The 53,972-nt window shown below is 68.3% G+C and carries 58 protein-coding genes, 1 other RNA gene and 2 pseudogenes (1 of these 61 running past the window's edge); 27 read left to right on the top strand and 34 right to left on the bottom strand.

Annotated elements, in window-relative coordinates:
• From ssrA to J7528_RS00280, 6 genes are all read left to right on the top strand, one after another.
• Positions 1 to 343, top strand: a transfer-messenger RNA (tmRNA) gene (gene ssrA, locus J7528_RS00305) (it extends 22 nt beyond the left edge of the window).
• 209 nt (positions 344 to 552) lie between these two features.
• The gene (locus tag J7528_RS00300; RefSeq protein WP_291870188.1) at positions 553 to 1,032 is read left to right on the top strand and encodes a ClpXP protease specificity-enhancing factor SspB; all 480 of its coding nucleotides are present in this window, start codon (positions 553 to 555) and stop codon (positions 1,030 to 1,032) included.
• Entirely contained in the window at positions 1,029 to 1,502 is a 474-nt protein-coding gene (locus tag J7528_RS00295; protein ID WP_291870186.1) for a PaaI family thioesterase, read from the top strand. Before J7528_RS00300 ends, J7528_RS00295 begins: the two co-directional genes overlap by 4 nt.
• 9 nt (positions 1,503 to 1,511) lie before the next feature.
• Positions 1,512 to 2,285: a C13 family peptidase gene (locus J7528_RS00290; RefSeq protein WP_291870183.1), complete on the top strand. Its 774-nt coding sequence runs from the start codon at positions 1,512 to 1,514 to the stop codon at positions 2,283 to 2,285.
• A 79-nt stretch (positions 2,286 to 2,364) separates the two neighbouring features.
• The gene (locus tag J7528_RS00285) at positions 2,365 to 4,533 is read left to right on the top strand and encodes a serine hydrolase domain-containing protein (RefSeq protein ID WP_291870181.1); all 2,169 of its coding nucleotides are present in this window, start codon (positions 2,365 to 2,367) and stop codon (positions 4,531 to 4,533) included.
• A gap of 78 nt (positions 4,534 to 4,611) precedes the next feature.
• Positions 4,612 to 4,998: a hypothetical protein gene (locus J7528_RS00280; protein WP_291870179.1), complete on the top strand. Its 387-nt coding sequence runs from the start codon at positions 4,612 to 4,614 to the stop codon at positions 4,996 to 4,998.
• Here the strand turns inward: J7528_RS00280 and J7528_RS00275 are convergent.
• From J7528_RS00275 to J7528_RS00260, 4 genes are read right to left on the bottom strand one after another with little or no spacing between them, the layout of a single operon-like run.
• The gene (locus J7528_RS00275; RefSeq protein ID WP_291870177.1) at positions 4,966 to 5,352 is read right to left on the bottom strand and encodes a RusA family crossover junction endodeoxyribonuclease; all 387 of its coding nucleotides are present in this window, start codon (positions 5,350 to 5,352) and stop codon (positions 4,966 to 4,968) included. The two genes, J7528_RS00280 and J7528_RS00275, sit on opposite strands and share 33 nt — an antisense overlap.
• Position 5,353: 1 nt before the next feature.
• Positions 5,354 to 6,526 (bottom strand): heparan-alpha-glucosaminide N-acetyltransferase domain-containing protein, encoded by a 1,173-nt coding sequence (locus J7528_RS00270; protein ID WP_291870175.1) that lies wholly within the window; start codon positions 6,524 to 6,526, stop codon positions 5,354 to 5,356.
• 40 nt (positions 6,527 to 6,566) lie between these two features.
• A complete protein-coding gene (locus tag J7528_RS00265) occupies positions 6,567 to 7,106 on the bottom strand; it encodes a DUF1697 domain-containing protein (RefSeq protein ID WP_291870173.1) in 540 nt (179 codons plus the stop codon).
• On the bottom strand, positions 7,107 to 7,427 hold the full coding sequence (locus J7528_RS00260; protein ID WP_291870171.1) for a YbjQ family protein: 321 nt from the start codon (positions 7,425 to 7,427) through the stop codon (positions 7,107 to 7,109).
• 95 nt (positions 7,428 to 7,522) lie between these two features.
• On the opposite strand from J7528_RS00260, the gene fumC reads away from it, so the two are divergent.
• Together fumC and J7528_RS00250 are read left to right on the top strand one after the other, a co-directional pair.
• Positions 7,523 to 8,914 carry a class II fumarate hydratase gene (gene fumC / locus J7528_RS00255; protein WP_291870169.1) on the top strand — a complete coding sequence of 464 codons (1,392 nt, stop codon included), beginning with the start codon at positions 7,523 to 7,525 and terminating at the stop codon, positions 8,912 to 8,914.
• On the top strand, positions 8,914 to 9,354 hold the full coding sequence (locus J7528_RS00250) for a GNAT family N-acetyltransferase (protein ID WP_291870167.1): 441 nt from the start codon (positions 8,914 to 8,916) through the stop codon (positions 9,352 to 9,354). The genes fumC and J7528_RS00250 overlap by 1 nt, the downstream gene beginning before the upstream one ends.
• Here the strand turns inward: J7528_RS00250 and J7528_RS00245 are convergent.
• From J7528_RS00245 to J7528_RS00235, 3 genes are all read right to left on the bottom strand, one after another.
• Positions 9,351 to 9,737 carry a YccF domain-containing protein gene (locus J7528_RS00245; protein WP_291870165.1) on the bottom strand — a complete coding sequence of 129 codons (387 nt, stop codon included), beginning with the start codon at positions 9,735 to 9,737 and terminating at the stop codon, positions 9,351 to 9,353. The genes J7528_RS00250 and J7528_RS00245 overlap by 4 nt on opposite strands.
• A 93-nt stretch (positions 9,738 to 9,830) precedes the next feature.
• Entirely contained in the window at positions 9,831 to 10,424 is a 594-nt protein-coding gene (locus tag J7528_RS00240; RefSeq protein ID WP_291870163.1) for a hypothetical protein, read from the bottom strand.
• Positions 10,425 to 11,435 (bottom strand): polyprenyl synthetase family protein, encoded by a 1,011-nt coding sequence (locus J7528_RS00235; protein ID WP_291871278.1) that lies wholly within the window; start codon positions 11,433 to 11,435, stop codon positions 10,425 to 10,427.
• 98 nt (positions 11,436 to 11,533) lie between these two features.
• On the opposite strand from J7528_RS00235, the gene J7528_RS00230 reads away from it, so the two are divergent.
• Complete coding sequence (locus J7528_RS00230) at positions 11,534 to 12,277, top strand: methyltransferase (protein WP_291870161.1); 744 nt, start codon at positions 11,534 to 11,536, stop codon at positions 12,275 to 12,277.
• Between the two features lie 718 nt (positions 12,278 to 12,995).
• Here J7528_RS00230 and J7528_RS00225 read toward each other — a convergent pair.
• A complete protein-coding gene (locus J7528_RS00225; protein ID WP_291870160.1) occupies positions 12,996 to 13,556 on the bottom strand; it encodes a nucleoside 2-deoxyribosyltransferase in 561 nt (186 codons plus the stop codon).
• Positions 13,557 to 13,609: 53 nt separating this feature from the next.
• On the opposite strand from J7528_RS00225, the gene J7528_RS00220 reads away from it, so the two are divergent.
• Positions 13,610 to 14,419 (top strand): CAP domain-containing protein, encoded by an 810-nt coding sequence (locus J7528_RS00220; RefSeq protein WP_291870158.1) that lies wholly within the window; start codon positions 13,610 to 13,612, stop codon positions 14,417 to 14,419.
• Here J7528_RS00220 and J7528_RS00215 read toward each other — a convergent pair.
• From J7528_RS00215 to ilvC, 5 genes are all read right to left on the bottom strand, one after another.
• The gene (locus tag J7528_RS00215; protein WP_291870156.1) at positions 14,416 to 15,894 is read right to left on the bottom strand and encodes a PDZ domain-containing protein; all 1,479 of its coding nucleotides are present in this window, start codon (positions 15,892 to 15,894) and stop codon (positions 14,416 to 14,418) included. The genes J7528_RS00220 and J7528_RS00215 overlap by 4 nt on opposite strands.
• A 98-nt stretch (positions 15,895 to 15,992) precedes the next feature.
• Entirely contained in the window at positions 15,993 to 16,574 is a 582-nt protein-coding gene (locus J7528_RS00210; protein ID WP_291870154.1) for a YceI family protein, read from the bottom strand.
• Positions 16,575 to 16,671: 97 nt separating this feature from the next.
• Positions 16,672 to 17,148 carry an SRPBCC family protein gene (locus tag J7528_RS00205; protein WP_291870152.1) on the bottom strand — a complete coding sequence of 159 codons (477 nt, stop codon included), beginning with the start codon at positions 17,146 to 17,148 and terminating at the stop codon, positions 16,672 to 16,674.
• Positions 17,132 to 17,491, bottom strand: a complete 360-nt coding sequence (locus tag J7528_RS00200; protein ID WP_291870150.1) for a metalloregulator ArsR/SmtB family transcription factor — start codon at positions 17,489 to 17,491, stop codon at positions 17,132 to 17,134. The genes J7528_RS00205 and J7528_RS00200 overlap by 17 nt, the downstream gene beginning before the upstream one ends.
• Positions 17,492 to 17,594: 103 nt before the next feature.
• A complete protein-coding gene (ilvC, locus tag J7528_RS00195) occupies positions 17,595 to 18,641 on the bottom strand; it encodes a ketol-acid reductoisomerase (protein WP_291871276.1) in 1,047 nt (348 codons plus the stop codon).
• A gap of 140 nt (positions 18,642 to 18,781) precedes the next feature.
• Between ilvC and J7528_RS00190 the strand changes: the two genes are divergently transcribed.
• The gene (locus tag J7528_RS00190) at positions 18,782 to 19,717 is read left to right on the top strand and encodes an NAD(P)H-dependent oxidoreductase (RefSeq protein WP_291870149.1); all 936 of its coding nucleotides are present in this window, start codon (positions 18,782 to 18,784) and stop codon (positions 19,715 to 19,717) included.
• A gap of 41 nt (positions 19,718 to 19,758) precedes the next feature.
• Here the strand turns inward: J7528_RS00190 and J7528_RS00185 are convergent, their stop codons facing one another.
• Positions 19,759 to 20,730, bottom strand: a complete 972-nt coding sequence (locus J7528_RS00185; RefSeq protein ID WP_291870147.1) for an RcnB family protein — start codon at positions 20,728 to 20,730, stop codon at positions 19,759 to 19,761.
• A gap of 105 nt (positions 20,731 to 20,835) precedes the next feature.
• Between J7528_RS00185 and J7528_RS00180 the strand changes: the two genes are divergently transcribed.
• The 4 genes from J7528_RS00180 to J7528_RS00165 all read left to right on the top strand — a co-directional run bounded on the left by J7528_RS00180 (position 20,836) and on the right by J7528_RS00165 (position 23,930).
• Positions 20,836 to 21,396, top strand: coding sequence for a DUF924 family protein (locus tag J7528_RS00180; protein WP_291870145.1), 561 nt, complete (start codon positions 20,836 to 20,838; stop codon positions 21,394 to 21,396).
• Between the two features lie 35 nt (positions 21,397 to 21,431).
• Positions 21,432 to 22,379, top strand: a complete 948-nt coding sequence (locus J7528_RS00175) for a CsgG/HfaB family protein (protein ID WP_291870143.1) — start codon at positions 21,432 to 21,434, stop codon at positions 22,377 to 22,379.
• Between the two features lie 205 nt (positions 22,380 to 22,584).
• A complete protein-coding gene (locus tag J7528_RS00170; RefSeq protein ID WP_291870141.1) occupies positions 22,585 to 23,424 on the top strand; it encodes a thymidylate synthase in 840 nt (279 codons plus the stop codon).
• Positions 23,421 to 23,930: a dihydrofolate reductase gene (locus J7528_RS00165; RefSeq protein WP_291870140.1), complete on the top strand. Its 510-nt coding sequence runs from the start codon at positions 23,421 to 23,423 to the stop codon at positions 23,928 to 23,930. Before J7528_RS00170 ends, J7528_RS00165 begins: the two co-directional genes overlap by 4 nt.
• A 12-nt stretch (positions 23,931 to 23,942) precedes the next feature.
• Here J7528_RS00165 and J7528_RS00160 read toward each other — a convergent pair whose 3' ends face one another.
• On the bottom strand, positions 23,943 to 24,431 hold the full coding sequence (locus tag J7528_RS00160; RefSeq protein WP_291870138.1) for a hypothetical protein: 489 nt from the start codon (positions 24,429 to 24,431) through the stop codon (positions 23,943 to 23,945).
• 175 nt (positions 24,432 to 24,606) lie between these two features.
• Here J7528_RS00160 and J7528_RS00155 point away from each other — a divergent pair, with 175 nt between their 5' ends.
• Positions 24,607 to 26,688: an ATP-binding protein gene (locus J7528_RS00155; RefSeq protein WP_291870137.1), complete on the top strand. Its 2,082-nt coding sequence runs from the start codon at positions 24,607 to 24,609 to the stop codon at positions 26,686 to 26,688.
• Here J7528_RS00155 and J7528_RS00150 read toward each other — a convergent pair.
• Positions 26,670 to 27,689 carry a hypothetical protein gene (locus J7528_RS00150; RefSeq protein ID WP_291870135.1) on the bottom strand — a complete coding sequence of 340 codons (1,020 nt, stop codon included), beginning with the start codon at positions 27,687 to 27,689 and terminating at the stop codon, positions 26,670 to 26,672. The two genes, J7528_RS00155 and J7528_RS00150, sit on opposite strands and share 19 nt — an antisense overlap.
• Before the next feature lie 351 nt (positions 27,690 to 28,040).
• Between J7528_RS00150 and J7528_RS00145 the strand changes: the two genes are divergently transcribed.
• Entirely contained in the window at positions 28,041 to 28,952 is a 912-nt protein-coding gene (locus J7528_RS00145) for an SMP-30/gluconolactonase/LRE family protein (RefSeq protein ID WP_291870133.1), read from the top strand.
• A gap of 98 nt (positions 28,953 to 29,050) precedes the next feature.
• On the top strand, positions 29,051 to 29,830 hold the full coding sequence (locus J7528_RS00140; RefSeq protein ID WP_291870131.1) for an SDR family oxidoreductase: 780 nt from the start codon (positions 29,051 to 29,053) through the stop codon (positions 29,828 to 29,830).
• Positions 29,831 to 30,142: 312 nt separating this feature from the next.
• Here the strand turns inward: J7528_RS00140 and J7528_RS00135 are convergent, their stop codons facing one another.
• From J7528_RS00135 to J7528_RS00115, 5 genes are all read right to left on the bottom strand, one after another.
• A complete protein-coding gene (locus J7528_RS00135; RefSeq protein ID WP_291870129.1) occupies positions 30,143 to 31,234 on the bottom strand; it encodes an NADH:flavin oxidoreductase in 1,092 nt (363 codons plus the stop codon).
• Between the two features lie 228 nt (positions 31,235 to 31,462).
• Positions 31,463 to 32,674, bottom strand: coding sequence for an acyl-CoA dehydrogenase family protein (locus tag J7528_RS00130; protein ID WP_291870127.1), 1,212 nt, complete (start codon positions 32,672 to 32,674; stop codon positions 31,463 to 31,465).
• 4 nt (positions 32,675 to 32,678) lie between these two features.
• On the bottom strand, positions 32,679 to 32,969 hold the full coding sequence (locus J7528_RS00125; RefSeq protein ID WP_291870125.1) for a putative quinol monooxygenase: 291 nt from the start codon (positions 32,967 to 32,969) through the stop codon (positions 32,679 to 32,681).
• Between the two features lie 282 nt (positions 32,970 to 33,251).
• Positions 33,252 to 33,554 (bottom strand): hypothetical protein, encoded by a 303-nt coding sequence (locus J7528_RS00120; RefSeq protein WP_291870123.1) that lies wholly within the window; start codon positions 33,552 to 33,554, stop codon positions 33,252 to 33,254.
• A 107-nt stretch (positions 33,555 to 33,661) separates the two neighbouring features.
• Positions 33,662 to 34,357, bottom strand: a complete 696-nt coding sequence (locus tag J7528_RS00115) for a DnaJ family molecular chaperone (RefSeq protein WP_291870121.1) — start codon at positions 34,355 to 34,357, stop codon at positions 33,662 to 33,664.
• A gap of 280 nt (positions 34,358 to 34,637) precedes the next feature.
• Here J7528_RS00115 and J7528_RS00110 point away from each other — a divergent pair, with 280 nt between their 5' ends.
• Entirely contained in the window at positions 34,638 to 35,483 is an 846-nt protein-coding gene (locus tag J7528_RS00110; RefSeq protein ID WP_291870119.1) for a hypothetical protein, read from the top strand.
• Between the two features lie 3 nt (positions 35,484 to 35,486).
• On the opposite strand, the gene J7528_RS00105 is transcribed toward J7528_RS00110, so the two are convergent.
• Positions 35,487 to 36,932 carry a GH1 family beta-glucosidase gene (locus tag J7528_RS00105; RefSeq protein ID WP_291870117.1) on the bottom strand — a complete coding sequence of 482 codons (1,446 nt, stop codon included), beginning with the start codon at positions 36,930 to 36,932 and terminating at the stop codon, positions 35,487 to 35,489.
• Positions 36,933 to 37,022: 90 nt separating this feature from the next.
• Between J7528_RS00105 and J7528_RS00100 the strand changes: the two genes are divergently transcribed.
• On the top strand, positions 37,023 to 37,220 hold the full coding sequence (locus J7528_RS00100; RefSeq protein ID WP_291871273.1) for a CopG family transcriptional regulator: 198 nt from the start codon (positions 37,023 to 37,025) through the stop codon (positions 37,218 to 37,220).
• Complete coding sequence (locus tag J7528_RS00095; RefSeq protein WP_363269673.1) at positions 37,186 to 37,488, top strand: type II toxin-antitoxin system RelE/ParE family toxin; 303 nt, start codon at positions 37,186 to 37,188, stop codon at positions 37,486 to 37,488. The genes J7528_RS00100 and J7528_RS00095 overlap by 35 nt, the downstream gene beginning before the upstream one ends.
• Before the next feature lie 3 nt (positions 37,489 to 37,491).
• Here the strand turns inward: J7528_RS00095 and J7528_RS00090 are convergent, their stop codons facing one another.
• From J7528_RS00090 to J7528_RS00055, 8 genes are all read right to left on the bottom strand, one after another.
• The gene (locus J7528_RS00090) at positions 37,492 to 39,651 is read right to left on the bottom strand and encodes an EAL domain-containing protein (protein ID WP_291870115.1); all 2,160 of its coding nucleotides are present in this window, start codon (positions 39,649 to 39,651) and stop codon (positions 37,492 to 37,494) included.
• Positions 39,652 to 39,770: 119 nt separating this feature from the next.
• Positions 39,771 to 40,244: a DUF805 domain-containing protein gene (locus J7528_RS00085; RefSeq protein ID WP_291870113.1), complete on the bottom strand. Its 474-nt coding sequence runs from the start codon at positions 40,242 to 40,244 to the stop codon at positions 39,771 to 39,773.
• 151 nt (positions 40,245 to 40,395) lie between these two features.
• Entirely contained in the window at positions 40,396 to 43,080 is a 2,685-nt protein-coding gene (gene metH / locus J7528_RS00080) for a methionine synthase (RefSeq protein WP_291870111.1), read from the bottom strand.
• Between the two features lie 133 nt (positions 43,081 to 43,213).
• Positions 43,214 to 44,290: a homocysteine S-methyltransferase family protein gene (locus J7528_RS00075; RefSeq protein ID WP_291870109.1), complete on the bottom strand. Its 1,077-nt coding sequence runs from the start codon at positions 44,288 to 44,290 to the stop codon at positions 43,214 to 43,216.
• On the bottom strand, positions 44,287 to 45,162 hold the full coding sequence (gene blaCAU / locus J7528_RS00070; RefSeq protein ID WP_291870106.1) for a CAU/MBL1b family subclass B3 metallo-beta-lactamase: 876 nt from the start codon (positions 45,160 to 45,162) through the stop codon (positions 44,287 to 44,289). The genes J7528_RS00075 and blaCAU overlap by 4 nt, the downstream gene beginning before the upstream one ends.
• Positions 45,159 to 46,103, bottom strand: a complete 945-nt coding sequence (gene metF, locus J7528_RS00065) for a methylenetetrahydrofolate reductase [NAD(P)H] (protein WP_291870103.1) — start codon at positions 46,101 to 46,103, stop codon at positions 45,159 to 45,161. Before metF ends, blaCAU begins: the two co-directional genes overlap by 4 nt.
• Entirely contained in the window at positions 46,100 to 47,077 is a 978-nt protein-coding gene (locus tag J7528_RS00060; RefSeq protein WP_291870100.1) for a metalloregulator ArsR/SmtB family transcription factor, read from the bottom strand. Before J7528_RS00060 ends, metF begins: the two co-directional genes overlap by 4 nt.
• A gap of 43 nt (positions 47,078 to 47,120) precedes the next feature.
• Positions 47,121 to 47,495, bottom strand: coding sequence for a VOC family protein (locus tag J7528_RS00055; RefSeq protein WP_291870098.1), 375 nt, complete (start codon positions 47,493 to 47,495; stop codon positions 47,121 to 47,123).
• Between the two features lie 116 nt (positions 47,496 to 47,611).
• Between J7528_RS00055 and J7528_RS00050 the strand changes: the two genes are divergently transcribed.
• The 3 genes from J7528_RS00050 to J7528_RS00040 all read left to right on the top strand — a co-directional run bounded on the left by J7528_RS00050 (position 47,612) and on the right by J7528_RS00040 (position 49,720).
• A complete protein-coding gene (locus J7528_RS00050; RefSeq protein ID WP_291870095.1) occupies positions 47,612 to 47,911 on the top strand; it encodes a PadR family transcriptional regulator in 300 nt (99 codons plus the stop codon).
• A complete protein-coding gene (locus tag J7528_RS00045; RefSeq protein WP_291870091.1) occupies positions 47,908 to 48,513 on the top strand; it encodes a hypothetical protein in 606 nt (201 codons plus the stop codon). Before J7528_RS00050 ends, J7528_RS00045 begins: the two co-directional genes overlap by 4 nt.
• A gap of 85 nt (positions 48,514 to 48,598) precedes the next feature.
• Positions 48,599 to 49,720, top strand: a complete 1,122-nt coding sequence (locus J7528_RS00040; RefSeq protein WP_291870089.1) for a serine hydrolase domain-containing protein — start codon at positions 48,599 to 48,601, stop codon at positions 49,718 to 49,720.
• Here the strand turns inward: J7528_RS00040 and J7528_RS00035 are convergent.
• A complete protein-coding gene (locus J7528_RS00035) occupies positions 49,700 to 50,023 on the bottom strand; it encodes a transcriptional regulator (protein ID WP_291870086.1) in 324 nt (107 codons plus the stop codon). The two genes, J7528_RS00040 and J7528_RS00035, sit on opposite strands and share 21 nt — an antisense overlap.
• Before the next feature lie 70 nt (positions 50,024 to 50,093).
• Here J7528_RS00035 and J7528_RS00030 point away from each other — a divergent pair.
• Both J7528_RS00030 and J7528_RS00025 read left to right on the top strand, forming a co-directional pair.
• Positions 50,094 to 50,426: pseudogene (locus J7528_RS00030) on the top strand (carboxymuconolactone decarboxylase family protein); the annotation flags it as partial.
• Positions 50,409 to 50,636: a hypothetical protein gene (locus J7528_RS00025; protein ID WP_291871269.1), complete on the top strand. Its 228-nt coding sequence runs from the start codon at positions 50,409 to 50,411 to the stop codon at positions 50,634 to 50,636. The pseudogene J7528_RS00030 and the gene J7528_RS00025, both read left to right, overlap by 18 nt.
• On the opposite strand, the gene J7528_RS00020 is transcribed toward J7528_RS00025, so the two are convergent.
• Complete coding sequence (locus tag J7528_RS00020; RefSeq protein ID WP_291870083.1) at positions 50,633 to 51,283, bottom strand: hypothetical protein; 651 nt, start codon at positions 51,281 to 51,283, stop codon at positions 50,633 to 50,635. The two genes, J7528_RS00025 and J7528_RS00020, sit on opposite strands and share 4 nt — an antisense overlap.
• A 5-nt stretch (positions 51,284 to 51,288) precedes the next feature.
• Complete coding sequence (locus tag J7528_RS00015; RefSeq protein ID WP_291870081.1) at positions 51,289 to 52,248, bottom strand: 2-hydroxyacid dehydrogenase; 960 nt, start codon at positions 52,246 to 52,248, stop codon at positions 51,289 to 51,291.
• A 235-nt stretch (positions 52,249 to 52,483) separates the two neighbouring features.
• Between J7528_RS00015 and J7528_RS00010 the strand changes: the two genes are divergently transcribed.
• On the top strand, positions 52,484 to 52,906 hold the full coding sequence (locus J7528_RS00010) for a hypothetical protein (RefSeq protein ID WP_291870078.1): 423 nt from the start codon (positions 52,484 to 52,486) through the stop codon (positions 52,904 to 52,906).
• Between the two features lie 37 nt (positions 52,907 to 52,943).
• Here J7528_RS00010 and J7528_RS00005 read toward each other — a convergent pair.
• Positions 52,944 to 53,972 (bottom strand): annotated as a pseudogene (locus J7528_RS00005) (hypothetical protein); the annotation flags it as partial.

Below are 53,972 nucleotides of genomic sequence, written 5' to 3'. Positions count from 1 at the left end.
CCCCCTATATTGGAAATGTCCGGCTTCGGCCGAACTATGGGGATAAACGCGCACGTAATAAGCGGACTGGACCCGGGTGCGATTCCCGGCGGCTCCACCAATCTCTCCCAAGTTATCATGGGACTGCATGGGGCCGATCAGCATCGACAGACGTGTAAAGGTGTCTGCTTTCTCTCGGCTTGATCCACCGTTCCGGGTCATTTTTCTAAATGCGAACGATAACTTCGCTGAAGAGTTCGCCGTCGCCGCGTAATGCGGTGCAGGTGAATTCGCCTCTTAAGTCCTAGGGGTTCAGATCCCTAGGCGGGGCCCGGAGGGAGCCTGCCAACAGAATCCCTCCACTTTTCCGTAAAAACTGTCATCCCGGCCAAAGGTCGCGAAGCGATCCTGCCGAGCCGGGACCGCCGCAAGCTAGGCCGCAAACGGTTGCGCTCCCTGCGGTCCCGGATCTTCGCTGCGCTACGTCCGGGATGACAAACGACCCGCTTTGCGCGAGGCTCCTGACGCGCTACGTTCCCAGCTTCGTTTTCAGTTCGAAGTACCACCCAGCGCATGTCCCAGACCCAACCGCCCGAAGACCTCATGCAGTACGAGGCCATGGCCCAGGACGCCCTGCGCGGCGTGGTCAAGGCGGCCCTGAAGAAGGCCGCCGCGCCCGGTGGCCTGCCCGAGCCGCACCACCTGTACATCACCTTCAAGACCAAGGCGGCCGGGGTCTCGGGCCCGCAGGACCTGCTGGGCAAGTATCCGGACGAGATGACCATCGTCCTGCAGCACCAGTACTGGGACCTGGCGCCCGGCGAGACCTTCTTCTCGGTCACGCTGAAGTTCGGCGGCCAGCCCAAGCGCCTGTCGGTGCCCTACGCGGCCCTGACGCGCTTCTACGATCCGTCGGTGCAGTTCGCCCTGCAGTTCACCGCCCCCGAGGTCATCGAGGACGAGCCCGAGCCGGAACCCGAGGCCGAAGCTCCCGCCCCCAGCGGCGAAGAGGGCCCCAAGATCGTTTCGCTGGACCAGTTCCGGAAAAAATGAGCGACATCGCCTCGGACGCTCCGCAGACCCTGACGGACGAGGCGATCCTCGCGCGCTTCCGCGCATCCAAGAACGCGCCCACCGGATCCCAGACCCTGGGCTTCGAGCTCCTGGCCGTGCGCCAGGCCGATCGCGAGGTCGAGGTCGGTTTCACGGCGCGCGCCGAGCTGCTCTGCAACCCGATGGGGCAGATCCAGGGCGGATATGTCTGCGCCATGCTGGACGAGTGCATGTCGGTCGCCGGCATGATCACCTCGGGCATGACCCATGTCGTGCCCACGCTCGAGATGAAGACCAGCTTCCTGCGCCCGACCATGCCCGGCGCCCTGCGCGGCGTTGGCCGCGTGGTGAAGTGGGGCCGCACGGTCTGCTTCATGGAGGGCGAGCTCTACGACGCCGAGGGCCGGCTACTGGCCAAGTCGACCGGCACGGCGATCCCGACGCCCTTCGCCAACTTCAAGAAGAAGTAGGAGCGGTCGATGCGGGGAGCGGCGGCGGTCATCGGACTTCTGGCCCTGCTCTTCGCGCCGATGCAGCCCGCGCGCGCCGCTGGCCCGTTCTCGAACTGGACCGCCGTCGTGGTGGCCGGCGACTTCCACGCCCATTCCGGCGGTCCGACCGAGGCCTTCGATAACGCTCGCCGCGACGTCTCACGCGCCCTGGTCGACCTGGGCTTCGAGAAGGACGCCGTCCAGCAGTTCTCCGTGCGGCCCCAGCGCTATCCCGCCGACTCGCCAGGCCTTTCGGACGCGCGGACCATCTATGACGCCCTGCGCTTCAAGGCCCAGTCGGCCAAGGCCGGCTGCCTGTTCTACATCAGCTCGCACGGCAGCCCCGAGGGCGCGATTCTGGGCGACAGCATGCTGCGCCCGCACATGCTGGCCGCCATGCTGGATGACGCCTGCCCAGACCGGCCCAGCGTGGTGGTGATCTCCGCCTGTTTTTCGGGCGTGTTCATCCCGCCGCTGCAGAAGAGCGACCGGCTGATCCTGACCGCCGCCCGCCCCGACCGAGCCTCCTTCGGTTGCGGCGAGGACGATAAGTATCCGTATTTCGACGACTGCTTCCTCTCCACGGCGCCCGGCGCCAAGGACTTCGCGGCCCTGGGCGCGGGCGTGCAGGCGTGCGTGGCCCGTCGCGAGAAGGAGACCGGAGCGGAACCGGCCTCCGAGCCGCAGGTCTGGATCGGCCCGGCCCTGCGCCCGATGCTGCCGCTCTACGCGTTCAACCGGAGCAAAACGAAGACACCGTGACCGCTGAACGGGTTTGACCCCAGCGATCAGCGCGTTACACCAATCCCTTGAAGTTTCCGCTTCGACCTAGGGGACATCGTTGACGTCGCGCGTTTCGCCCGCGGCCGCCTTCGCGGCGGCCTTCATCGCACTTTGCTCCTTGTTAGGATCGGAGGCGCTGGCGCAGGACGCTTCGCCGCCCCCTGCCGCGCCCTCCGAACCCGTCCTGAATTCCGCGCCACGCCCCTATAACAGCCTGCGTCCGCGCCGTGTGCGCCCGCGTCCGGCCGCAACCGCAGCAGCGACGACCACCGCTGTCGCCGCCGCGCGTCCCACCCCGGCTCCGGCAGCGCCAACCGCGGCGCCAGCCGTCGTTCCGCCGCCGGTCCAGACCGCCCACGCCCCCCTGCCAGGCCCCGAGCTGGAAGCCTTCGTCGACGGCGTCGTCCGCCGCGCCATGAGTCGCGACCACATCGCCGGCGCCACCATCTCGGTGGTCCAGAACGGCCAGGTGGTGCTGAAGAAGGGCTACGGCTTCGCCAACCTGGGCCAGCGCCGCCCGGTCGATCCGGACAAGACCCTGTTCCGCGTCGCCTCGATCTCGAAGACGTTCACCTGGATCGCCCTGATGAACGAGATCGAGGCCGGCCGCATGCGCCTGGACGGCCCGGTCAATGTCTACCTGCCCCAGCCGCTGCAGGTGAAGGACCAGGGCAAGAAGACGCCGGTGCGCCTGAAGGACCTGATGACCCACACGGCGGGCTTCGAGGACCGCTCGCTGGGCCAGCTGTTCGAGCGCGATCCCAATCGCGTGCGCCCGCTAAACGATTATCTGCGCCAGGAACGTCCGAACCGGGTGCGCGAACCGGGCCTGCTGCCCAGCTATTCCAACTACGGCGCGGCCCTGGCCGGCGCCGCCCTGGTCAACGTCACGGGCAAGCCGTTCGAGCAGTTGGTCAGCGAAGAGATCATCCTGCCGGCCGGCATGAGCCACACGACCTTCCGCGAGGCGCGGCCGTGGAATGATCGCCTGCCGGCCCCGATGAACGAAGCCCTGGCCGCCGAGCTGTCGGACGGCTTCTCGTGGACCCCGATGGGCTGGAAGACCCAGCCGCGCGAGTTCATGGGCCAGGTGGCCCCGGCCGCCTCGGCGTCCAGCACCGCTGGCGACATGGCGCGCTATATGACCCTGCTGCTGAACGGCGGGACGATCGACGGCAAGACGGTGTTCTCGCCCAAGACGGCGCTGGCCTTCCGCACCCCGATGTACCGCCCCGCCCCGGAAGCGGCCGGCTGGAACGCAGGCTTCCAGGACATGGCGCTGCCGGGCAGTCGTCGCGGCTATGGCCACGGCGGCGCGACGCTGTATTTCCATTCGAACCTGGTGATCGTGCCCGACCTGGGCCTGGGCATCTTCGTGTCGGTCAACACCGATAGCGGCGCCAACCTGCCCGCCAGCCTGCCCTCGACGATCATCGAGCACTTCTACGCCCCCGCCCCGGCCGTGCCGGCCGACAGCGCCATCAGCTACGACCAGGCCCGGGCCTATGAAGGCGACTATCTGACCACCCGCCGCGCCTATGGCGGGCTGGAAGGCTTCACCAACCGCATCGTCGGCCGCGCCATGGTTCGCGCCACGCCCGAAGGCCGTCTGGCCATCACCGACGGTGGCGTCAGCACCCTGTTCAACGGCACCGACAAGCCCGGCGTGTTCAAGGCCGTCGACAGCGCGCTCACCCTGGTGTTCGACGCCAATGGCGACCGCCCCTCGCGCTTCTATGCCGCCCGCGGCTGGTCGACCTACGAGCGGGTCGGCTTCTTCCGCTCGGCCGGCCTGCTGGGCTGGACCGCCGTGATCGCCGGCCTGGCCTGCATCGGCACGATCCTGGGCGTGATGTTCCGCAATCGCCGTGAAGCCCGCCAGACGCCCGTCCAGGCCCGCGCCAGCCAGATGCAGACCATGCAGGCGGTGCTGTGGCTGATCTCGGCCGGCTGCATGGGCGTGTTCTCGGTCAAGGCCGCCGACCAGACCAACGTCTTCTTCGGCTGGCCCTCGGGCTGGCTGCTCAGCGGCTCGGCCTGCGCCCTGGTCGCCTCGGTGCTCAGCCTGCTGACCCTGGGCGTCCTGCCGATGGTCTGGCGCGGCGGCCGCCGGGTCGACAGCTGGAGCAGCGGCCGCAAGGTGGCCTTCACCTTCACCGCCCTGCTCTTCGTGTTCCTGGGCGTGCTGCTGGGCGCCTGGGGCTATCTGGTCCCCTGGGGCCGCTAGGACGCCCAATCCTGGACCTGCGTCCCGGCGCCCGCCTTGCAGAACTCCGTTCTGGGAGACGAGCGAGGGAGACGCGACGTGTCAAAACTGGACGGTTTGGCGTTTGGGGGAACGGGACTGGCGGCCTGGTCGGCGGCCACCCTGTTTTACGCCGCTTTCGGAGGGGGCCTCCTGGAGAGCGCCTTCTGGTTTTATGCACTCAACGCGTTCGCGGCCGCTGCAACGGTCACGTTCGCCTTCCAGGCGGTGGCGCGGCTGACGCACACGCCGCGCCGCCGTCGCCTGTTTCCGATGCTGCTGTTCTCGACGCCCGGCCTGGTCGCCGGCGCTCTGCTGATCGCGCGCTACGCCGAGATCATGCCCACCAGCGATCCGGCCAGCATCGGTCGGTACGGCGCTTTCCTGGCCGTGACCTACGTGGCCGTCGCGGCATCACTCTTCGAGCGTGCGCCGCATAAGGTTTGAGGTCAGCTTCCGCACCTGGATGATGATCCGCTCGCGCTCGCCCGGCCGTCGCTCGACCAGCAGCCGGGCGACCTGTGCGTCGTCGTGGAAGGCGTAGCCCTTGATGGCGTCCAGCAGGGCCTTGGCCAGGTTGTCCAGGTCCATCCACGGCGGCTCGCCGACATACTCCATGCCGATCTCGACGCTGAACTCGCCCCAGGCCGGGCGCGAGCCGCGCCACGACTTGCGGAAGAACTCGTAGATCAGCGGCTTGTAATACTTGCCCTGGGTGGTCAGGCCGTCGACCACGATGGTCAGCTCGCCGCCGGCCTCGCGGGCGCGGACCTTGCCGTGGTGGGTCCAGTCGTCGTCCAAATCAGAGCCTCAGATGGATCCCGCGCTTGTGCAGGGGGATCAGGATCGCGGTGATGAAGGCAAGAACCAGAACCGCGCAGGCAAGGGAAGCCTGATAAGGATCGGGCAGCATGCTCAAGGCCAGGGCGTTGCCGAAGCCCTGCGGCGACGGGTTCGGCCCGGGGACGATCTTCAGGTCGCTGAAGATGCCCAGCAGCTGGCACAGGATGAAGGCCAGGATGGCGTTGCCGCCCAGCACCTTCAGCACGAAGTCGAAGCCCAGGCGGCTCCTGGACCGCGCCACCATCTCGAAGCCGGCCAGGATCACGGTCGACAGGCCGCTGGTGAAGATCGCGAAGCTGGGCGTCCAGATCTTCTTGTTGATCGGCATAACCGGGTTCAAGGCCAGGCCGATGACGACCAGGGCGACGCCCAGGATGAGCACCGGCATGAGGCCTCGCTGACCTTGCGCCAGGCCTTGCATCATAACCCGCGCGGCGACCGCGCCCATCAGCACGTTGACGACGGCCGGCAGGGTCGAGAGCAGGCCCTCGGGGTCATAGGTGACGCCCAGCCCCTCGGTTGTCGCGCCGCGCCACAGGTGCGGGATCGTGAAGACCACCCGGTCCAGATAGGCCGGCAGCGACTTGTAGGAATCCAGGTGACCCGCGCCGAAGCCCGGGACCGGCACGAAGGCCACCAGCAGCCAATAGAGGGCCATCAGGGCGACGGCCGCGCCGAACGTAGCGGCCATGTTGAAGGCCAGCCTGCCACCCTCCCCGCGCTTAGCGGTCAGCACGCAGATGGCAGTGCCCAGCGCGTAGCAGACGCCGATCCGCTGCAGGATGCCCGGCAGGCGCAGGTTCGGCAGGTCGAAGTGGCCGCCCAGCAGGTTGATCACCAGACCCAGCAGGATCAGCAGCCCGGTCCGCTTGGCGACTTTCAGCCAGAAAGCCGAGCCGGCGCGGTCCTCGACGGTCATGCGCGGGACCATCAGCCCCACGGCCATGCCGGCGCAGAACAGGAAGGTCGGGAACACCAGGTCGGCGGCCGTGAAGCCGTGCCATTCGGCGTGCTCCAGCGGCGGATAGACCTTGGACCACGAGCCGGGGCTGTCGACCAGGATCATGCCAGCCACGGCCAGGCCACGCAGCAGATCCAGCGACACGATGCGCTGGCCCGTCGAACTCGTCATGCGTTCTCCCCGACTTCCTTGGGCCTCTAGGCATGGGCCTTCAGGCCTCTAGCATCTCAGCCAATTTCAGCACGGTGTTCCAGTTGCGCCCCGTGCCCACCGGCGTGCGCTTGGTCTTCTTCCATTCCCGGTCGAGGACGGAGTCGGCCATACTCAGCGGGAAGTCGATATAGAGCTCGCGGCCGCTGGCGACGAACCGCTCGGGCCCGCTGATCACCGAGCGCAGGATGTCCTCGTCACCCGCCGGCAGCGGCGTCTTCATGAAGTTGACGATGACGTGGCTGGGATGGTCCTCTGCCTCGGCCTTGAACGGATTGCCGTCGACGACCGCCCGCATGTCGGCGGGCGAGCGGACCATGAACTCGGCGCGCAGGCCCATGCGGGCCTCCAGGGCGTCCTCGAGCGCGGCTTCCAGCGCCTCGCCGCCCTTGTGGTCGCCCCAGAGCAGCAGGTTGCCGCTGGCCAGATAGGTCTTGGCCGTCTTGAAGCCGGTGTCCTCGGCGATGCCCAGCAGGTATTCCTTCAGGACCTTGCGCTTGCCGGTATTGATGGCGCGCGGAAAGGCGACGAAAGCCGCCACCTAGATCGCCTCGACCTTCACGGCCGTGCCGTAGGCCAGCACCTCGGTGATGCCTTCCATGATCTCGTTGGCGTCGTAGCGCATGGCCAGGATGGCGTTGGCGCCGACCTCCTGGGCGTGCTGCACCAAGAGGTCGTAGGCCTCCTGCCGGGCCGTCTCGGCCAGCTTGGTGTAGATCGTGATATTGCCGCCGAAGATCGACTGCACCGCGCCGCCGATATTGCCGATCACGCTGCGCGAGCGGACCGTGACGCCGCGCACCATGCCCAGGTGCTGGACGATGCGATAGCCGGTCAGGTCGTTGGTCGTCGTCACGATCATGGGGGCCTCCTGGAGCGTCTTCGCGCTTGCGAACATTGCCCTCCCGTCGCTCAAGGTCTAGACCCCGCTCGACCGTTTTTCCGGGAGACCGCCGCATGACCGCCACGCGCACCGAGACCGACACCTTCGGCCCCATCGAAGTCGCCGCCGACCGCTACTGGGGCGCGCAAGCCCAGCGCAGCCTGGGCAACTTCAAGATCGGCTGGGAGAAGCAGCCCCTGCCGGTCGTCCGCGCCCTGGGCATCGTCAAACGCGCCGCCGCCGAGACCAACTTCAAGCTGGGCAAGCTGGACGCGGGCCTGAAGGACGCCATCGTCCAGGCCGCCAACGAAGTGATCGACGGCAAGCTGAACGACCACTTCCCGCTGGTCGTCTGGCAGACCGGCTCGGGCACCCAGTCGAACATGAACGCCAACGAGGTGATCTCGAACCGCGCGATCGAGATCCTGGGCGGCGAGATGGGCAGCAAGAAGCCCGTCCACCCGAACGACCACGTCAATATGAGCCAGTCGTCGAACGACACCTATCCGACGGCCATGCACGTGGCTTGCGCCGAACAGATCGTCCATGACCTGCTGCCGGCCCTGAAGCACCTGCATGCGGCCCTGGAAGCCAAGACCAAGGCCTGGGCCGACATCATCAAGATCGGCCGCACGCACACGCAGGACGCCACGCCCCTGACCCTGGGCCAGGAGTTCGGCGGCTACACGCAACAAGTCGCCAACGGCATCGAGCGCATCGAAAGCACCCTGCCCAAGCTGATGCAGCTGGCCCAGGGCGGCACCGCTGTCGGCACCGGCCTGAACGCGCCGATCGGTTTTGCGGAAGGCGTGGCCGAAGCCATCGCCGCGATCACCGGCCTGGAGTTCACCACGGCTCCGAACAAGTTCGAGGCCCTGGCCGCCCACGACGCCATGGTCTTCAGCCACGGCGCCATCAACACGGTCGCCGCCAGCCTGTTCAAGATCGCCAACGACATCCGCTTCCTGGGTTCGGGCCCGCGCGCCGGCCTCGGCGAACTGGCCCTGCCGGAGAACGAGCCGGGCTCGTCGATCATGCCGGGCAAGGTCAACCCGACGCAATGTGAAGCGCTTACCCAGGTGTGCGTGCAGGTGTTCGGCAACCACGCCGCCCTGACCTTCGCCGGGTCGCAAGGCCACTTCGAGCTGAACGTCTTCAACCCGGTGATGGCCTACAACTTCCTGCAGTCGGTCCGCCTGCTGGCCGACGCGGCGATCAGCTTCACCGACAACTGCGTGGTCGGCATCGAGCCGCGCATCGACAACATCAAGAAGGGCGTCGAGAACAGCCTGATGCTGGTCACGGCCCTGAACGGCCGCCTGGGCTACGACGCCTGCGCCAAGATCGCCAAGACGGCCCACAAGAACGGCACCACGCTGCGCGAGGAAGCCGTCGGCGGCGGCTATCTGACGAACGAAGAGTTCGACCAGTACGTCCGCCCGGAAAAGATGGTCTCGCCGGGCTGATGCTCCAGCTGGTTCGTCTGTTCGACGAACTGCCGGACGGCTTCGACGACCTGGTCGCCGAGGCCTCCGGCGAAGGCGTGCGCAACATGGGCCTCCTCGCCGAGGACTGGGCGAAGGGCGCACGCTTCCAGGACGACGGCGAGGCGATCCTCGTCGCGTTCCTGGCCGGAGAACTGGCGGGCGTCGGCGCCTTGAGCGTCGAGCCCGAGTCCTCCGAACCGGCGCGCCGCCTGCGTCGTTTCTACATCCGCCCTGCGATGCGTCGCCGAGGGGTGGCGACCGCCCTCGCCTCGGCCCTGATCCACGAGGGCTTCGACAGCGTCGGCCTGCTCACGGTCAACGCCAGGGCCTCCGAAGCCGCCGCGCCGTTCTGGGAGGCGCAGGGGTTCGCGGCGGACGCCAGCGGGCCGTGGACGCACGTGATGCGGCGTTCGTTCTAGTCGACCCGCCGCACGTCCTGACCGATCGGGGCCAGGGCGATCTGGGCCAGTTGCAGGTCCTTGATGGCGAACGGGATGCCGATGATGGTGACGGCTTCCCAGAAGGCGATGATCAGGTGGCCCACGGCCAGCCACCAACCGGCCAGGATGAACCAGATCACGTTCAGCACCCCGCCCAGCGGACCGGAGGCCAGGCCCGTCTCGCGGCGGACGATCTCCTTGCCGAACGGCCAGAGCGCGAAGCCGGCGATGCGCCAGGCCGCCAGGGTATAGGGCAGGCCGACGATGGTGATCGCCAGGATCAGCCCCGCGACGAACCAGCCGAAGGCCAGCGGCAGGCCGCCGCAGATGAACCACAGAACGTTCAGGATGAAGCGGATCATTTGTCCTTACAGCCCCAAGAAGATCAGGCCCCAGACGTGGCCCCGCCCTGCCCCGTTGTGAAGGCCATTACGGCGATTTCACCCGTGCTCGGGTCACGCCTTGATCAGCTGCCACCGCTTGGCCCAGCGGCTCCTGCCGATCGGCGCCAGGGCCAGGAGATAGATCCCGGCATAGATCACCGTTCCCACGCCGATCAGGGCCCAGGACCAGGGGCCCGGCATGTGCAGGGTCGGGGCGGTCGTGATCCAGTCATGACGCGGCGAGGTGAATTCCAGCCACAGCCCGCCGACCCAGATCAGGGCGAACAGGGCCACGATCGGATACCGCAGGATCGGGCTGCGCTGGACCAGCAGCACGGTCTGGGCGAAAGCCGCCGCGCCGCCAGCGGCCAGGCCCGCCACCCACGTCCACCAGGGACCCGGCACGAAGCGCGCGGCCCGCAGGCCCGCCCAGAGCGGCGCCCATAGGATCGGCCCCAACATCAGGATGATCAGCAGTCCGCCGACCAGCACGCCCAGGCCGCCGCCGATCACCTTGCCGGCGGCCTCGCCAGCCTCGTGCGGGCGGATGTTGGGGTCGCCGCCAGGGTTTTCCGGCGAGGTGGCGATGATGGTCTGCAGCCGCGGCAGGCGCTCGCCCGGCGCGACGGGGGGAAGCCCCTTGGGAGAAGCCTTCCGCTTGAACATCTAGGCCCTGCGGCTGACGGCGAAGTCGGCCAGGTCTTCCAGCGCGCCGCGCCAGTCATTGGCCGGGAAGATCGCCAGCGCCGCCTTGGCCTTGTCGGCATAGTCGGTGGCCAGGTCCAGGGTGGCGTCCAGGGCGCCCGTGCCGATGATCAGCTCGCGAGCGCGGCGGAAGTCGGCCTCGGTCTGCTCGCGGCGGCCCACGGCGCGCTCCCAGAACTCGGCCTCGCGGGGACCCGAGCGGGCGATGGCCAGCAGCAGCGGCAGGGTGGCCTTGCCTTCGCGGAAATCGTCGCCGGCGTTCTTGCCCAGGGCCTCGGTCGTGCCCCCGTAGTCCAGGGCGTCGTCGACCAGCTGGAAGGCCAGGCCGAGGTTCAGGCCGTAGGCCTTGAGCGCCTCGGTCTTGTCCTTGTCGACGCCGGCCGAGACCGCGCCGGCCTCGGAAGCGGCGGCGAACAGCTCGGCGGTCTTGGCCTGGATGATCTCCAGATAGACGGCCTGCGACAGGTTCAGGTCGTGGCTGCGCATCAGCTGCAGCACCTCGCCCTCGGCGATGACGCGGCTGGCGCGGGCCAGGATCTCCAGCGCCTTCATTGAGTTGGTCTCGACCATCAGCTCGAAGGCGCGGGCGAACAGGAAGTCGCCCACGAGAACGCTTTGGGCCGCGCCCCAGATCAGGTGCGCGGCGACCTTGCCGCGGCGCAGCTGGCTGCCATCGACCACGTCGTCGTGAAGCAGGGTGGCGGTGTGGATGAACTCGACGGCCGAGGCCAGCTTCAGGCAGTGGTCGTTGTCAGAGCCTGCCAGGCGGGCGGCGGCCACGGTCAGCAGCGGGCGCAGGCGCTTGCCGCCGGCGGCGATCAGGTGCTCGGCCAGGGCCGGGATGATCGGCACGTCGCTCTGCATGCGATCGGTGATCAGGGCGTTGACGCCCTTCATGTCGGCCTCGGCGAGGCGCACGAGACGATCCACCGAGCCCGTCTTCCGGGGGAGGGTCGCTGCCGCTGCGTCCAAAACCATCGTCTCCTTTGGCCGGCCCCCCACGAACCATTGCGAGGGACAATGGTGGCGGGATAGGTCACGGTCAAGGCGAGCACAAGGCCTAGAAAGCATTGGACGATACGGGCGTTACCGAGGATCGGGTTCTGGGAGGTCGTGTACGACTGCGCCAAAGGCCCGACGGATACAGGGCTGGCATGGATGCGGCGCTGCTGGCGGCGGCCTGCGACGCCCTGCCCGGCCAGCGTGTGATCGAGGCCGGCTGCGGCGTCGGCGGCGCCCTGCTGGCCGCCGCGACTCGCCGGCCGGGGGCGATCTTCCAGGGGGTGGAGCGTGATTCCGTCGCCGCGAGCCTCGCCGTCGAGAACGCGGCGCTGAACGCGCTCGACGACCGAGTCGCCATCGCCCAGGGCGATATCGAGGCGGGTTTCCGGGCCCTGGGCCTGCCGGCGTTCGATGCGGTGATGACCAATCCCCCGTTCTTCGACGATCCGCAGGCCCTGCGCGCCCCCGCCCCGGCCAAGAGCGGCGCCTGGATGGCCGACGGGGGCCTGGCCGCCTGGACCGGCTTCTGCCTGAAGGCCGTGCGCGAAGGCGGAACGATCACCATCATCCACCGCGCCGACCGCCTGGCCGACATCCTCGGCGCCCTGGCCCCAAAGGCCGGCTCGTTCCGCATCCGCCCGGTGGCGCCGTTCGCCGACGCCCCGGCCAAGCGGGTGATCGTGCGGGCGATCAAGACCGGCAAGGCGCCGCTGGTTTTGCTGCCGCCACTGGTTCTGCATGACCGCGAGGGCGGCAAGCACGCGGCGGCGGCCGAAGCGATTCTGCGCGGGGAAGCGGCGCTGGACTGGTGATGCACGTCGGGCATGTGCTCGCCGCTTCACGCGGCGAGCCGCTGAAGGTGTGTGGGGAGGCGACGGAGCGGCCGGGCGAACCCGGAGACCGTAAGGTTTGTTTGTGTTTCGGCTCGCTTACCGCTCCGCCAGGCTGTTCTCTGCCGTGAGGATGGCCGGCGTGAGCGTTATCTGCTCGGGCGTCCATTACCCCCGGACGGGCGTGGACCAACTGGATCGGCTCTTCCGTCTCCAGCTCGGCGATCCACGATAGGCGGCTTATACGATCACCGCCCTGTCGATCCGCTGTCGGCCTTGATCCCGGCGCTGCCTAGCCGCCCGCCAATCCTCTTGGAGGATGCGACAACCTTCTAACGACCGGGAACCGCCAGCGGCCCCGCTCAACCTAGCCCCGCCGCCGTTTTGGGCCGGATCCAAACGCCCTCCCCCGCGACAGGGATGGCTATGATTGTGCGGTGGATTTTGGCGCGGATCATTCGAAGGCGCGTAAAATCGACAAGCTGTTGATTTTGCTGGATTCGGCGCCGTGAATTCCGAGCACTGAGCGTGCCCAATCCCCATAAAGCTCCCTCTCTTAGAGAGAGGGTTGGGGTGAGTGGTTACGGAGCTCGACGGAGTGCCGGCACGCCGTCTGCCGGCGTACCCACTCACCCTCCCACCGCTTCGCGGCGGGCCCCTCCCTCTCTCCATGAGAGAGGGGTTCAAAGAAAGGGAGTCGCTACTCCGCGTACAGCGCCAACGCCTGCAGACACAGCTCCAGGCCCGTCAGATCCCGCAGCGGATCCTCGGTGACGATCACGAACAGCCGCCTCGCCTCGCCCCACAGCATGACCGTCTCGGGCAGGCCGTGGTCTTCGATCACGCAGCCGTCGCCGTCGCGCCACACGTGGTTCTCGTCCAGGGTCGCGCCCAGGATCGAGTCGACGCGAGCCACATATTCGGCGTGGATCTCGCTGGTGACGTTCAGATAGGCGAAGGTCGGTCGGCCCAGCCCGGCCAGCACCCCGGCCTCGAACACCGTGGCGGTGTCGGCGGTGGGGCCGCGGAATGGCGTCAGGTTGATCACCGCCGCGTCGGCCTGGCGCAATTGCGCCATGCGGCCGGCGTAGAACTGCCGGGCTTCCAGCTCGTCGCCGCCCTCGCCGGGCGGCATGCGGGCCGGGATCAGGGGCTCAAGGCCGGCATCCAGGCACAAGGCCCGCTGACGGGCCGCCTGGGCTTCGGAATCGGGGAGCCAGGCCTCGGGGCCGGCCAGCCATAGGGAACGGACAGGACGCATGCGCCTTAGGTCTGGTTCCGAAGGCCCAGTGTCAATGCGTCCTTGGAGATGGAATGAGATCGATCGCGCGAAGAACCCTGCTGGCCGGCGGCCTCGCCCTCGCCGCGACGCCTGGCTCGACGCCCGCTTGGGCCGCCCCGCCGCAGCCCTGGATGGCCTATGAGCGCCGTCTGCGCGGGCTGCTGGACGATCCGCCCGGCGGCGACTTCGATCCCGAGTTCGAAGAGACCCTGCTGGACCTCAACAACCTGATCCGTCGCCGCGAAGGCCCCGCCCCGCTGGCCTTCGACGCCGGCCTGACCCGCGCCGCCCGCGCCCATGCCGCCGACATGGCCGTCACCGGCGTCTTCGACCACATCACGCGCGAGGGCTATTCCGCCGCGGGCCGCGTCGGCCTGCTGGCCCGCGACCTGGTCGGCGCGCCGGGCGAGAACATCGCCATGCGCCGCAACGCCGCCGGCGCGGTGCGCCCCGACCAGATCATGAACCAGTGGCGCACCAGCCCCGGCCACCGCGCCAACCTGCTGCAGCCGGGCTTCACCCATGTGGGTTACGGCGTCCTGCGCCAGGGGCCGCGCGTCATCGCCGTCGGCGCCTATGCCGAGGTCGCCGCCCGCCTGCCCGGCCCGGCCCCGCTGCGCGTAGGATCGTCCGACGAGATCGCTCGCGCCCTCTCGAACGCCAACCCGACCATCCGCCAGTTCTCGGTCTCCGAGCCCGGCGGCGAGGTGCTGACCACGACCTATGTCGAAGGCCGCCCGCCCAGCGTACTGCAACCGGGAGCTTGGCAACTGCGCCCGCACCTGTCGTCAGGGGAGCACCGCTACCAGGTGGCTTGGGGCCCGGTATTTGTGCTGTCCTAAGGCCGCGCCGGTCGCCAGGCGACGAGGCGGTCGCTGTCGGGGGTGTACTTCTCGATCAAGCGCGCCAGGTCGTTGCCGCAGAACACGCCGGCGAAATAGCCCCGCTTCTCATAAGTGGCGCACCAGCTGACGCCCTCCTGCGCCGCGCCGCAATTGACCTTCTGCGGCTTGGTCGGAAACGTCGGATCAGACACCTGCACGGCCGCGATGAACTGTCCGAGGGCCGCCAGTCGCGCGGCCTCGTCTTCGGGATGATCGACGGGCCAGATTTCCGAACGCCGCATGGCCGGCTCCTTCCCGATGTTCTGCACCCGGTTCATGCAGACCCCTGGGCGGGCCGCGACCGGGTCGTAGGGACCAGGATCGACCGGATCAGGCCAGGCCCGGTCGGCCCGCAGATCGATCGTCAGGTCCTTTACGACGCCGCTGCGCCAGACCTTGAGGGTCGATGGCCCCTCCGGCAGCGCGACGACAGCCGCCTTCAAGCCCTCCTGCGTCTCGATCGGCGTGTCGCGAATACTGACGATCACGTCCAGCGGCTTGATCCCGGCCAGGTCGGCCGGACCGCCGGGGAAGACCCGCGAGACAAAGGCGCCAGAGGTCGGGATGTCGCCGACGATCTTCCTCAGGTCCTCGAAGGCCGGGCCATAGGTCATGCCGAGCCTGAGCGCCGGGGGCTTGGCCGGCTGCGCCAACGCCGTCGCGGCGGGCGGCAGCGAGGCCGGCATGGGGATCGCCACCGTCAGGTCGATCATCGCCTTGTCGCGCCAGACGCGGATGGGGGCGTTGAAGCCCACGCGCAGCTTGGCGGCGATCATCGCCAGGTCAGCGGCGTTGGCCACCGGCTGACCGGAGATCTCGGTGATGACGTCTAGATCTTTCAGGCCGGCCTTGGCCGCCGCGCCGTCGGGTTCGACCGAAGCGATCATGGCCCCACCGCCAGTCAGGCCGATCAGCTTGGCGGCCTGGGGCGTCAGGTCCTCGACCTTGGCGTCCAGCGCTTGGGCGGCGGACGCCTTGATCGGCTCGGGCGGCTTGGCGGCCTCCGGCCTCCAGTCCACGTCGATCACGGTGCTCTTGATGGTGATCCCGCCCGCGCCGCTGTAGCCGATGTAGCGGTCCTGCTCCAACGCCTCGCGAAGCTGGCGGACCTTGGCCTCGGCCTCTGGGACGCAGCGCAACATGCTGCCGTCCATCGCATGGCCGCTCGTCTGGTCCAGGTGAGCATGGAACCGCTGGGCGTAGGCTTCGGCCTGGCCGATTTCCGACCGCGGGGTCTGGAAGATCGCGGTGTAGATGTTGTCGTTCTGGATCCGCTTGAGAGCCGGCATCAGCCCGCCGGCCGACGCCACGCCGGACGAGACCTTGATCTCATCCGCGCAGATCCACCAGACGGCGTCGGATTGGGCCTTGGCCGCGACCGGCGCGGCCAGAGCCAGGGCGGCGATGAGCGCGCCACCGATGGAAAGCTTCATGGTCCCCCTCGACCCGGATCGTGTCTTCCAAGGCCGAGCTTACACAACCCGACATGGCGCGACAGTCCCACCGCGCCATGCTGGGTGGAGATCCAGGGTTACTGCGCCACCGCCAGCGTCTCGATCCGGATGTTCACCGCATCCCCGATCACCCCGGCCGCGCCGGCGCTGCCGAAGGCCTTGCGGCTGATCTGGCCGGTGATGGTGAAGCCGGCCTGCTTCTTCTGGTTGTTGGGCGCCGTGCCGATCTTGTTCAGCTTGACGTCCAGCACGGCCGGCTGGGTCACGCCCATGATGGTCAGGTCGCCGGTGACCTTGGCGGTCGTGTCACCCGTCTTTTCGACCTTGGTCGACTTGAAGGTCATGGTCGGGCTCTTGGCGGCGTTCAGCCAGCGCTCGCCCTTGATGTGCTCGTCGCGGGTCGGGTTAGCGGTCAGCAGGCTGTCGACGGTCACCGTGGCTTCGACGCGCGACTTCTCGGGCGCGGCCTCGTCCAGCCAGATCGTGCCTTCCGAAGCCGCGAAGATGCCGATGATCGAGGTGAAGCCGAAGCGGTCGATCGTGAAGGTGGTCTCGGTATGGGCCGGGTCCAGCTTGTAGGCGACCTCGGCGGCGAAGGCGGGCGCGGCGGCGGCCGAAAGAGCGGCCCCGGCGATCACGGCGGCGAGCAGGCGTTTCATGGGGCTTCCCTCCACGTCCCCAAGCGGGACCGGGCGCGACCTTCCCGCGTGGCCGAAGACGGCGCAAGCGGGAAACGAGGCCCCGGTCCGCGTCGCGTCAGGCGGCCAGTTCGGTCAGCAGCCCGTCCAGCTGCTCGAACTGCTCGGGCAGGCCAGCGGCCGAGCCGGTGATGGCCTCGTCGCAGGCTTCCTTGGTCGGGTAGAGCTCGCTGAAGGTCAGCAGGGTCTGGCCGCCCTGGTCCTGGAAGGTGACGGTGGTCACGGTGATCGCGCCGGCCTCCTCGTTGGTCCAGACGATCTTCGAGGGCGGCGTCACCTCGGTATATTGGCCGAAGAAGGCCATCACACCGCCGTCCGGCATCTCGAACTCGATGCGGTAGCCGCCGCCGGTGCGAATATCCATCTCGCAGGACCGCACGGGCATGCTCAGCGACTTGGGGAACCACCACCGCTGGAACAGGGCCGGCGTGCTCCAGGCCTCGAACACGATATGGGCCGGGCCGTCGAACAGGCGGGTGACCACCAGCTCCAGGTCCGACTTGCGATCCATGACGGTCTTATTCTTTGCGGCCATTCTGCGCGTCCCTCTGTTTCAATTCGGCGATGATGTCGTCCAGCGCGTCGAAGCGGACGTCCCAGCGGCGGCGGTAGACCTCGATCCAGGCCGCCTCCTCCTCCAGTCCGCCCTCGCCCAGCCGGCAGGTGCGCACGCGCCCCACCTTCTCGGTGACCACCAGGCCCGCGTTCTCCAGCACGCTGACGTGCTTCTTCATGCCCGTGAGGGTCATGTGGAACCGCTCGGCCAGGTCGGTGATCGAGGCCTCCCGGCGCCCCAGCTGCTCCAGAACGCCACGGCGGGTGGCGTCCGACAGGGCGGCGAAGGAGGCGTCGAGGCGGGCGTTCGATTGCTGAACCATATGGTTCAGTATGCATTCGCGCCGAGCCCGCGCAAGGCCCAAACGAAAAGCCCCCGGCCTTGGGGGCCGAGGGCTTCGCGGGATTTTACGGGTAGTCGGTAGTTTAGTTCTTGGCCTGGTCGACCAGCTTGTTCTTGGCGATCCAGGGCATCATGTCGCGCAGGCGGCCACCGACCTCTTCGATCTGGTGCTCGGCCGAACGACGACGGGTCGCCTTGAACGAGGGCTGGCCCACTTGGTTTTCCAGCATGAAGTCGCGGACGAACTTGCCCGACTGGATGTCTTCCAGCACGCGCTTCATCTCGGCCTTGGTTTCCGGCGTGATGATGCGCGGACCCGTCACGTACTCGCCGTACTCGGCGGTGTTCGAGATCGAGTAGTTCATGTTGGCGATGCCGCCCTCGTACATGAGGTCGACGATCAGCTTCAGCTCGTGCAGGCACTCGAAATAGGCCATTTCGGGCGCGTAGCCGGCTTCCACCAGCACTTCGAAGCCGGCGCGGACCAGCTCGACCGTGCCGCCGCACAGAACGGCCTGTTCGCCGAACAGGTCGGTCTCGCACTCTTCGCGGAAGTTGGTCTCGATGATGCCCGAGCGGCCGCCGCCGATGGCCGAGGCGTAGGCCAGTCCGAGGTCGAGGGCGTTGCCGGTGGCGTTGTGGTGCACCGCGATCAGGCAGGGCACGCCGCCGCCCTTCTGGTACTCGCCGCGCACGGTGTGACCCGGGCCCTTCGGCGCGACCATCAGGACGTCGATGGTGTCCTTCGGCTCGATCAGGCCGAAGTGGACGTTCAGGCCGTGGGCGAACAGCAGGGCCGCGCCGTCACGGATGTTGGGGGCGATGTCGTTCTTGTAGATCGCGGCCTGATGCTCGTCCGGCGCCAGGATCATGATCAGGTCGGCCCAGGCGGCGGCTTCGGCCACCGTCATGACCTGCAGGCCTTCGCCTTGCGCCTTCTTGGCGGTCGGCGAACCGGCGCGCAGCGCGACGGCTACGTTCTTGGCGCCCGAGTCACGGAGATTAAGCGCGTGCGCATGACCTTGCGAACCATAGCCTACGATCGCGATCTTCTTGTCCAAGATGCGGGCGATGTCGGCGTCGCGGTCGTAGTAGACGCGCATGTTTTTTCTCCAGGACTGGTCAATCAGGGTCGCTCGACGCAACGGTAGAGCGACAAAGGCCGGGCGTTTGAGCGTTTTTTTGCCGTTTCGTCAAGGCGAAGCCGGAAGAACGTCGAAATGCCAAGCGCCTTCCGGCCACGTTTTAGGCGCTCGCGCGTTCGTACGCCATGCCGACACCCGAAAAGGACGGCCACGAGCCGCCCAACGCCGCCGTCCGTCCGGTCGAACAACGTCCGTTGAGGGTCCTGCTCATCGCGGGCTCGCAGCGGCGTCACAACAGCTGCCCGGGCCTCGACTCGAAGGCCCGCGCCCTGATGCTGCGGATGGCCGCGCGCATGCCGCCGGGCTGGCAGGTCGACACCGAGGACCTGGGCAACCAGCACGGCAAGCCCAAGATCCAGGCCTGCAACGCCTGCGTCTCATCGTCGATGGCGCTGTGCGTCTATCCCTGCAACTGCTACGGCCCGCGCTCGACGACCCAGCCGGACCTGATGTGGGACCTGGACCTCTACGGCCGCCTGGCCCGCGCCGACGCCTGGGCGCTGATAGGGCCGACGAACTGGTACGGGCCGACGACCAACTTCAAGCTGATGTTCGACCGCCTGGTCTGCGCGGCCGGCGGCAATCCCCGCCCCGACCTGATCGACAAGAAGGACACGCTGAAGGCCCAGGCCCTGGAGCGCTCGCCCGAGTGGCGGCAGCTGACCCGCAACCACCTGGAAGGCCGCACGGCGGCCTTCTTCACCTATTGCGACGGCGGGGCCAATGAGCCCGGCGCGGACGGTCGGCCCAAGCTGGTCCAGCGCAAGGACTGGTTCGACCCGCGCGAGGAGCCCTACGAGGATGAGCGCCTGGCCTATCAGGGCCTGGTCTGGCAGTGCCGCTACAGCGGGATCGAGGTCCCCGACGAGCTGTGGGTGGCCGGGGTCTTCGGCGAGGGCAAGCCCTATGCCGACGATCAGGTCGAGGACATGATGAGCGCCAAGGAGAGCATCAAGGCCTTCGACGCCTGGGCCAGCGCCTTCATTCGGCACGTGGAGAAGAAGGGTGTGGTGGCGACCAGGGACGACGAGCGGGCGGCGCAGTCGACGACCAACGTCTGATGCGAAACGGGGCGGAGGATCGCTCCCCCGCCCCGCTCATCTTACCAGAAGAGGTCGTAGTAGACGCTCAGGACCTGGCCGCTCCAGATGTCGACCAGGATGGCGTCGTCGCCGACCCGCACCCATTCGCAGCCGATCGGCGGCTGCGGCAGGCCGTAGCGCCAGGCGTCAAGGTAGTACGAGCTGCCGTACCAGCCGCCCGGCAGATAGTCGCCGAACGACCAGCTGTGGACGTACCAGCCGCGCGGATAGCGATACGATCCGATGCGATAGCGCTGCGGCGCCTGGAAGCGCGGACGATAGTGGCTGCGGTCGTACTGCGGGCGGCCGCGGTCGCGATCGCGGTACTGGCCCTGGCCCGGACGACGGTCGTTCCGGTCCCAGCCGCCGCGGTTGTCGTTGCGGTCCCAGCCACCGGGACGATTGTTGTTCCGGTCGCCACGATCCCAGCCACCGGGACGGTTGTCGTTCCGGTCATTGCGATCCCAGCCGCCACGATCCCGGTCGGGCCCGCGGTTGTCGTTGCCGCGGTCCGGACGGTTGTCGTTGCCGCGACCGCGGTCGTCGCCACGGTTCCAGCCGCCAGGGCGCTGGTCGTTGCGGTTCCAGCCGCTGCCGCCATTATTCTGCGGTTGGGTCGGCTGAGCCTGGGGCTGCTGCGGTTGCGGCTGAGGCTGCGGGCGGTCGCCGCGGTTCCAGTCCGGACGGCCGCCGCGATCACCCCGATCGCCTCGATTCCAGCCGCCACCGTTGTTCTGCTGCGATTGAGGTTGAGGCTGGGCCTGCGGACGCTCGCCGCCGCCACGGTTCCAACCACCGCCGCCACCGCGATCACCGCCACGGTCACCGCGTTCCATGCGGCCGCCGCCGTCGCCGCGATCGCCGCGCGGGCCACGGTCGCGCTCTTCGCGCTGCGCCACCTGTTGGCCGACCAACGCCCCGGCGGCGCCGGCCTCGGCCGCCGCGCCGCCCAGCAAGGAAAGCAGCATGGCGGTCGTGATCAGACGTTTCATTTCGTGCTCCGAAGGGCCTTGAAGCAAGGCCCGGGCTTGTCCCTTGATAGCAGTCTCGGACTCGCCCGATGAACCGGGCTTGAACAGGAACGCGTGAGGCCCCCGATGAGCGCGCACTACAACGACGTTGTCGCCTTCTGGCGTGGAGCCGGGCCCAAGAAGTGGTTCGCCAAGGACTCCGCCTTCGACCAGGCCATCATCCTAAAGTTCGAACAGACCCACTACCGCGCCACCATGCGCCGCTACGACAGCTGGGCGCAGACAGCGCTGGGCTCGCTGGCCTTGCTGATCCTGCTGGACCAGTTCCCGCGCAACATGTTCCGCAACACCCCGCACGCCTTCGCCAGCGACCCGCTGGCGCGGATGTTCGCCCGCGAGGCTATCGCCGCCGGCCACGACACCGACCCGGCCATCGAAGCGGACCTGCGGCCGTTCTTCTACCTGCCGTTCGAGCACTCGGAATCGCTGGTCGACCAGGAGTTCAGCGTCGAGCTGTTCGCCGCCCTCCAGGCCGACACCGGCGACGAGGAGTCGATGAAGTACGCCATCATCCACCGTGATATCATCGCCCGGTTTGGTCGCTTCCCCCATCGGAATCCGGGTCTTGGTCGCATAACCACCGACGCCGAGCGCGAATTCCTCGACGAAGGCGGCTTCGCTGGATAGCCGCCCTCCCTGCAAAATTCGCAGGGAAAAGATCCATGAAAACGCTCAACCGGGTGCTGATGACCAGCATTGCGCTCGTCGTCCTGACGCCCCACGCCGCCCTCGCCCAGGCCAAGCCGAGCAAGGCCCAGAAGATGCAGGTCCAGGCGTCGTCCGAGGTGCCGCATTGCACGCGCAAGATGGGCACGCTGTCGATCGTCGACGGTGATGATCCGCGCGGCTGGACCCAGTACAACCTGGCCTCGCCGCAGAAGGTGCTGCGCGCCATCGTCCAGCGTTCGGGCTGCTTCAACCTGGTCGATCGCGGCGCGGGCCTGGGCGCGGCCGAGAAGGAGCGCGCCATCGGCGGCAATCTGGGCCTCCAGCGCGGTTCCAATGTCGGCCAGGGCCAGGTCAAGGCGGCCGACTACGTGCTGGTGGCCGAGGTCCAGGGCGGCGACTCCAACAGCAGCGGCGCGGCGGCCGGCATCGCCGGGGCCCTGATCGGCGGCCGCGCCGGCGCGCTGATCGGCGGCATCAAGACCAAGAAGGTCGAGGCCAACACCCAGCTGTCGCTGACCAATGTCCGCACCACCGAGACCATGTCGGTGCAGGAAGGCTACGCCGTGAAGAACGACGTCAGCTGGGGCGCGGGCGGCGGCAGCCTGGGCTGGGGCGGCGTCGTGGGCGGCGGCTACGAGGACACCGACATCGGCCGCATCGTCACCCTGGCCTTCATCAACGCCTATTCGAAGATGGTCACCGACCTGGGCGTCCTGGGCGACGCGCCGGCGGCGGCCGCCGCGCCGCAGAAGACCTTCACGACCCTGCGCGAAACCAACCTGCGCGCCGCGCCCGCCGCCAATGGCAAGCTGGTGCGCACGCTGGATCCGGGCATGAACGTCTATCCGACGGGCGCCAAGCAGGACGCCTGGTGGGAAGTGGCCGACGAGAACGACAATGTCGGCTGGGTGCTGAACACGGCGCTGGCGCCCAGCAAGTAAGGTCAGGGCGCTCTCCTCCCTGCTAGGTGAGGTGGATCGCTGCGGATACGCAGCGAGACGGAGGGGTCAGCACGACGTGCGTAGCCTTGGCGCTGGCCCCTCCACCGCCGTTCGGCGATCCCCCTCCCCCAAAGGGGGAGGATAGTTGGGGACGCTTCCCGACGCCGCAGTGTTCAGCACCGCGATTCGGCGTCAGAATTAGCCCATGACCACCGCCGTCCTCGCTCCCGCCAAAGCCGCCGCCGATCACCCCGAGCGGCAGTACCTGGCCCTGCTCGCCGACATCCTCGAGAACGGCGTGCAGCGCGGCGACCGCACGGGCACCGGCACGCTGGGCGTCTTCGGCCGGCAAATCCGCTTCGACCTCTCCAAGGGCTTCCCGGTCCTGACGACCAAGAAGCTGCACCTGCGCTCGATCATCATCGAGCTGCTGTGGTTCCTGAAGGGCGACACCAACATCGCCTATCTCAAGGACAACGGCGTGCGCATCTGGGACGAGTGGGCCGACGAGAACGGCGACCTAGGTCCTGTCTACGGCAAGCAGTGGCGCTCGTGGGCGACGCCGGATGGCCGCTCGATCGACCAGATCGTCAACCTGGTCGAGAACCTGAAGATCAACCCCAGCAGCCGCCGCCACATCGTCTCGGCCTGGAACCCGGCCGATGTCGACGACATGGCCCTGCCGCCTTGCCACTGCCTGTTCCAGTTCTTCGTCGCGGATGGAAAACTGAGCTGCCAGCTCTACCAGCGCAGCGCCGACGTTTTCCTGGGCGTGCCGTTCAACATCGCCAGCTACGCCCTGCTGACCCTGATGGTCGCCAAGGTCGTCGGCCTGGAGCCGGGCGAGTTCGTCCACACCTTCGGCGACGCGCACCTCTATCTGAACCACCTGGACCAGGCCCGCGAACAACTGACCCGCGAGCCCTTCGACTTCCCGACCATGAAGATCGCCGACAAGCGCGACCTGTTCGGCTTCGAATACGAGGACTTCACCCTGGAAGGCTACCAGGCCCACCCGCACATCAAGGCCGAGGTTTCGGTTTGATCGGTCTCGCGATCGTCGTCGCCCGCGCCGCCAACGGCGTGATCGGTCGTGACGGCGACCTGCCCTGGCGGCTGAAGTCCGACCTGGCTCTGTTCAAGGCCAACACCCTGTTCAAGCCCATCATCATGGGCCGCAAGACCTGGGACAGCCTGCCGCGCAAGCCCCTGCCCGGTCGGACCAACATCGTGCTGTCGCGCGACCAGAGCTTCGAGCCGCAAGGCGCGATCCCCTGCGAGACCTGGATGGAGGCGGTGCAGATCGCCAAGGAACAGGCCGGCGACGACGGGGCCGAGGAGGTCTGCGTGATCGGCGGGCGGGCGCTGTTCGAGCTGGCCCTGCCCAAGGCCAGGCGCCTTTACCTCACCGAGGTGGCGGCGCAGGTCGATGGTGACGTGCGTTTCCCCGACTTCGACGAAAGCGCCTGGACCGAGGTTCGGCGCGAGGAATACCCCGCCGGCGAAGGCGACGATCACGCCTTCACCTTCCGGGTGCTGGAGCGGCGCTGAAGCCGTTCGGCTTTAGCCCTTCTTCCAAGGCCACTTGATCCCACGCTTGCGCGGTGCCGGGCGCTCCTGGGGGGCCGGAGTGGCTTCGGCCGCCGCCTCCGTCTGAGGGTTCTTCTCCAGATTGGCCAGCTTGCGGGTCTTCAGGACCTTGCCCGTGCAGGCCTGGAAGACGACCTCGACCTCGCCGCCCTTGCCGACCTGCGGCATGGCGTATTTGGCCGGGCCGATCCGTTGGGCGGTGACCACGGTGGCGCCCTTGTCGGTCTTGCTCCAGGCGATCCGCACATGGCTGGCGGTGTCGCCGAAGCGCTTCTGAAGGTCGCGATCGAAGGTCTTGTGGACCGCCGCGTCGACGACCGGCCGCCACTGTTCATTCTTCATCGCCGGGCAGCTGGCGCGCGTCGGCATGGCAGCCGTCTTCGACCACGGCATGGCGGGCGCGGCCGCGCAGCCCGTCAGCATCAAACCCGCCGCCGCGACCGCCATCACAGATACCCGCATACTCAAGAATCCCTTGTCCGTATTTCGCCCCACGCTCACCGCGAAATCGTGGCGGGCGCAAGGCCTGACGCGCGCCGAACCGCACCAAGCCCGCGCCAATTTGACGCTGCCACGATTAACCGGCGGCAGGCGCCTGCGCGCGCATTCTGGGCTTCCTGCACAGGTGGGAATAGTCGTGAAGCGTAGCACCGAGCCTCTTCTACAGGACGGCCAGACCCTGAGGATCGCGGGCCTGCTCACGGCCTTCGTGGGGTCGATGGCCTATAGCCTGTTCCTGGCCGGCGCGACCAAGAACCTGCCGTCGATCTGGACCGCCAACGCCGTGCTGATCGCCGGCCTGCTGACCCTGACGGGCCGGGCGCGCTGGATCCTGCTGATCCTGGCCGGCCTGGCCGACGTGGCCGTCGAGCTGATCGCGGGCGTGGACCTGTCGTTCATCCTGGTCGTCGCGCCGCAGGACGTCCTGCAGGTGGCGGTCACGGCCTGGGGCCTGCACCGTCTGCGCCTGACCAACCACATGCGCAGCCCCTGGGGCCTGGCCCGCATCACCGGCGTGGCCTCGGTGATCATCGTCGCCCTGTCGATGATCACCACGGCGACCCTGGCCCTCTCGCAGGGCCGCCCGCCGCTGGACGGCTGGGCCGACTGGATCATGCCCAATGTGCTGGGCCTGATCCTGGCCATGCCGACCACGATCATCCTGATGGACCGCCGCCACAAGCCGCTGTTCGCGGCCTCGGCCTGGCAGCTGACGGTGCTGACCCTGCTGGTGGCGCTGACCGCCGTGGCGATCTTCACCTGGGAGCCGGCCTTGCAGGCCCTGCTGTTCGCGCCCGCCATGCTGGCGGTGTTCCGGGGCGGACCGCGCGCGGCGGCCATCGTGGTCATCGCCTCGCTGGCCGCTTCGATCCCGGCGGTTCTGCACCGGACCGGCGTGGATCCCGCCGTGGCGCTGTCGCCGCTGCGGCACGTGCTGATCTTCCACGCCATGCTGTTCGCCGTCTGCCTGATGGCGGCGATGATCCTGGAGCGGCAGAAGCGCCTGCAGGCCCTGATGGCGCGCGGCCGCGACATCGCCCGCGCCGCCCAGGCCAGCGCCCAGGCCGCCAACAAGGCCAAGTCCGAATTCCTGGCCACCATCAGCCACGAGATCCGCACGCCCCTGAACAGCATCCTGGGCTTCGCCGATCTGGTCGCCGACGATCCTGGCCTGTCGCCCGACAGCCGTCGCCGCGTCGACCTGATCGGCCGCTCGGGCCGCTCGCTGGTCGAGATCATCAACGACCTGCTGGACTTCTCGAAGCTGGAAGCCGGCCGGATGGAGCTAAACCCTGAGCCTCTGGCTCCGGCCGTGGTTCTGCGCGACGCCATGGCCATCGCCGCCCCGGCCGCTGAGGCCAAGAACCTGGACCTGCGGGTCGAGGTGGTCGGCGACGAGAGCGCCCTGTTCGCGCTGGACGACACCCGCCTGCGCCAGGTGCTGCTGAACCTGATCTCCAACGCCATCAAGTTCACCCGCGATGGCGCGGTCACCGCCCGCCTGGATCTGGCCAGCACGCCCGGCCGCCTGCGGTTCGAGGTGACCGACACCGGCATCGGCATCGCGCCCGAGGTGCAGGCGCGCCTGTTCCAGCGCTTCACCCAGGCCGACAGCTCGATCAGCCGAGGCTTTGGCGGCACGGGCCTGGGGCTGGCGATCAGCAAGGCGCTGGTCACCCGCATGGGCGGCGAGATCGGCGTCGAGAGCGCGCCCGGCCGAGGCTCGTGCTTCTGGGTCGACCTGCCGGTCGAGACGGCCCAGGCCGCGCCCGTCGCCGAGATCGCCGTGCCCCAGGCCAGCAATGCGCGCGGGGCGCGGGCCCTGCTGGTCGACGACCATCCGGTCAATCGCGAGCTGGGCCATGCCCTGCTGACCCTGGGCGGCCACGAGGTCACCACGGCCGAAGGCGGCGCCGAGGCTCTTGAGTTGGTGCGCGAAGAGGCCTTCGACCTGATCCTGATGGACGTCCACATGCCCGACATGGACGGCCTGGCCGCCACCCGCGCGATCCGCGCCATGGGCGGCGTGCGGGGCCAGACGCCGATCCTGGCGCTCAGCGCCGACGCCATGCCCGAGCAGGTCGCCCGCTGCCTGGCCGCCGGCATGGACGGCCACGTGGCCAAGCCGATCGTCCGCGACACCCTGCTGGCGGCGGTGGCCCGCTTCACCGCCCAGCCGGTCGAAACCGTCCGGGCGGCTCAGTCGTCGGTGAAGTAGTCGGCGATCGCCGCGTCGACGGTCTCCAGCTCGAACTTCGGCGAGGCGGCGCGCTCTAGGGCCCGGCGGATCTGCCAGGCGCTGCGGCCCACGTGCACGCCCATGCCGCGCAGCTCGGCGACGATGGCCTCGCGCGTGGCCTCGTCGACGGGCTGGTTGTTGCGCAGACGCGCCTGATCCAGCCGCCAGCCGAAGAAGGCGTCGGGCCGCAGCTCCACCACCGCGCCGGGCGCGGGCTGCCATTCGTAGAGGGCCGCGCGCTGGTCGACGGCGGTGTCGAGATAGTCGACCAGGCAGTTGCGGTAGCGACGCGCGGCGTCCCGAATGGCGGCGGCGGTTTCCAGCGGTCTCAGACGCTCGGTGCCCGGATGGGGCGCGGGCGGCAGCTCCCGGCGGAAGTCCTCGACGACCAGGGTGAACAGGGCCTTGGGCGTCGGCGCCAGACCCCAGGCCGTCACCCGTTCGTCCAGCACTTCGGGCGTCAGGCGCTTGGCTAGCACGGCGTGCGTCTCGGCCAGCAGGGCTGCCTGGGCGGGCGTGACGCGCAGGGCCACGCCGCCGACCTCGCGCAACTCCTTGGGCAAGGCCGTGAGCGCGCGAACGAGGTCCGGCGTGATCGCCTCGGCGTGGCGGAGAGTCTTGGCCGGCGCGGGGTCGACCAGCAGGTGGACCAGCGCGCGATAGTCCTCGGGCGCCCAGGCGATCTCGCCCAGGTGCTCGAGGGCCCGGCGCAGGCCCTCGGGGGCGACGTCCTCCAGCGCCAGGCGGATGGCCTTGCGCATCGGCAGGTCCATCAGGCGGGTGACGTCGATCGGCGGACCACCGAGCGGTTCGGCGGCCAGCATCAGGCAGATCAGGTGTCGTCGCGCGGCCGTCGCGGTGACGAACGGCGCGTGGGGCGCGGGCCACAGGGCGGCTAACACCTCGGCATAGGGCGGCGCGATCAGGCGCAGCAGGGGCGAGGCGACCAGGGTCGTACTCGCGAGAGACTGGACGGTCATCTAAGAGCTCCGGCGGCGGCCGGAGCGGCCGCGGCTAGCGGTAGGTGCGCAGGGGGCGGGAAGCGGATCGGCGGCGGCGCGAATTCGACGGCGCGCGCCAACCCGCCTTCGGCGGTGCGTTGGTCTGTGCGGCGGCGAGTTTCATGCGGCGGATCGGCTCCCTGGAGCGGTGATGAGGGCGTGCTGATCCCACGATCATCGACTCGGAGCAAGTCCCGCGAACACCGTTCTCGCACACGCGGCGCGGCTGTGGCCCGCACGCCACGGTTGGCCGAACGGAACCCTCGCCAGGGTCAAACGGGCGTTTATAGTCGTTTCCAACGCCCAACAGAGGCGTGAGGGAGAAACGCGATGGACATCCAGCTGGTCGCCGACGGCCTGCAATTCCCCGAAGGTCCCGTGGCCATGGCCGACGGTTCGGTGATCCTCACCGAGATCCAGGGCCAGCGCCTGACGCGGGTCTGGCCCGACGGCCGCAAGGAGACCGTGGCCGACACCGGCGGCGGCCCCAACGGCGCGGCGATCGGCCCGGACGGCGCGCTCTATGTCACCAACAACGGCGGCAGCTTCGCCTTCTTCGAGGCCAACGGCCTGAATATCCCCGGTCCTACCCCGCCCTCGCACACCGGCGGCTATATCCAGCGTGTGGACCTCAAGACCGGCGCGATCACCACGCTCTACACCGAGTGCGACGGCAAGAAGCTGGTTGGCCCCAACGACCTGGTCTTCGACAAGCAGGGCGGCTTCTGGTTCACCGACCACGGCTGCTCGACGCCGGAGGGCCGTAAGTACGGCGGGCTGTACTACGCCCTGGCCGACGGCTCGAAGATCACCCGCTGGCGCGACCACTTCGTCTCGCCCAACGGCGTGGGCCTCTCACCAGACGAGAAGACGGTCTACATGGCCGACACCATGCTGGGGCGGCTGTGGTCGTTCGACGTCGCCTCGCCCGGCGTGCTGGCAGATCCCGCGCCGCTGCAACCGGGCAACGTCGTCTGCAACCTGCCGGGCTACCAGCTCTTGGACAGCCTGGCGGTCGAGGCTGGCGGCAAGGTCTGCGTCGCCACGATCATCAACGGCGGCATCACCGCCTTCGATCCGGACGGGACGACCGAGCACTACGCCTTCCCGGACGTGATCGTGACCAACATCTGCTTCGGCGGCGACGACATGCGCGACGCCTGGATCACGGCCTCTGGGACGGGGAAGCTCTATAAAGCACGCTGGCCTCGCCCCGGCTTGAAGCTCAATTTCAACGCCTAATATCGTGACTTGAATTCACAAGAGTTGGTCCCCGCCACGGCATAGTCTGCCGCCGTGGCGGGCCCATCTGAAGCTCCGTCAAACAACGGAGCCCAGCGATGGACCTGAAACTGAACGACAAGACCGCGCTGGTGACCGGCGCGACCGGCGGCATCGGCCTGGCGATCGCCACGGCCCTGGCCAACGAAGGCGCCACGGTGTTCGTCACCGGCCGCACCCAGGACAAGCTCGACCAGGCCGTGAAGGCCATCGGCGGCAAGGCGAAAGGCGTGCTCGCTGATGCGGCCACCGCCGACGGCGCCGCCGCGATCCTCAAGGCCGTGCCCTCGGTCGACATCCTGGTCAACAACCTGGGCATCTACGAGATGAAGGCCTTCGCCGACATCCCCGACGAAGACTGGTTCAAGCTGTTCGACGTCAACGTCATGAGCGGCGTGCGCCTGTCGCGCGGCTACTTCCCCGGCATGCTGGAACGCAACTGGGGCCGGGTGATCTTCATCTCGTCGGAGTCGGGTCTGGCGACCCCCGCCGAGATGGTCCACTACGGCATGACCAAGAGCGCCCAGCTGGCCGTCGCCCGCGGCATGGCCCAGGCCACCAAGGGCACTGGCGTCACGGTCAACTCGGTCCTGCCCGGCCCGACCCGCGCCGAAGCCATCGCCGACTTCCTGAAAAGCGTCTCGACCAATCCCGACGGCACGCTGGCCGAACACGAAGCCGAGTTCTTCGAGAAGCACCGCTCGGCCTCGCTGCTGCAGCGGATGATCGAGCCGGAAGAGATCGGCAGCCTGGTGGCCTATGTGGCGAGCCCGCTGTCGTCGGCCACCAACGGCGCCTCGCTGAAGGTCGAGGGCGGGTTGGTGACCACGATCGCGTAAAGCCCAGATAGATGCTCCCCCGCGATGCGGGGGAGGTGGCCCAGAGGGCCGGAGGGGGCTAACGCGGCATTCGCCCAGCTCGCCCCCTCAGTCGCTTCGCGACAGCTCCCCCGCATCGCGGGGGAGCATCTATTCTTCCCTACTCCTCCCGCAGGAACGTCCCCGCGATCAGCAGGGCCATGGCCAGAAGCGCCAGCAGGCCCGCCACGTAAGGCATCCAGGTCATCGTCGCCTCCCTCTCAAGGTTGGGGCGACGATGGTCCGGGGCCGTCTTTTGCGACAGCCCCAGAACAAGGGGGTGTACAGGGGTGTCTAGTAGAGGGTGCCGAGCGCCGCGCGCTCGAAGTTCTGCAGTTCGTCCTGGCGGCCGTCGCGGATTTTCACGACCCATTCCGGATCCTGCAGCAGGGCGCGGCCGACGCCGACCAGGTCGAACTCGCCGCGCTCCAGGCGCTCCAGCAGGCCGTCGATCGAGGCGGGCTGGCTACCCTCCCCGCCGAACGCGGCGATGAACTCGCCCGACAGGCCCACCGAGCCCACCGTGATGGTCGGCGCGCCGGTCAGCTTCTTGGCCCAGCCGGCGAAGTTCAGGTCGCTGCCCTCGAACTCCGGCTCCCAGAACCGGCGCTGCGAGCAGTGGAAGATGTCGGCCCCGGCGTCGGCCAGCGGCTGCAACCAGGCTTCCAGCAGCTGCGGCGTCTCGGCGTTCTTGACCGCGTAGTCCTGCTGCTTCCACTGCGACAGGCGGATGATCACCGGATAGTCGGGACCCACGGCGGCGCGCACGGCTTTCAGGATCTCGGCGGCGAACTTGCTGCGCTCGGCGATCGACGGGCCGCCGAAGTGGTCGTCGCGCACATTGGTGCCGTTCCAGAAGAACTGGTCGATCAGATAGCCATGGGCGCCGTGCAGCTCGATGGCGTCGAAGCCCAGGCGCTTGGCGTCGGCGGCGGCCGTGGCGAAGGCGGCGATGGTGTCGGCCACGTCGCTATCGGTCATCGGTTCGGTGAAGACATTGCCGCCGGCCTTCGACAGGCCCGAAGGGCTGTCGACCTTGCCCAGATTGGCCGGGCCCTTGGCCGAACCCACGTGCCACAGCTGCGGGGCGATCAGGCCGCCGGCGGCGTGGACTTCCTCGACCACCTTCTTCCAGGCGGCCAGCTCGGCGTCGCCGTGGAAGCGCGGCACATTGGCGTCGTTCAGCGAGGCCGGACGCGCCACGCCCGTGCCCTCGGTGACGATCAGGCCCACCTGGCCTTCCGCGCGGCGGCGGTAATAGGCGGCGACATCGTCCGTCGCCACGCCGCCCGGCGAGAACGACCGCGTCATCGGCGCCATCACCGTCCGGTTGGGCAGCTTCAGCGACTTGAATTCGAACGGCTTGAACAGGGCGTCGAGCGACATGGGGTGTTCCGAAACAGAATGTGTTGCGCGCGATCCAAACACTTGTTCGGAGGCGTGGCTAGTTAGAAATACTGAGGTGGCTGAGCGCCCCCTCCGTCACGCTGCGTATCCGCAGCGCGCCACCTCCCCCGTTTCACGAGGGAGGAGGAAGCTGTCACCCTCCTGCCCCGCTTGCGGGGGAGGTGGATCGGCGCCGATAGGCGACGAGACGGAGGGGGCGCTACAGCCTCACAGCCCCAGCACCATCTTCGCCATGATGTTCCGCTGGATCTCGTTCGACCCCGCATAGATCGAGGCCTTGCGGTAGTTGAAATAGGCCGGCGCCGCCGGGGCCGCGTAGTCCGGCCCCGCCCGCAGCTCGTTGCTCTTGGACCAGGGGTCCTCGACGAACGGCGCGGCATAGGTTCCGACGGCTTCCAGCGTCAGTTCGGTGATCGCCTGCTGGTACTCCGAGCCCACGCATTTCAGCATCGACGAGGCCGGCCCGATCGCCTTGCCCGTGGACCGGCCCGAGAAGATCCGCAGCTCGGTGGCGTTCAGGGTCGCGACCTGGATCTCCATGTTGGCGATCTTCTCGCGGAAGGCCGCGTCGTCGATCAGCCGGCCGCCATCGTCGGCCAGCTCCAGCGCGGCGATGCGCTTGACCTTCTTCAGGGCGTTCATCAGGCCCGGCGCATAGGCGTTGCCGCGCTCGAACTCGAGCAGGTACTTGGCGTAGGTCCAGCCCTTGTTCTCCTCGCCGATGCGGTTGGAGACCGGCACGCGGACATTGTCGAAGAAGACCTGGTTGATCTCCTGCTCGCCATCCGGCGGACCGTCCAGGGTCGGCAGCGGCTTGATCTGGACACCAGGCGTATCCATTCGAAGGAGGAGGAACGAGATGCCCTCCTGCGGCTTGCCCTCGCTGGAGGTGCGGACCAGGCAGAACATCCAGTCGGCCCACTGGGCGTGGGTGGTCCAGATCTTCGAGCCGTTCAGGACGTAGTCGTCGCCGTCTCGCTCGGCCTTCATCTGGAGCGAGGCGAGGTCGGACCCAGACCCCGGCTCGGAATAGCCCTGGCACCACCAGATATCGGACTTCAGGATCGGCGGCAGGTGCTGGGCCTTCTGCGCGTCGGAGCCGAACGCCATGATCACCGGCGCGACCATCTTCAGGCCCATCGGCGAGGAGGTCGGCACGCCGGCGAGGCTCATCTCCATGTTGAAGATGTAGCGCTGCGAGGGCGTGAACCCCGCCCCGCCCAGCGCCACCGGCCAGTCCGGCGCGGCCCAGCCGCGATCGGCCAGCTTCTTCTGCCAGGCCACCTGCCCGGCCTTGTCCAGATAGCCGTTCTTGGACTGGCCGAGCTGCTTCTTCAGGCCGTCGTCATAGGCGGTCGCGATCCAGTCGCGGACCTCCTGCTGGAACGCCAGGTCCTCGGGCGAGAAGGCCAGATCCACCGCCCTACTCCACCGCGTCCAGATATTCGATGACGGGCGCGGCGGCCATGGTCGGCCCCATCGCGGCGCCGGCGGCCTTGAAGTAGTCCGTGCCGCCGTGGTGCTTCAGCGCGTCGGTCGAGGCGTACAGCTCCAACACCTTGTAGACGCCCTCTTCGGTGCGCGACTTGGTCAGCTGGTAGACGAGACAGCCCGGCTCGTTGGCCTTGACCTTGTTTTGCAGGTCCAGGAACACCTTCTCGAAATCCGCCGACTTGTCCGGCTGGACCTTCAGAACCGCAACGACACCGATCATGCTCGCCTCCCAACATTTGTTTGAAAGGCAGGATGGGGTAGCGGCGCGGCAGGAGCAAGAGCCAATAGAAACCCTCTCTCATAGAGAGAGGGAGGGGCCCGACGCCACAGGCGGCGGGAGGGTGAGAGGTTTCGCGGCCAGCCGGAGAGACCCGGCGCATTCAGCCCGGTGGGTTGGCTGCCAGCGCACCCGTCGTTTGTCGGAATTCTATTCGGAGAGAGTAACCTCTCACCCTCCCACGCTTCGCGTGGGCCCCTCCCTCTCTCTATGAGAGAGGGTGAATTAAGGCCGCTCGTTCCAGCCGTAGGCGACCCACGAGTGGCCGCCGACATTGCGGGCCTCGATCAGGCCGTCTTCGGCTTTCGGCTTGGCCTTGCGGCCGCGCAGGGCGAAGGCGGCGATGCCGAACAGCGCGCTGCCGATGAAGCCCACGACCACCACGGTCGCCGCGAAGACCACCGCCAACACCGCTCCGATCACCACCGCGGCCGAGGTCGCCAGGGCGCCGGCGATCCAGGCCAGGTTCCGCAGGGGCGAGACAGCAGCGGTGCTCATCGGGATCCTTTCATACACGCTCATGGTCAACGAAGTTGGTTCACAAGCGCTGAATAGCAACTGAACACCCGCCGGGGCCGGATGAAAAGCCTTTTCCCGTCCTTAGGGTGACGAGCGCCCCGAGACAGATTGTCTCGTCAACCCGCCGCGGCCAGCCCCAGTTCCCGGCGCTCGCGCATCACGGTCGAGAAGGCGGCGTTGATGGCGGCGGCCTTCTCCTCGGCCAGGGCGATGAAGTCGGCCGGCAGGCCCCGGGCGCGGGCGCGGTCGGGGTGGGCGTTGGTCAGGGCGATCTTCCAGGCCTTGCGCACCGTGGCGTCGTCGGCGTCGGCCGGCACTTCCAGAATGGCGTAGGGGTCGTCCTTGCCGACGCCAAGGTGGGTGGCGCGCAGGCGGCGGAACGACAGCGGCGACATGCCGAACAGATTCGACACCCGCTCCAGGTAGTCCAGCTCGTCCTGGGTCACCACACCGTCGGCCTTGGCGATGTGGAACAGGCCGTCGACCACGTCCTCCAGCAGCTGCGGGCAGCTGGAATAGCGCTTGGCCAGGCGCTTGGCATAGCTCTCGAAGCCATGCGACGTCTGGCGAGCCAGGTCGTACAAGCGGTGGATGTTGGGCTCGGACGCCGGATCGGGCTGGAACACCTCGGTGAAGGCGGCGAACTCACCGCCGTCGGCGCGGCCGTCGATCTTGGCCAGCTTGGCGCCCAGGGCGGTCACCGCGGTCGAGAACGCCGGGTCCTCGCCCGGCAGACCGCCCGGACATTCGGTGCAGTCGGCCAGGTCCAGGCGACGGGCGGCGATGCTCGCGATATTGCGCCAGAAGCTCATGAAGCGCCTCGAATCCAGCGGCGGATGGAAGAAATACGCGTGAAGGGGCGAACCGGATCACCTCGTCACGATGCTTCTAGCACAATGAGAATGATCGTTCACATGACTTTCCCGCAATGCGGCGAAACGTCTGAACCCTTAAGGTGGCCGGTAGGGTGGAGCCATCGGCCAGTTCGCCCGTTATGGCTCCGCTTGGCGGGAAACGGCCACGCTACGGTCCCATTCGGGCCCGAAATGCTTTAGTCACGACGCTTCGTATTTCAAAAGGACCTCCGCCCGCATGGCGAACGCCCTCTTTCTTGCTCTCGCGCTCCTGGCCCAGGACGGCCAAACGTCCCAGGGCCCCAATGCTCCGCCGACCGACGAATATGGCTATGTGGCCTGGTGCTATGGCGCCCTGGGCGGCTACGCCAATCTATACGATCGCGTGATGCCGGAGGTGACGCGCATCGAGAAAGCGTTCCCCGGTCCCGACGGCGTGGCCGCCTCGCTGAAGACCTATCCGGAGATGCGCACCCAGGCGCAGAAGGATCTGAAGACCTTCGCCTCGGCGATCACGGCGGCCGAGAAGGCCAGCCCGCGCCCGATCTCGGAATATGGCGGCGCCCAGGTCAAGCGCGGCGCGGCCATCTGGCAGGGCGCCGACTCGGTCGACAAGGCGCGCCTGGCCCAGATGTGGATGAGCTGGAGCCCGCCCGGCGATTGCGAAAAGCGCGCCAAGGCCCTGGAGATGAAGTCCAGCATCCTGGGCAAGGCGTTGAACTACAACGCCGGCTCGGCCACGACCCAAGCGCCGCAAGCCCCACCGCAAACGCCCACGCCGGTCGCCGAAGCCGCTGCGCCCGCGCCTGAATCCGTGGCGCCGCCGAAGCCGGAACCGGCCAAGGCCGTCGCCCCCGCCAAGCCGGCGGCGGCGCCCAAGCCCGCTCCCGCTCCCGCCCAAACTGCTCCCGCCAAGACGGTGAAGGCCGAGACCAAGCCCGCCCCGGCGCCGGCCGCCAAGAAGCTGCCGCCGATCGGCGGAAACGAGATCATCGTCGACCCGGTCAACCCCGTCCCCTGCGCCGGCAGCCTGGTCCCCGCCAAGCGCGGCGGCCGCGACGTGCTGATCTGCAAGAAGGACTAGGCCTCAAGCGGCCGGCAGCAGCCCGCTGTCGGCCAGCGCCTTGAACCACGCATACGACGCCTTGGGCGTGCGCACCCCGGTCGACCGGTCCATCGCCACCAGGCCGAACTTCGAGGTGTAGCCCAGGTCCCACTCGAAGTTGTCGATCAGGGTCCACTCGAAATAGCCGCGCACGTCGCAGCCGGCCTCGCGCGCGGCCAATACCGCTTCCAGGTGGCGGCGCAGATAGGCGATGCGGAAGTCGTCCTTCAGGATCCCCGGCCCGTTGCCGAAAGGGTCCGAGCAGCCGTTCTCGGTCACCAGCATCTTCGGCGCGCCATACTCTCGGCGCACGCGGTCCAGCACCTCGAACAGCCCCGACGGGTCGATGTGGCGGCCGAAGGCGTCCAGCTCCGCGCCCTTGGGCGGATTGGCCGGCGCGATCTTGCTGGGCGAGTTCAGGTCCAGCCGCACATAGGCCGGCGCGTAGTAGTTCACCCCCAGGAAGTCGACCGATTGCTTGACCGTCTTCAGGTCGCCGTCCAGCACGACGCCCTTGAGGAAGTCGTCCATCTCCTTGGGGTAGGTCCCGCGAAACAGCGGATCCAGCCAGGCCTTGTTCCACAGCGCGTCCAGCCCGTCGGACGCCAAGCGGTTCCAGATCGCGAACGGCCCACCCGCCGGCCGGCAGGGCTGCAAGGCCATGGTCGTGCCGACGTTCAACCCGCTCGCTCCGGCCCGCAACGCCTGCATGGCCAGGCCCTGGCCCAGGTTCATGTGATGGACCACCTTGCCCAGCAGGTTGATGTCCTTGAGCCCCGGCGCGTGCTCGCCCAGCACATGGCCGAAGACCGCATGCACGGCGGCCTCATTGAGGATGATGTAGTTCTTCAGCCGGTCGCCCAGCTTCTCGACCAGGGCATGGGCATAGTCGGCGAAGCGCAGGGCGGTGTCGCGATTGGCCCAGCCGCCCATTCCCTGCAATCCCTGCGGCAGGTCCCAGTGGAACAGGGTCGCGTACGGCGTGATCCCCTTGGCCAGCAGCGCGTCGACCAGCTTCGAATAGTGATCCAGCCCCGCCGGGTTCACCGCCCCCTGCCCCGTCGGCAGCACCCGCGACCAGCTGATCGAGAAGCGGTAGGCGCCCAGTCCCGCCCCGGCGATTAGGTCGACATCGTCCTGGAAGCGGCGATAGCTGTCGGTGGCCACCGTGGCGTCCGAGCCGTCCTTCACATGGCCGGGGACTTTCTCGAACAGGTCCCAGACGCTGGGCCCGCGCCCGTCGGCCTCTTGTGAGCCCTCGGTCTGGAAAGCGGCCGTGGCCACACCCCAGACGAAGTCCTTGGGAAACTGCCGGCTCTTGGGTTTGAGGTCGGTCTCGTGAGCGCCTTCGCAGCCCGACAGCCCCACGACCGCCCCGCCCAAAGCAAGCGCCCCCAGCGCCCGGCGGCTAACGCCTGACCGTTCCATCGTCCCCTCCCGTCTTGTCGTTGGGGGAGGAGGATGAAGGCGGCCCCGCCTCTTCGCAATCCTGCCCTAGCGGCGCCCCTCCCCTGGGCTCTGGCCTCGTGCTACGATCGCGACATGAAGCCCGAACCGTCTATCTTTGATGTCGATGACGTCGCGGATGCGGCAGCCGACGCCGAGGGCGTGGCCGATCTGGACGCTGGCCGTGTCGTGACTCACGAACGCATGAAGGCTTGGCTTCTGTCGTGGGGCGCGCCTGACGAGTTGCCCGCACCTTCCAAAGACCGTTGAACGTTATCTGGTCCGCCCGCTCCGGCGCGACCTGGAGGGTATTCGCGCCTATATCGGACAGGTCGCACCACTCGCGGCTCAACGGTTCGCGCTGCGCTTGGTCGCGGCGGTTGAAAGTCTAGGCGATCACCCCAACCGGGGCCGGCATGTTCGCGGCAGCGTGCGCGAATTCGTGGCTATCCCACCCTATGTCATCCGCTATCGGGTTCGAGCCACTTTCGTCGAGATCGTGCGGATCAAGCACGGCGCGCAACAACCTGACGCGTGATCGCTAGCGCACCGTCTCGCGCACGCCGGCGATCGCATCAGCCGGCATCGGGCGACCCAGCAGGAAGCCCTGGAACTCGGTGACGCCCAGCTTGATCAGGGCCTCGAACTGACCCTCCGTCTCGACGCCCTCGGCCGTGGTCTTCAGGCCCAGCGACTTGGCCAGGCTGACGATGGCCGACGCGACCGCCAGGCTCTCGCCGTTGCCCGGCAGGCTGGAAACGAACGAGCGGTCGATCTTCAGCTTGTCGATCGGATGGCGGCGCAGATAGGCCAGCGAGGCGTAGCCGGTGCCGAAATCGTCCAGGGCCAGGCGGAAGCCCAGGCGCTTGAGGCGGCGCAGGGCCTCGTGGACGCCGTCGCTATCCTTCAGCAGGGCCGTCTCGGTGATCTCCAGCATGAAGACGTCGGCGCGGGCGCCGGTCTCGGCCAGGGTGGCGACCATCTCGTCGACGAAGCCCGGGGCCGACAGCTGGATGGCCGAGACGTTGACCGACACCTCCAGGCCCGACCAGCGCAGGCTGTCGTAGCAGGCGCGGCGGAACACGGCCGCGCCGATCTGGCCGATCAGGCCGCAGGCCTCGGCCAGAGGAATGAAGATAGCCGGCGAGATGTCGCCGCGCTCGGGATGATGCCAGCGGGCCAGGGCCTCGACCCCGACCATGCCGCCGCGCGCGTCGGTCAGGGGCTGATAGGCCACGGTCAGGGCCTCGCTCTCGATCGCCGTGCGCAGGTCGCGCTCCAGGCCCTTCCGCAGCCGCAGGGCCGAGTCCATCTCGGGCTCGAAGAAGCAGAAGCGGCCGCGACCGCCTTCCTTGGCGCGATACAGGGCCACGTCCGCCTGGCGCAACAGCTCGGCCTGACCCTGGTCGCCATCGGAAACCACCGCCACGCCCACCGAGCAAGACAGCTCGGCGCGGCCGATGGAGAGGTCGACCTCGCCCGACAAGCCCTCGACCACGCGCTGGGCCAGGGTAGCCACGCCGGCGGGGTTGGTGTCGGGCTGGATGATGGCGAACTCGTCGCCGCCCAGGCGGCAGATGGTGTCGGTCTCGCGGCAGATGGCCTTCAGGCGGCGGGCGACCTCGCGGATCAGCTGGTCGCCGGCGTCGTGGCCATAGTTATCGTTGACCTCCTTGAACCGATCCAGGTCGATGCACAGCACGGCCAGATGGCCGGGCTTGCGGCGCAGCAGGGCGTGGGCGTGGACCAGGCGGTCGGTGAACAGGGTGCGGTTGGCCAGGCCCGTCAGCGGATCGTGCAGCGACAGGTGCTTGGCCTCGGCCTCGCTGAGCAGCAGCTTCTTGGCCGCGCGGCGGGTGATGCGGAACAGCAGGAACGAGCCGACGACGGCGGCCAGGACGGCCACGGCCAGCATCGGCGTGGCCGACTTCAGCAGCTCCTCGCCCGGCTGGCGCGGCGTCCAGCGCAGGGTGATGCGGCGACCGTCGGCGGCCTTGCCCAGGACGGCCTGGGCGGCGTTGGTGTGGACCTTGTCGGCCGCGACCACCTCGATATGGGCGTCGTGCAGCAGGAAGCGGTCAGAGAAGGTCTTGATGACGCTGTTGGCCACCGGAATGCCAGTCACCAGCAGCGGAGCGCGAGCGCCGCGGGTCTTGGCCTTCAGGTCGGGACGGACCAGCGAGACGGTGATCAGCACCGGCTCGTCGCCGATCAGCTCCACGCGGCTTTTGTGCACGGCGCGCAGCTGCGCGACCTTCTTGGGGTCTGCTTCGATCTTGCGGATCGCGGCGACCAGCGGCGCGGTCGGCCTAGCGTAGCGGGCATAGCTGTCCGGCGCGACATCCTGGCCGTTGATGTGGCCGTACAGCGGCTGGCCGTCGGCATCCAGGACGTAGACGACCTTGTACCCCAGCGCCCCGCCCAGCGAGGCGCCGATGTTCTGGCTGGCCCAAGCCTTGTCGAACTGGTTGTCCAGCTTGATGATCGCCTCGTCCCAGATGACGTAGGGATTGAGGGCGGTCTGGATCTCCTGGCCGCGCTGACGCAGGCCGTTGCCGACCAGGGTCTGCTCGTACTGGCGCTCGCGGACGTCGGCGTGGCGAGTGGCGACGGTCAGGGCCACACCGGCGAGCAGGATCATGCCCGCCGCCATGCCGGCGATCAGGCCAAAGATCTTGAGCTCGATGTTCCTGCGGTCCATCCCACTCCCCTCGGGAAGCCGGCATCGTCCCTTCGAACGGTTGCGGAATCCCTTACCCGAGCGGGCCTGTGGACAAATTATCGCACGCCGTTACGCGATTTGGGTTTTGACTCCGATGGCTACGAGGCCACGTACGGCGTCGGGACGACCTGGGCGGGTTGCAGGGGTTCGAGCTCCTCGAAAGCGAGCATTTCATCGGCGAGTCCGAAGCTGTTCTCGCCATCCTCGCCACGCAGCAGCCCCAGTTCGACCAGCGGCCACAGCTGCACGACCGGAACCAGCAACAACAGCGCGAAGGCGCCGCTCCGATCGCGGTCGTGGCAGCGCCGCACAAGGGCGGCCAGCAACAGCCAGGTCGTCGGGACCAGGGCCACCAGATAGGCCATGCTGGCCGACTGCTGCCAGATCGCCCATCCCGCCTCGGAACCTTCGAACACCGCCAGCGGGCTCCAGGCGGGCAAGCCGACCAGGCTCAGCAGCCCGTCAGTGGACACCGGCGCAAGGGCGACCAGCGTCGCGCCGGCCATGGCCCACCAGAGCGTCGAAACGGGGCCGCGCCCCTGGAAGCTCGCCAACCGATCGAAATTGGACATCACGGACCTCATCCTCGTTACGATGGAGAGGCCGCTGCAAGAACACTGCCGGCTAAGGCGAGCCAAAGAACCCTAGGTAGAGGCCAAGTTCGCGCCAAAATGGAACAGAACGCCCTCACCTCCAGACCGCGAGGCCGGAAAGCGCGCCAAATTAGGCCGCCTCCCCCCGCGCCCGCGCCGCCGGGTCGTAGTTGAGGATCGGCGACAGCCAGCGCTCGGCCGTGGCCACGTCCCAGCCCTTGCGGGCGGCATAGTCCTCGACCTGGTCGGCGTCGATCTTGCCGACGCCGAAATAGTGCGCCTGCGGGTGGCTGAAGAACAGGCCCGAGACCGCGGCGCCGGGGGTCATGGCGTAGCTCTCGGTCAGCTTCAGGCCGGTGGCGGCCTCGGCGTCCATCAGCTTGAACAGCGTGCCCTTCTCGGTGTGGTCGGGCTGGGCCGGATAGCCGGGCGCGGGGCGGATGCCCTGGTACTTCTCGGCGATCATGCGCTCGACGTCGCCGTCCTCGTCAGCGGCATAGCCCCACAGCTCGACGCGGGCCTTGTGGTGCAGCCACTCGGCGAAGGCTTCGGCCAGGCGGTCGGCCAGGGCCGAGGCCATGATGGCGCTGTAGTCGTCGCCGGCCGCTTTGAACTTGGCGACGATCTCGTCCTCGCCATGGCCGGCGGTGACGGCGAAGCCGCCGACATAGTCGGCGCCCTGCCCGATCGGCGCGATGAAGTCCGACAGCGCGACGTTCGACTTGCCTTCGCCCTTGTCCATCTGCTGGCGCAGGGTGTGGAAGCGCGACAGCTCGGCCGTGCGGGTCTCATCCGTGTAGAGCACGATGTCGTCGCCCTGGGCCTGGGCCGGCCAGAAGCCGATCACGCCCTTGGCCCCGAACCAGTTCTCGGCCAGCACCTTGTCGAGCATGGCGCGAGCATCGCGGTAGAGGTCGGTGGCGGCCTTGCCGACCACATCGTCCTCCAGGATCTGCGGATAACGGCCGATCAGCTCCCAGCTGGCGAAGAACGGCGACCAGTCGATGAACGGCTCCAGCTCGGCCAGGCTCGGCTCGAAGGTGCGGGCGCCGATGAAGGCCGGCTTGGGCGGCGTGTAGCCCGTCCAGTCGATGGCGAAGGCGCGCTTGCGGGCTTCCTGGATGCTGGCGCGCGCCTTGACCGTCTGGCCGCGCAGATACTGCTCGCGCACCTTGACGTATTCGGCGCGGGTCTCGGCGACCACGCGGTCCTTCTCGGTCTCCGACAGCAGCGAGCTGACCACGCCCACGGCGCGGCTGGCGTCGACGACATAGGTGGTCGGACCCCGGCGATAGGCCGGCTCGATCTTCACCGCCGTGTGGGTGCGGCTGGTGGTGGCCCCGCCGATCAGCAGTGGAATGTCGAAGCCCTGGCGCTCCATCTCAGCGGCCACGAACACCATCTCGTCCAGCGACGGGGTGATCAGGCCCGACAGGCCGATCATGTCGACGTTGTGCTTCTTGGCCTCGTCCAGGATGCGGTCGGCGGGCACCATGACGCCCAGATCGACGACCTCGTAGTTGTTACACTGCAGCACGACGCCGACGATGTTCTTGCCGATGTCGTGGACGTCGCCCTTCACCGTGGCCATCAGGACCTTGCCGGCCGCCTTGCGGGCCTGGCCCTGCTTCTCGGCCTCCATGAACGGTTCCAGCCAGGCCACGGCCTGCTTCATCACGCGGGCCGACTTCACGACCTGGGGCAGGAACATCTTGCCCGAGCCGAACAGGTCGCCGACCACGTTCATGCCGTCCATCAGATGGCCTTCGATGACGTGCAGCGGCCGGGCGACCGACAGGCGCGCTTCCTCGGTATCGGCCTCGATGAATTCGGTGATGCCGTGGACCAGGGCGTGGGTGATCCGCTCGTTCACCGTGCCTTCGCGCCAGGCCAGGTTAGCCTGCTGGACCTGGCCCTTCTCACCCTTGTAGCGCGGGGCCATGTCGACCAGGCGCTCGGTGTTGCTGACATTGGTCCGCTGCGGGCGGTTGAGGATCACGTCCTCGACGGCCTCGCGCAGCTCCGGGTCGATGTCGTCATAGACCGGCAGGTCGCCGGCGTTGACGATGCCCATGTCCATGCCGGCGTTGATGGCGTGGTACAGGAACACCGAGTGGATCGCCCGGCGCACCGGCTCGTTGCCGCGGAAGCTGAACGAGACGTTCGACACCCCGCCCGACACGCGGGCATAGGGGCAACGCTTCTTGATCTCGCGCGTGCCCTCGATGAAGTCGACGGCGTAGTTGTCGTGCTCCTCGATCCCCGTCGCTACGGCGAAGATGTTGGGGTCGAAGATGATGTCTTCCGGCGGGAAACCCACCTTGTTGACCAGGACGTCGTAGGCCTTGGTGCAGATCTCGATCTTGCGGGCGGCGGTGTCGGCCTGGCCGACCTCGTCGAACGCCATGACCACCACGGCCGCGCCGTAGCGCAGGCACAGCTTGGCCTGCTCAATGAACTTGGCCTCGCCTTCCTTCATCGAGATCGAATTGACGATCGCCTTGCCCTGGACGCACTTCAGGCCCGCCTCGATCACCTCCCACTTGGAGCTGTCGATCATCACCGGCACGCGGGCGATGTCCGGCTCGGCGGCCATCAGGTTCAGGTAGGTGATCATGGCCTGCTGGCTGTCCAGCAGGCCCTCGTCCATGTTGACGTCGATGACCTGGGCCCCGGCCTCGACCTGTTGGCGCGCGACCGACAGCGCCTCGGGGTAGTTCCCCTCGACGATCAGCTTCTTGAACTTGGCCGAGCCGGTGACGTTGGTGCGCTCACCGATGTTGACGAAGACGGGTCTCATGGTCGGTCGATCCAAATAAACCCGCCTTCCTCGCCCTTGTGGCGAGGACCCATCGCGCCGCTAACTTGGCGCTTGGAAAGTCGGGCTCCGCGAAAGCGGAAAACTGGGTCCTGGGCACAAGGCCCAGGAAAGCAGGAAAAAGAAAGCTTTACGCCAACTCGAACGGCTCGAGCCCCGCCAGGCGCATGGCCTTCGGACGCTCGGGAATGGCGCGCGGCGTCACGCCCCGAACCTCGTCCGCCACGTGACGGATGTGGTCGGGCGTGGTGCCGCAGCAGCCGCCCAGGATGTTGACGAGGCCGTCCTTGGCCCATTCGTGCAGGGCGTGGCCGGTCTGGTGCGGCTCCTCGTCGTACTGGCCCATGGCGTTGGGCAGGCCGGCGTTGGGATAGGCCGCGACCAGGGTGTCGGCGATGCGGGCCATCTCGGCGATGTGCGGGCGCATCAGGTCCGCGCCCAAGGCGCAGTTGAAGCCCACGGCAAAAGGCTTGGCGTGCTTGACGCTGTTCCAGAACGCCTCGGCCGTCTGGCCCGACAGCGTGCGGCCCGAGCGGTCGGTGATGGTGCCGCTGATCCAGATCGGCAGCTCCTCATGGCCCTCGTCGCGCAGGTCGAGGATGGCCTTGATGGCGGCCTTGCAGTTCAGGGTGTCGGTGATGGTCTCGATCAGGAAGAGGTCGACGCCGCCCTTGTACAGGGCGTCCACCTGCTGGCGGTACGCCGCGTAGACCTGGTCGAAGGTCACCTTGCGCGCACCCGGATCGTTCACGTCCGACGACATCGACAGCATGACGTTCAGCGGCCCGATCGAGCCGGCGATGAACTTGGGCGAGGCCGGGTTCTCGGCGTTCCAGCGGTCGGCGACCGAGCGGCCGATCTTGGCGCCTTCGAAATTGATATCCCAGACGTCCTGCTCGCCCAGGTGATAGTCGGCCTGGGCGATGGTCGTGCCCGAGAAGGTGTTGGTCTCGGAGATGTCGGCGCCGGCCGAGAAGTAGGCGTCGTGCAGCTCGGCCACGAGATCCGGCCGGGTCAGGCACAGGATGTCGTTATTGCCCTTCATCTGGCCGTTGTAGTCGGCGAAGCGATCGGCGCGGTAGTCGGCCTCCGACAGGCCCTTCTTCTGGAACATCACGCCCCAGGAGCCGTCCAGGATCAGGATCTTCTGCTTGGCGGCGGCCTTCAGGGCGGCCACCCGGTTCGCACGGATCGTAAGGTCGGTCATCGCTTGGCTCCCGGATTGGCGGCCTGCTGGCGCGCCAGTTCCTGGTTGAACCGGGTCTCGTAGCCGTCGACGAAACGGGAGAGTTCGGTGGGGTCGATAAAGGCGTTCGGATCGCCGCGCAGCAGCTTCTGGCGCTTGGCCAGCAAGTCGCCCTGCTCCTCGTGGCTGGGCAGCACGACGTCGGTCGGGATGGCCCGCATGGCCGCGAAGCTCATCCGGTAGTCGGCGACGATGTTGCGGTGGGTCTTGTTGCCGACCAGGTGGTTGCCGGCCACCGACAGCGAGCACGGGAAGGTCACGTTCAGCGGCCGGCCCTTCTCGGTCACCGCCATGGTCCAGGTGGTGCAGCCGATGGTGTGGCCGGGCGTCAGGTGAGCGACCAGCGCGGTCTCGCCGACCTTCAGCTTCTGGCCATCGCCGAAACCCTTGTCGACCTTGACCGCCGGAAAGGGCGTCAGGCCATTGTCGTTGTCGCCGAAGTGCTGCCCCTTCTCGAGCGCCGGCTCGTCGGCGCGCGAGGCCCACAGCTTGGCGGTCGGGATGTCGGCCTTCAGCTGGGCCAGGCCGCCGGCGTGGTCGAAGTGGGCGTGGGTGTTGATCAGCACCTTCACGTCCGCCAGCTGGAAGCCCAGCTGCTGGATGCTGCGCTCGATCAGTTTGCCGCCCTCGGCCGACGGACCGCCGTCCAGCAGGACGTGGCCTTCCGACGAGGTGATCAGCCAGGCCGACAGGCCTTCCGAGCCGACATAATAGATGTTGCCGACCACGCGGTACGGCTTGATCGGCTTGACCCAGTTGCTGTTGTCGTCGGCGTGAGCCGCCGGAGCCAACGCCGCCAGGGCGAACGCCAGGGAGATCAGAACACGCTTCATGCCGCAACCTCCGCCGGGGCCGGAGCCGTCTCGCGCACGCCCAGCACGCGGCAGATGGCGTAGACCAGGTCGGCCCGGTTCAGGGTATAGAAGTGGAAGTCCTCGAAGCCCTGCTCCTGCAGCTTGGCGCACATCTCGGCGGCGACCGAGCAGGCGATCAGGCGGCGGGTCTCGGCGTCGTCGTCCAGGCCTTCGAACAGGTTGGCCAGCCAGCCCGGGATCGCCGTGCCGCACGCGGCTGACATCTTCTTCAGGCCGTTGAAGTTGGTCACCGGCATGATCCCCGGCAGGATCGGGATGGTGATCCCGGCGGCGCGCACCTTGTCGACGTAGCGCAGGAAGGCGTCCAGATCGAAGAAGAACTGGCTGATGCCCAGCGTCGCGCCGGCGTCCACCTTCTGCTTCAGGACGTCGATGTCGTGCTCCAGCGACGGGCTTTCCGGGTGCTTCTCGGGATAGACCCCGACCAGCACCTCGAACGGCGCGACGCCGCGGATGGCCTTGGTCAGCTCGGTGGCGTTGGCGTAGCCGTCGGCGCGCGGGACGTAGACCCCGCCGATGCCGCCCTCGGTCGGCGGCGGATCACCGCGCAGCGAGACGATGTGGCGGACACCCGTCTCCCAGTACTCGCGGATGACCTCGTCCACTTCCTCGCGGCTGGCGCCGACACAGGTCAGGTGGGCGGCGGGCTTGAGGCTGGTCTCGTCCAGGATGCGCTTGACCGTGCGGTGCGTGCGCTCGCGGGTCGAGCCGCCGGCGCCGTAGGTCACCGAGACGAAGGCCGGATCCAGCGGCGCCAGGCGGGTGATCGCCTGCCACAGGTTCTCTTCCATCTGCGGCGTCTTGGGCGGGAAGAACTCGAACGACACGCGCGGACGGCCGGTGCGTTCACCGGCGCGAGCAACGGGACCGATCACGCGGCGGGTGGGCGGAAGGGTCATGCGGCGTTCCTCGAAGCGGCAGCCAGGCCTGGACGGCGGGCCGTCCAGATCTTCACGGTCAGGCCCTCGCTGGTAGCCGGCGGCAGGGCGATATTGCTTTCCAGCTGAAGGCCGGCGGCCTGCAGCCAGGTGACGATCTCGACATCGTCGAAGCCCAGACGGCGATGCTGGTGCACCTCGCGCAGGAACTCGTGGTCGTGCGGGGCGAAGTCGGCGATCAGCAGCAGACCGCCCGGCGTCACCAGCCGCGCGGCCTCGGCCACGGCGTTGGCGGGGTCAGACAGGTAGTGCAGCACCTGGTGCACGGTGACCAGATCGGCGCAGCCGCCCGGCAGGCCGGTGCGGAAGATGTCGCCGTGGCGCAGCTCGCAGCTGACCAGGCCGGCCTTGCTGACCTCGTCGCGAGCGATGTTCAGCATCTGCTGCGAGAGATCCAGGCCGAGAGCGTTGTTGGCGCGCTTGCCCAGCAGGGTCAGCATGCGGCCCGCGCCGGCGCCCAGGTCGACCAGCTCGTCGAACGGCCCCTCGCCGGTCGCGCGCAGGATCGCCGCCTCGACCTCGGCCTCGTCGACATACAGCGAGCGGATCTCGTTCCAGCGCGCGGCGTTGCGGGCGAAATAGGCCTGGGCGTCGGTCGAGCGCTCGGCGCGAACAGCGGCCAGCTTGTCAGCGTCCAGGCGCACGACGGGATCGGTGTCGTCGATCAGGTCCAGGGCCTGCTCGACCAGGAAGCGGCCGGCCGACTTGGCGGCCAGGCGGTAGAACACCCAGGCCCCGTCGGGGAAACGCTCGACCAGGCCGGCTTCGGCCAGCAGCTTCAGGTGCCGCGACACGCGCGGCTGGCTCTGGTCGAGGATGCGGCACAGCTCCAGCACCGACAGCTCCTCGGCCGCCAGCAGGGCCAGGAGCCGCAGTCGCGTGGACTCGCCGGCGGCGCGCAGCACCTCGACAACCTGTTCGGCGGTTAGCTTCATAGGGACATAAAGATATCTTTATGTCCGATTTGGCAAGAGAATATTATGCCTCAGGTTCGCCCTTGGCCGGCTGCCAGAGCTCAATCTTGACCCCTGCGGGATCCAGGAGCCAGGCGAAACGGCCCATGCCGCCCTCGTCCTGTTGGCCCAGGGACTGCACGCCCTCGGCGGCGGCCTTGGCCAGCACGCCGTCGATATCATCGACTATGAAATTGATCATGAACGGCGCGGCCGACGGCGCGAAATATTGGGTGTCGGCAGCGAAGGGCGACCAGTTGGTCGTGGTCTTGGGCTGCTTGAAGATCGCCCCGCCCCACGAATGGATGTCGAAACCCAGCACGCGGGCGTACCAGTCGCGCAACGCGGCCGGATCCTCGGCCTTGAAGAAGATCCCGCCCAGACCCAGCACCTTGGCCATCGCCAGCTCCCGCAATTCCCCGAAGCCACCCTAGCGACGCCCACCTCGCGAACGCTACGAGAAATAAGTCTACATATGTCGATTGACTCATAACTCTACATATATAGGGTGAGTGCATGACCCGGACCCGAGCCGCCTCCCCGCAGACCCGCGCCGTGCTGGACGCCCTGATGGCCCAGCCGCAGAGCTGGCGCTACGGCTACGACCTGTCCAAGGAGACGGGCCTGAAGTCCGGCACGCTGTATCCGCTGCTGATGCGCCTGTCCGACCAGGGTCTGCTGGAAGCCGAGTGGCGCGAGCCGCAGCAGCCGGGCCGTCCGCCGCGCCACGCCTATCGCTTGACCGCCCAAGGCCTGGCCGCCGCCAGCGCCCTGCCCCGTCCCGACGCATCTGGCCTGGAGGTCCAGCCCGCATGACCCGCCTCGCTGAACGCCTGCTCGATCACGCCTTGAAGGTCATGCCGCCGGCCCGCCGTGACTGGATCCGCGCCATGCAGGCCGAGCTGGCCTATATCCCCGATCAGCCGGTCGCGATCCTGTTCGCCCTGGGCGGCGTCTGGACCAGCTATGGCCAGTGGGCGCTGCGGACCCTGCCCCTGGCCCGCCTCATCCGCTGGGCCCTGGCGATCGCCGCCCTGGCCTGGGCCGGCTGCTACGCCGTGGCGACGGCGATGATGGTCGGGATCAAGAGCGCGCCGGGGATGACGCCGCAGGACCTGGGCTCGGGTCCCGGAACGGCCGCGAACCTGCGGTTCTTCCAGACCTATCCGCTGACAAACGTGGCCGTGCTGCCGGTGGTGACCCTGCTGCTGGCCGCCGGCGCCGTGTTGCTGGTCCGGCGCAAGCCTGACGCCTTGCCGCTGCTGGCCCTCGCGCTTACCGGCGGCCTGATCATCGCAATCGCCGATCTCGGGAGGGACTGGCCGCTGGCCTGGTCCAGCGGCTGGATGGTTCCCCTGCTCTGCCTTGCGCCAGTCTGGTGGCTCAGCCGCCGCGCGCCTGATCTGCGCCCCACCTAACCCCTTCAACACCCTCGCGCCGCCTCAGCCGGAAGACCCCGCGTCTCCCGCCGCGATGACGCGCGCCCATGCCTCGGAGATCACGATGCCCTTCGACCGTCGCCAACTGCTGCTGGGCGGCGCTGCCCTGGCCGCCACGCCGGCTCTCGCCGCCGAGAACAAGACCGCCGACGCCATCGCCCAGCAGCTGCTGGCCACCAACACCGCCCCAGCCCTGTCGCTGGCCGTCGCCCGCCCGAGCGGCCTCGTCTGGGCCAAGGCCCTGGGCAAGGCCGACCTCCAGTTGGACGTCGCCACCACCCCCGCCCACCGCTTCGGCCTGGGCTCGGTCAGCAAGGTCGTCACCACCACGGCCGCCGCCCGCCTGGTCTCGCGCGGGGTCATCGACCTGGACGCGCCGATCACCCGCTGGCTGCCCGACCTGCCCGACCAGCACCGCCAGACCACGCTGCGGCAGCTCTTCACCCACCGCGCCGGCATCCGCCACTACGACCTCCAGCGCGACCTGGGCGCCAAGGCGCCGGGCGGCCCCATCGGCCAGCGGGCCTATCCGTCGAACCGCGAGATCCTGGACATCTTCATCAACGACCCGCTGATCGCCCCGCCGGGGACCAAGGTCGCCTATTCTTCGCACGGCTACACCCTGGCCTCGATCGTCATGGAGACCGCCGCCAAGCAGCCCTTCGTAGACCTGCTGAAGGCCGAGGTCGGCGTCCCGTTCGGTCTGGCCAGCCTGGACGGCGACGACAGCTTCGCGATCAAGCCCGGCCGGGTCGCGGGCTATACCGACGCCAAGCTCTACAAGAGCCTGGGTTATCCGCTCGCCCAGGAGGGCCTGGCCAACGCACGCCGCGACAACCCCGCCTATAAGTGGGCAGCCGGTGGGCTGATCATGACCCCCTCGGACATCGCACGCTTCGGCGCGGCGCACCTGGACAGCAAGATCACTAAGGCCGAACGCGCCCTGCTCTTCACACCCATGACCGAGAAGACCGGCGCCATGCCGCCGCTGGGCCTGGGCTGGCGGATCGACGCCGATGAGAAGGGCCGCCCGCGCTGGCACCACGCCGGCTCCGACGAAGGGTCCCGCGCCAGCTTGGTGATCTATCCGGAACTGGGCCTGTCGATCGCCTTCGCCACCAACCTGTTCGCTTCGCCCGGCAATGTGCTGAAGCCCTCGTCGGACCTAGCCGACGCCTTCGCCTAGGTCGTTGGCCCACGCCTCGGACCAGGCCATCAGCGGCCAGAGCGCAGCGATCAGTTCGGCCCCACGCGGGCTAAGACGATAACCGCCCTCTGCCGCCACGATGTCGGCGGCGCGCAGTTCCGACAGGCGGGTGTTGAGCGTGCCAGGCGGCAGCTCGGCCGCCGCCTGCAAGGCGCGGAAGGTCAGCCCCCGCCCCTCACGCAGCTCCCAGACGATCCGCAGCGCCCCACGCCGGCCCAGCAGATCCAGCGCCGCCATGATCGGCTTGCCGGTGTCCGAGCCCCGAACGGCGCGCCCCGGCAAAGGCGCTTCATTTTTTGTAGCGTCGCTGGAATTTTCCATGTTACAAATTTTGTAGCACGGAGGATCTTCGATGTCGCCCAGGATCGCCCCCGCCGAGGCCCCCTATCCGCCCAGCGTCGCCCGCACGCTGGAACAGCTGAAAACCCCCGGCGACCAGCCGCTGTCGCTGTTCCGCACCCTGGCTCGCGACGAGCGCCTGTTCGCCCGCTTCACCGGCGGCGGCCTGCTGGACCCCGGCCATCTGCCACTGCGCGAGCGCGAGATCGTCATCCACCGCATCTGCGCCCTCAACGGCTGCGGCTACGAGTGGGGCGTCCACGCGGCGATCTTCGCCGGCGCGGCAGGCCTCGACGCCGGACAACTGGCGGCCACCGTCGCGCCAGGGATCGCGCCCTGCTGGGCCCCGCGCGAGGCGCTGCTGATCAGCTTCTGCGACGCCGTCCACGCCCGCGCCGACATCGACGACGCCCTCTGGACGCGCCTGACCGAAGCCTTCAGCGAAGAGGCCCGGATCGAGCTGATGATGCTGGTCGGCTTCTACCGAACCGTCAGCCTGCTGGCGAACGGCCTGCGCTTGGCGCCGGAGGGGTTCGCCGCGCCGTTTCCGGCCTAGCCGCAGGTCTCAGAGACCTTGGTCCAGATTTCCCGGCTCTCGATCACCGTCTCGTTGCCGGGCACCGCGCCGCCGCCCAGGCTGGCCTTCAGAGCGGCCAATTGCTGCTTGGCGGCCTCGCGCTCTTCGGGCGGGCCGGAGCGGATGGCCTCCTCGATCTGGGCGATGACCGGAGCCATCGCGGCGCTCGTCTGGGCGGGAACCGGCGCGCCACCCATCGGCGCCTGACGCGTCTGGAACGTCCGCTCCCAGCGCCCGTCGGCCAGCTTGCGGAAGTTGTCCGAGATCAGCTGCCCGCCCGAACAGGCCGTCTGGTAGGTCGAGCCGCCGCCGGGCAAGGCGTTGAAGGCCTGGGTCGCGCAGTTCGAAGGAACGGGCGGCGGCGCACTAGGGCCCTTCACACACCAGTGGTGGCGGCCCTGCCCCGGATAGGACTGGGTCGTCACCGCGCCGTCGGGACCGGTCTGCTCCAGGGTCGCCGCGCCGGTCGCGCCGTCCAGGCGCTGGACGCTCTTCATGACCATCGGCCCCGAGCGCACGGTCGTGGTGGTCTCGGAATCGATGCGGTAGTCGCCCGGCGGCGGCGCGACCTGGCCCGCCGCCAGCGAAAGGAAAGCGGCCGCGCCGCCCAGGACCAAAGCCCTCATGCGCCTCAGGCCGCGACCGGCGTGGCCAGGGGTTCGCCGTGAAAGTAGCGGCGCAGGTTCTCCAGGGTCAGGCTGACCATGGCCGGGATGCTGTCCAGCGTCGCGCCGGCCGTGTGCGGGGTCAGCACGGTGTGGGGCACGCCCACCCAGCGCGCCGCCGGGGTCGGCTCCTGGGCGTAGACGTCCAGCGCCGCCATGCCCAGCGCGCCGCTCTTCAGGGCTTCGATCAGGGCGTCCTCGTCGATCAGCGCGCCGCGCGCGACATTGACGATCAGGCCCTGGGGCCCGACCGCCTCGATGACGGCCTTGTTGATCAGGTGATGGTTCGAGGCGTCCGAGCGCGAGCAGACCACCAGCACGTCGCTGTCGCGGGCCAGGGCCAGCAGGCTGTCGGCGCGCGGATGGTCGGTCTCCTTGGGACGCGGGCCCCACCAGGCGATCTTCATCTCGAAGGCCCGCAGGCGCGTGGCCACCGCCTCGCCGATATAGCCCAGGCCGACGATGCCGACCTTGCGGCCGCGCAGGCCATGACGGGGGGCCATGCGTTCGGCGTGGGTCCAGTGGCCCGAGCGCAGGCGATGGTCGCCCTCGACGATGCCGCGCCAGGCGGCCAGGACGAGGCCCACCGCGTGATCGGCGACGTCGGCGGCGTTGAGGCCCGTCGAGTGGGTCACGGCGATGCCATGGGCCTTGCACCACGGCACGTCGACGCCGTCATAACCGACGCTGACGCAGGCGATCAGGCCCAGCTGCGGCATCTCCGACAGCATGTCGCGCGACAGGGCGAACTCGCCGGCATGGACGATGGCCCGAACCTTCCGCCCCGGCCCTTCCAGGAACGCCATCCTGTCGGGGTGGTCCCACAGCCGGTGCACCTCGTAGGCGCTCTCCAGCAGCGGCTGCAAGGGCAGCAGCATCTCGTGCGAGAGCAGGATGTGGGGCTTATCGACAGCGGTTTGCGGCATGCGTGTCTCCTGGGCGGGACAATCGTCTAGCGGACTTGAAGCTACTCTTCTGGGAGCGCTTATCCAGAGCTAAGCAGAGGCTCGGCGGATCGCCAGCCCCCTCCCGACGATGTGAAACATCCCGCCAAGAACCCGGCCAAAGCGTGGCGGTTCCGCACGGGTGCGGCCAAGCTGTGAACAACCATCGTTCCAGCGGGTTTTGCTAGCGCGCCACAACGGCGCTGGAGAAACCCCGATGTTGACCAAGACGCTCGCCGCCGCCGCGGCGCTTTCGCTGCTGGTCGCCGGCGGCGAGGCCCTCGCCGCCCAGAAGTCTTCGACCGCCATGGCCGGCCCCAAGCAGCCGATCCCCTACGACCAGCTCAATGCCTACATGAAGGCCTCGGCCAAGACGCGGGCCAGCAAGGATTGGTGGGCCGGCCAGGCGACCACGGGCATGTCGACCGACACCGCCGCGACCGCGCCGGCCACGGCCAGCGATCCGGCGATGGCCACTCCGCCGATGCCCGACACCGCCGTGAACCCCGCGCCCAGCGCCGCGCCGCCCAGCCTGCCGGTGACCCCGCCGATCAACGCCACGCCGCAGACGGGCGACCCGACCCTGCCGAACCAGCCGGTCCCGGGCGCGCCGGGCGTGCCGCCGACCGAGCCGAAGTAGTCTTGATGGCCCGGGACGGCCTGGCCGTCCCGGCTGCTCAGGCGCCGCCGAAGACGAAGTCGGCCTTGTAGTAGCCCTTGGCGGGATCGAGGATGTCGATCGCGAACGGGGCCGAACCATCGGCCAGGTCCGTCAGCCAGGCGTCGTTGGACCGCACCATGACGCCCAGGTCGGCCTTCTGCGCCTCGGCCAGCAGCCAGCCGACCATCGCCGCCTTGGTCCCGATACCGTTCACGCCATCGCCGCCATAGGCCGCGAAATAGTCGACGCGCGTGTCGATCATGGCGTGGATCTTGGCGTCGGTCGGCGCCGCGCCGAAGATCGTCTTGTAGGCCTCGCGCGTGGCCTCGACGAAGCTTAGCGACCCGTACTTGGCCAGGAACGCGTCCTTGCCCTCGCCCAGCTTGCCCAGATTGACAGCGAAGTTGATGTAGCGGTTCTCCAGATTGAAGCTCTGGTAGTAGGCGCTATTGAGGTTGTTGGCGTTGGGGCCCGTCGGCGAGACCAGGTAGTCGACGCCCGGCTGCCCGGGGATCTTCCCAGTGAAGAATTCATAGGCCAGCGTCGCCACCGAGGTCGTCGCCCCAGCGGCCTTGACGATTTCGACCAGGGCCGTGGTCGGCGTCAGCGCGCCGCTTTCCAGGCGCGACGACAGATCGCTCGCCAGCGTCCCGCCGGCGCCGCCCGTGTTTCGCAGGATGTTGCCGACGACCAGCGTCATGCCGTCGCCCAGCTCGACGGTCTTGTCGGTGAAGCTGATCCACTCGACGTTCCGGACCGTGTCGACGCCTTCGTAGGTCTGGGCCGACGACGGCGGCGCGAAGGGACGACGATCGGCGACCTTCCAGCCATCGACAGTCCAGGTGAGACTGAAGTCGGTGCTGGCCCCGCGCATGACGACCATGTCGGAGCCCTTGCCGCCGTCGATGACGTCGTCGCCCTCCCATCCGGTCAGGATATTGTTGCCGGCGTCGCCGGTCAGGCGGTCGTAGCGGGCATAGGCGTAGAGGCCCCAGTGGCGGCTGAACTGGCGGGTGGCGGTGCTGCTCACGCCGAGCGCGTGGAC

The sequence above is a fragment of the Caulobacter sp. genome, from assembly GCF_017744445.1.
GTDB lineage: Bacteria > Pseudomonadota > Alphaproteobacteria > Caulobacterales > Caulobacteraceae > Caulobacter.
Note: the sequence above shows the minus strand (reverse complement) of the source record. Positions and strands in the feature narration are given on the sequence as shown.

Coding starts and splice junctions, on each gene's coding strand:
- J7528_RS00015 (WP_291870081.1), bottom strand. CDS start 52,248: ATGCCGCAAACCGCTGTCGATAAGCCCCACATCCTGCTCTCGCACGAG.
- metF (WP_291870103.1), bottom strand. CDS start 46,103: ATGACCCTTCCGCCCACCCGCCGCGTGATCGGTCCCGTTGCTCGCGCC.
- J7528_RS00215 (WP_291870156.1), bottom strand. CDS start 15,894: ATGAAGCTTTCCATCGGTGGCGCGCTCATCGCCGCCCTGGCTCTGGCC.
- J7528_RS00050 (WP_291870095.1), top strand. CDS start 47,612: ATGACCCGGACCCGAGCCGCCTCCCCGCAGACCCGCGCCGTGCTGGAC.
- J7528_RS00150 (WP_291870135.1), bottom strand. CDS start 27,689: ATGACCGTCCAGTCTCTCGCGAGTACGACCCTGGTCGCCTCGCCCCTG.
- J7528_RS00010 (WP_291870078.1), top strand. CDS start 52,484: ATGTTGACCAAGACGCTCGCCGCCGCCGCGGCGCTTTCGCTGCTGGTC.
- J7528_RS00250 (WP_291870167.1), top strand. CDS start 8,914: ATGCTCCAGCTGGTTCGTCTGTTCGACGAACTGCCGGACGGCTTCGAC.
- blaCAU (WP_291870106.1), bottom strand. CDS start 45,162: ATGAAGCGTGTTCTGATCTCCCTGGCGTTCGCCCTGGCGGCGTTGGCT.
- J7528_RS00135 (WP_291870129.1), bottom strand. CDS start 31,234: ATGTCGCTCGACGCCCTGTTCAAGCCGTTCGAATTCAAGTCGCTGAAG.
- J7528_RS00295 (WP_291870186.1), top strand. CDS start 1,029: ATGAGCGACATCGCCTCGGACGCTCCGCAGACCCTGACGGACGAGGCG.
- J7528_RS00145 (WP_291870133.1), top strand. CDS start 28,041: ATGGACATCCAGCTGGTCGCCGACGGCCTGCAATTCCCCGAAGGTCCC.
- fumC (WP_291870169.1), top strand. CDS start 7,523: ATGACCGCCACGCGCACCGAGACCGACACCTTCGGCCCCATCGAAGTC.
- J7528_RS00185 (WP_291870147.1), bottom strand. CDS start 20,730: ATGAAACGTCTGATCACGACCGCCATGCTGCTTTCCTTGCTGGGCGGC.
- J7528_RS00175 (WP_291870143.1), top strand. CDS start 21,432: ATGAAAACGCTCAACCGGGTGCTGATGACCAGCATTGCGCTCGTCGTC.
- J7528_RS00200 (WP_291870150.1), bottom strand. CDS start 17,491: ATGGTTCAGCAATCGAACGCCCGCCTCGACGCCTCCTTCGCCGCCCTG.
- J7528_RS00300 (WP_291870188.1), top strand. CDS start 553: ATGTCCCAGACCCAACCGCCCGAAGACCTCATGCAGTACGAGGCCATG.
- J7528_RS00245 (WP_291870165.1), bottom strand. CDS start 9,737: ATGATCCGCTTCATCCTGAACGTTCTGTGGTTCATCTGCGGCGGCCTG.
- J7528_RS00290 (WP_291870183.1), top strand. CDS start 1,512: ATGCGGGGAGCGGCGGCGGTCATCGGACTTCTGGCCCTGCTCTTCGCG.
- J7528_RS00210 (WP_291870154.1), bottom strand. CDS start 16,574: ATGAAACGCCTGCTCGCCGCCGTGATCGCCGGGGCCGCTCTTTCGGCC.
- J7528_RS00125 (WP_291870125.1), bottom strand. CDS start 32,969: ATGATCGGTGTCGTTGCGGTTCTGAAGGTCCAGCCGGACAAGTCGGCG.
- J7528_RS00055 (WP_291870098.1), bottom strand. CDS start 47,495: ATGGCCAAGGTGCTGGGTCTGGGCGGGATCTTCTTCAAGGCCGAGGAT.
- J7528_RS00220 (WP_291870158.1), top strand. CDS start 13,610: ATGAGATCGATCGCGCGAAGAACCCTGCTGGCCGGCGGCCTCGCCCTC.
- J7528_RS00045 (WP_291870091.1), top strand. CDS start 47,908: ATGACCCGCCTCGCTGAACGCCTGCTCGATCACGCCTTGAAGGTCATG.
- J7528_RS00190 (WP_291870149.1), top strand. CDS start 18,782: ATGCCGACACCCGAAAAGGACGGCCACGAGCCGCCCAACGCCGCCGTC.
- J7528_RS00040 (WP_291870089.1), top strand. CDS start 48,599: ATGCCCTTCGACCGTCGCCAACTGCTGCTGGGCGGCGCTGCCCTGGCC.
- J7528_RS00260 (WP_291870171.1), bottom strand. CDS start 7,427: ATGATCGTGACGACGACCAACGACCTGACCGGCTATCGCATCGTCCAG.
- J7528_RS00170 (WP_291870141.1), top strand. CDS start 22,585: ATGACCACCGCCGTCCTCGCTCCCGCCAAAGCCGCCGCCGATCACCCC.
- J7528_RS00075 (WP_291870109.1), bottom strand. CDS start 44,290: ATGACCGACCTTACGATCCGTGCGAACCGGGTGGCCGCCCTGAAGGCC.
- J7528_RS00225 (WP_291870160.1), bottom strand. CDS start 13,556: ATGCGTCCTGTCCGTTCCCTATGGCTGGCCGGCCCCGAGGCCTGGCTC.
- J7528_RS00060 (WP_291870100.1), bottom strand. CDS start 47,077: ATGAAGCTAACCGCCGAACAGGTTGTCGAGGTGCTGCGCGCCGCCGGC.
- J7528_RS00270 (WP_291870175.1), bottom strand. CDS start 6,526: ATGACGAGTTCGACGGGCCAGCGCATCGTGTCGCTGGATCTGCTGCGT.
- J7528_RS00105 (WP_291870117.1), bottom strand. CDS start 36,932: ATGGAACGGTCAGGCGTTAGCCGCCGGGCGCTGGGGGCGCTTGCTTTG.
- J7528_RS00180 (WP_291870145.1), top strand. CDS start 20,836: ATGAGCGCGCACTACAACGACGTTGTCGCCTTCTGGCGTGGAGCCGGG.
- J7528_RS00090 (WP_291870115.1), bottom strand. CDS start 39,651: ATGGACCGCAGGAACATCGAGCTCAAGATCTTTGGCCTGATCGCCGGC.
- J7528_RS00140 (WP_291870131.1), top strand. CDS start 29,051: ATGGACCTGAAACTGAACGACAAGACCGCGCTGGTGACCGGCGCGACC.
- J7528_RS00085 (WP_291870113.1), bottom strand. CDS start 40,244: ATGTCCAATTTCGATCGGTTGGCGAGCTTCCAGGGGCGCGGCCCCGTT.
- J7528_RS00205 (WP_291870152.1), bottom strand. CDS start 17,148: ATGGCCGCAAAGAATAAGACCGTCATGGATCGCAAGTCGGACCTGGAG.
- J7528_RS00115 (WP_291870121.1), bottom strand. CDS start 34,357: ATGAGCTTCTGGCGCAATATCGCGAGCATCGCCGCCCGTCGCCTGGAC.
- J7528_RS00240 (WP_291870163.1), bottom strand. CDS start 10,424: ATGTTCAAGCGGAAGGCTTCTCCCAAGGGGCTTCCCCCCGTCGCGCCG.
- J7528_RS00110 (WP_291870119.1), top strand. CDS start 34,638: ATGGCGAACGCCCTCTTTCTTGCTCTCGCGCTCCTGGCCCAGGACGGC.
- J7528_RS00160 (WP_291870138.1), bottom strand. CDS start 24,431: ATGCGGGTATCTGTGATGGCGGTCGCGGCGGCGGGTTTGATGCTGACG.
- J7528_RS00020 (WP_291870083.1), bottom strand. CDS start 51,283: ATGAGGGCTTTGGTCCTGGGCGGCGCGGCCGCTTTCCTTTCGCTGGCG.